This is a genomic window from Paenibacillus tepidiphilus, from assembly GCF_008635795.1.
GTDB lineage: Bacteria > Bacillota > Bacilli > Paenibacillales > Paenibacillaceae > Paenibacillus_AQ > Paenibacillus_AQ tepidiphilus.
In genome coordinates, this window is the sequence record NZ_VWRQ01000001.1 from 403701 (window position 1) to 461371 (window position 57671).

General features: G+C 53.9%; 58 protein-coding genes and 3 tRNA genes (2 of these 61 cut by a window edge). 47 read left to right on the forward strand and 14 right to left on the reverse strand.

All coding sequences use genetic code 11. The features are described from left to right. From F1379_RS01780 to F1379_RS01795, 4 genes are all read left to right on the forward strand, one after another. Positions 1 to 185, forward strand: partial view of an ABC transporter substrate-binding protein gene (locus F1379_RS01780; protein ID WP_150265669.1) — the 3' end only. The gene continues 1009 nt to the left of window position 1, outside the view; 185 of the gene's 1194 nt are visible here — the last part of the coding sequence; the start codon falls outside the window, past its left edge; the stop codon is at positions 183 to 185. Positions 186 to 367: 182 nt separating this feature from the next. Then, positions 368 to 1504: an alanine dehydrogenase gene (gene ald / locus F1379_RS01785; protein WP_150265671.1), complete on the forward strand. Its 1137-nt coding sequence runs from the start codon at positions 368 to 370 to the stop codon at positions 1502 to 1504. Between the two features lie 147 nt (positions 1505 to 1651). Continuing rightward, positions 1652 to 1726 (forward strand) — tRNA-Glu (locus F1379_RS01790). A 3-nt stretch (positions 1727 to 1729) separates the two neighbouring features. Beyond that, positions 1730 to 1812: transfer RNA gene (locus F1379_RS01795), tRNA-Leu, on the forward strand. A gap of 77 nt (positions 1813 to 1889) precedes the next feature. Here the strand turns inward: F1379_RS01795 and F1379_RS01800 are convergent. Further along, on the reverse strand, positions 1890 to 2519 hold the full coding sequence (locus F1379_RS01800) for a hypothetical protein (protein ID WP_150265674.1): 630 nt from the start codon (positions 2517 to 2519) through the stop codon (positions 1890 to 1892). A gap of 36 nt (positions 2520 to 2555) precedes the next feature. Further along, positions 2556 to 2753, reverse strand: a complete 198-nt coding sequence (locus tag F1379_RS01805; RefSeq protein WP_150265676.1) for an XRE family transcriptional regulator — start codon at positions 2751 to 2753, stop codon at positions 2556 to 2558. A gap of 143 nt (positions 2754 to 2896) precedes the next feature. On the opposite strand from F1379_RS01805, the gene F1379_RS01810 reads away from it, so the two are divergent. Both F1379_RS01810 and F1379_RS01815 read left to right on the forward strand, forming a co-directional pair. Beyond that, positions 2897 to 3265 (forward strand): helix-turn-helix domain-containing protein, encoded by a 369-nt coding sequence (locus F1379_RS01810; RefSeq protein WP_150265678.1) that lies wholly within the window; start codon positions 2897 to 2899, stop codon positions 3263 to 3265. Between the two features lie 82 nt (positions 3266 to 3347). After that, positions 3348 to 3430: transfer RNA gene (locus F1379_RS01815), tRNA-Leu, on the forward strand. Between the two features lie 111 nt (positions 3431 to 3541). On the opposite strand, the gene F1379_RS01820 is transcribed toward F1379_RS01815, so the two are convergent. From F1379_RS01820 to F1379_RS01830, 3 genes are all read right to left on the reverse strand, one after another. Then, entirely contained in the window at positions 3542 to 4189 is a 648-nt protein-coding gene (locus tag F1379_RS01820; protein ID WP_150265681.1) for a GyrI-like domain-containing protein, read from the reverse strand. 87 nt (positions 4190 to 4276) lie between these two features. Next, on the reverse strand, positions 4277 to 5560 hold the full coding sequence (locus tag F1379_RS01825) for a helix-turn-helix domain-containing protein (protein WP_150265683.1): 1284 nt from the start codon (positions 5558 to 5560) through the stop codon (positions 4277 to 4279). 140 nt (positions 5561 to 5700) lie between these two features. Continuing rightward, positions 5701 to 6180: a glutathione peroxidase gene (locus F1379_RS01830; protein WP_150265685.1), complete on the reverse strand. Its 480-nt coding sequence runs from the start codon at positions 6178 to 6180 to the stop codon at positions 5701 to 5703. Between the two features lie 175 nt (positions 6181 to 6355). Between F1379_RS01830 and F1379_RS01835 the strand changes: the two genes are divergently transcribed. The 13 genes from F1379_RS01835 to F1379_RS01895 all read left to right on the forward strand — a co-directional run bounded on the left by F1379_RS01835 (position 6356) and on the right by F1379_RS01895 (position 18554). Continuing rightward, the gene (locus F1379_RS01835; protein WP_150265687.1) at positions 6356 to 6775 is read left to right on the forward strand and encodes an organic hydroperoxide resistance protein; all 420 of its coding nucleotides are present in this window, start codon (positions 6356 to 6358) and stop codon (positions 6773 to 6775) included. A 190-nt stretch (positions 6776 to 6965) separates the two neighbouring features. After that, entirely contained in the window at positions 6966 to 7244 is a 279-nt protein-coding gene (locus F1379_RS01840) for a hypothetical protein (protein WP_150265689.1), read from the forward strand. Positions 7245 to 7351: 107 nt separating this feature from the next. Next, positions 7352 to 7768 carry a thiol-disulfide oxidoreductase DCC family protein gene (locus tag F1379_RS01845; protein WP_150265691.1) on the forward strand — a complete coding sequence of 139 codons (417 nt, stop codon included), beginning with the start codon at positions 7352 to 7354 and terminating at the stop codon, positions 7766 to 7768. Between the two features lie 149 nt (positions 7769 to 7917). Further along, positions 7918 to 9087: a P-loop NTPase family protein gene (locus F1379_RS01850; RefSeq protein ID WP_150265693.1), complete on the forward strand. Its 1170-nt coding sequence runs from the start codon at positions 7918 to 7920 to the stop codon at positions 9085 to 9087. Then, entirely contained in the window at positions 9084 to 10349 is a 1266-nt protein-coding gene (locus tag F1379_RS01855) for a TadA family conjugal transfer-associated ATPase (RefSeq protein WP_150265695.1), read from the forward strand. Before F1379_RS01850 ends, F1379_RS01855 begins: the two co-directional genes overlap by 4 nt. Continuing rightward, positions 10346 to 11197 carry a type II secretion system F family protein gene (locus F1379_RS01860; protein ID WP_150265697.1) on the forward strand — a complete coding sequence of 284 codons (852 nt, stop codon included), beginning with the start codon at positions 10346 to 10348 and terminating at the stop codon, positions 11195 to 11197. Before F1379_RS01855 ends, F1379_RS01860 begins: the two co-directional genes overlap by 4 nt. A gap of 15 nt (positions 11198 to 11212) precedes the next feature. Next, positions 11213 to 12085, forward strand: a complete 873-nt coding sequence (locus F1379_RS01865) for a type II secretion system F family protein (RefSeq protein WP_420850467.1) — start codon at positions 11213 to 11215, stop codon at positions 12083 to 12085. Positions 12086 to 12098: 13 nt separating this feature from the next. Then, entirely contained in the window at positions 12099 to 12287 is a 189-nt protein-coding gene (locus tag F1379_RS01870; RefSeq protein ID WP_150265699.1) for a Flp1 family type IVb pilin, read from the forward strand. Further along, positions 12284 to 12946 carry a TadE family protein gene (locus F1379_RS01875; protein ID WP_150265702.1) on the forward strand — a complete coding sequence of 221 codons (663 nt, stop codon included), beginning with the start codon at positions 12284 to 12286 and terminating at the stop codon, positions 12944 to 12946. Before F1379_RS01870 ends, F1379_RS01875 begins: the two co-directional genes overlap by 4 nt. 75 nt (positions 12947 to 13021) lie before the next feature. Next, complete coding sequence (locus tag F1379_RS01880; RefSeq protein ID WP_150265704.1) at positions 13022 to 15262, forward strand: hypothetical protein; 2241 nt, start codon at positions 13022 to 13024, stop codon at positions 15260 to 15262. 13 nt (positions 15263 to 15275) lie between these two features. Next, on the forward strand, positions 15276 to 16304 hold the full coding sequence (locus tag F1379_RS01885) for a TadE/TadG family type IV pilus assembly protein (RefSeq protein ID WP_150265706.1): 1029 nt from the start codon (positions 15276 to 15278) through the stop codon (positions 16302 to 16304). Then, on the forward strand, positions 16301 to 16810 hold the full coding sequence (locus F1379_RS01890) for an A24 family peptidase (protein ID WP_150265708.1): 510 nt from the start codon (positions 16301 to 16303) through the stop codon (positions 16808 to 16810). The genes F1379_RS01885 and F1379_RS01890 overlap by 4 nt, the downstream gene beginning before the upstream one ends. A 19-nt stretch (positions 16811 to 16829) precedes the next feature. Then, a complete protein-coding gene (locus F1379_RS01895; protein ID WP_150265710.1) occupies positions 16830 to 18554 on the forward strand; it encodes a DUF6382 domain-containing protein in 1725 nt (574 codons plus the stop codon). A 13-nt stretch (positions 18555 to 18567) separates the two neighbouring features. On the opposite strand, the gene F1379_RS01900 is transcribed toward F1379_RS01895, so the two are convergent. Then, the gene (locus F1379_RS01900; RefSeq protein ID WP_150265713.1) at positions 18568 to 19470 is read right to left on the reverse strand and encodes a TIGR01777 family oxidoreductase; all 903 of its coding nucleotides are present in this window, start codon (positions 19468 to 19470) and stop codon (positions 18568 to 18570) included. A 212-nt stretch (positions 19471 to 19682) separates the two neighbouring features. Between F1379_RS01900 and F1379_RS01905 the strand changes: the two genes are divergently transcribed. From F1379_RS01905 to F1379_RS01970, 15 genes are all read left to right on the forward strand, one after another. After that, the gene (locus F1379_RS01905) at positions 19683 to 20810 is read left to right on the forward strand and encodes a deoxyribonuclease IV (RefSeq protein ID WP_150265715.1); all 1128 of its coding nucleotides are present in this window, start codon (positions 19683 to 19685) and stop codon (positions 20808 to 20810) included. Positions 20811 to 20857: 47 nt separating this feature from the next. Then, positions 20858 to 21754 (forward strand): formyltetrahydrofolate deformylase, encoded by an 897-nt coding sequence (purU, locus tag F1379_RS01910; RefSeq protein WP_150265717.1) that lies wholly within the window; start codon positions 20858 to 20860, stop codon positions 21752 to 21754. Between the two features lie 239 nt (positions 21755 to 21993). Further along, on the forward strand, positions 21994 to 22887 hold the full coding sequence (locus F1379_RS01915) for a hypothetical protein (protein ID WP_150265719.1): 894 nt from the start codon (positions 21994 to 21996) through the stop codon (positions 22885 to 22887). Between the two features lie 27 nt (positions 22888 to 22914). Continuing rightward, a complete protein-coding gene (locus F1379_RS01920; protein WP_150265721.1) occupies positions 22915 to 23979 on the forward strand; it encodes a P-loop NTPase family protein in 1065 nt (354 codons plus the stop codon). Continuing rightward, positions 23976 to 25418 (forward strand): P-loop NTPase family protein, encoded by a 1443-nt coding sequence (locus tag F1379_RS01925; protein WP_150265723.1) that lies wholly within the window; start codon positions 23976 to 23978, stop codon positions 25416 to 25418. The genes F1379_RS01920 and F1379_RS01925 overlap by 4 nt, the downstream gene beginning before the upstream one ends. Positions 25419 to 25431: 13 nt before the next feature. Beyond that, positions 25432 to 26481, forward strand: coding sequence for a hypothetical protein (locus F1379_RS01930; protein ID WP_150265725.1), 1050 nt, complete (start codon positions 25432 to 25434; stop codon positions 26479 to 26481). An 11-nt stretch (positions 26482 to 26492) separates the two neighbouring features. Beyond that, positions 26493 to 27362 carry a hypothetical protein gene (locus F1379_RS01935; RefSeq protein WP_150265727.1) on the forward strand — a complete coding sequence of 290 codons (870 nt, stop codon included), beginning with the start codon at positions 26493 to 26495 and terminating at the stop codon, positions 27360 to 27362. Positions 27363 to 27444: 82 nt separating this feature from the next. Further along, complete coding sequence (locus F1379_RS01940) at positions 27445 to 27654, forward strand: hypothetical protein (protein ID WP_150265729.1); 210 nt, start codon at positions 27445 to 27447, stop codon at positions 27652 to 27654. Positions 27655 to 27658: 4 nt separating this feature from the next. Further along, a complete protein-coding gene (locus tag F1379_RS29675) occupies positions 27659 to 27802 on the forward strand; it encodes a hypothetical protein (RefSeq protein ID WP_162551055.1) in 144 nt (47 codons plus the stop codon). A gap of 12 nt (positions 27803 to 27814) precedes the next feature. After that, positions 27815 to 28195, forward strand: coding sequence for a hypothetical protein (locus F1379_RS01945; protein ID WP_150265731.1), 381 nt, complete (start codon positions 27815 to 27817; stop codon positions 28193 to 28195). Between the two features lie 19 nt (positions 28196 to 28214). Then, positions 28215 to 28712, forward strand: a complete 498-nt coding sequence (locus tag F1379_RS01950; protein WP_150265734.1) for a hypothetical protein — start codon at positions 28215 to 28217, stop codon at positions 28710 to 28712. Between the two features lie 28 nt (positions 28713 to 28740). After that, a complete protein-coding gene (locus F1379_RS01955; protein WP_150265736.1) occupies positions 28741 to 28935 on the forward strand; it encodes a hypothetical protein in 195 nt (64 codons plus the stop codon). A 49-nt stretch (positions 28936 to 28984) separates the two neighbouring features. Then, the gene (locus F1379_RS01960) at positions 28985 to 29629 is read left to right on the forward strand and encodes a hypothetical protein (RefSeq protein ID WP_150265738.1); all 645 of its coding nucleotides are present in this window, start codon (positions 28985 to 28987) and stop codon (positions 29627 to 29629) included. Position 29630: 1 nt separating this feature from the next. Further along, complete coding sequence (locus tag F1379_RS01965) at positions 29631 to 31934, forward strand: hypothetical protein (protein WP_150265740.1); 2304 nt, start codon at positions 29631 to 29633, stop codon at positions 31932 to 31934. Between the two features lie 828 nt (positions 31935 to 32762). After that, positions 32763 to 35852, forward strand: coding sequence for a hypothetical protein (locus tag F1379_RS01970; protein ID WP_150265742.1), 3090 nt, complete (start codon positions 32763 to 32765; stop codon positions 35850 to 35852). A gap of 132 nt (positions 35853 to 35984) precedes the next feature. On the opposite strand, the gene F1379_RS01975 is transcribed toward F1379_RS01970, so the two are convergent. Further along, positions 35985 to 36602: a hypothetical protein gene (locus F1379_RS01975; protein ID WP_203457006.1), complete on the reverse strand. Its 618-nt coding sequence runs from the start codon at positions 36600 to 36602 to the stop codon at positions 35985 to 35987. Positions 36603 to 36882: 280 nt separating this feature from the next. Here F1379_RS01975 and tkt point away from each other — a divergent pair, with 280 nt between their 5' ends. Then, positions 36883 to 38934 (forward strand): transketolase, encoded by a 2052-nt coding sequence (tkt, locus tag F1379_RS01980; protein ID WP_150265744.1) that lies wholly within the window; start codon positions 36883 to 36885, stop codon positions 38932 to 38934. A 36-nt stretch (positions 38935 to 38970) separates the two neighbouring features. After that, positions 38971 to 39288, forward strand: coding sequence for a pyrimidine/purine nucleoside phosphorylase (ppnP, locus tag F1379_RS01985; protein WP_150265746.1), 318 nt, complete (start codon positions 38971 to 38973; stop codon positions 39286 to 39288). A 202-nt stretch (positions 39289 to 39490) separates the two neighbouring features. On the opposite strand, the gene F1379_RS01990 is transcribed toward ppnP, so the two are convergent. Beyond that, positions 39491 to 39919, reverse strand: a complete 429-nt coding sequence (locus F1379_RS01990; protein WP_150265748.1) for a GNAT family N-acetyltransferase — start codon at positions 39917 to 39919, stop codon at positions 39491 to 39493. A 221-nt stretch (positions 39920 to 40140) separates the two neighbouring features. Further along, on the reverse strand, positions 40141 to 41088 hold the full coding sequence (locus F1379_RS01995; RefSeq protein ID WP_150265750.1) for an NAD(P)-dependent oxidoreductase: 948 nt from the start codon (positions 41086 to 41088) through the stop codon (positions 40141 to 40143). Between the two features lie 206 nt (positions 41089 to 41294). On the opposite strand from F1379_RS01995, the gene F1379_RS02000 reads away from it, so the two are divergent. From F1379_RS02000 to F1379_RS02010, 3 genes are all read left to right on the forward strand, one after another. Further along, the gene (locus F1379_RS02000) at positions 41295 to 42650 is read left to right on the forward strand and encodes a glucose-6-phosphate isomerase (RefSeq protein WP_150265752.1); all 1356 of its coding nucleotides are present in this window, start codon (positions 41295 to 41297) and stop codon (positions 42648 to 42650) included. Positions 42651 to 42788: 138 nt separating this feature from the next. After that, entirely contained in the window at positions 42789 to 43421 is a 633-nt protein-coding gene (locus F1379_RS02005; protein ID WP_150265754.1) for a YigZ family protein, read from the forward strand. A 3-nt stretch (positions 43422 to 43424) separates the two neighbouring features. Next, positions 43425 to 44006: a TetR/AcrR family transcriptional regulator gene (locus F1379_RS02010; protein ID WP_150265756.1), complete on the forward strand. Its 582-nt coding sequence runs from the start codon at positions 43425 to 43427 to the stop codon at positions 44004 to 44006. Between the two features lie 140 nt (positions 44007 to 44146). On the opposite strand, the gene F1379_RS02015 is transcribed toward F1379_RS02010, so the two are convergent. Then, a complete protein-coding gene (locus F1379_RS02015; RefSeq protein WP_150265758.1) occupies positions 44147 to 44548 on the reverse strand; it encodes a secondary thiamine-phosphate synthase enzyme YjbQ in 402 nt (133 codons plus the stop codon). 193 nt (positions 44549 to 44741) lie between these two features. On the opposite strand from F1379_RS02015, the gene cysT reads away from it, so the two are divergent. From cysT to F1379_RS02040, 5 genes are all read left to right on the forward strand, one after another. Beyond that, on the forward strand, positions 44742 to 45557 hold the full coding sequence (gene cysT / locus F1379_RS02020) for a sulfate ABC transporter permease subunit CysT (RefSeq protein WP_150265760.1): 816 nt from the start codon (positions 44742 to 44744) through the stop codon (positions 45555 to 45557). Next, positions 45554 to 46351, forward strand: a complete 798-nt coding sequence (locus tag F1379_RS02025) for a sulfate ABC transporter permease subunit (RefSeq protein WP_150265762.1) — start codon at positions 45554 to 45556, stop codon at positions 46349 to 46351. Before cysT ends, F1379_RS02025 begins: the two co-directional genes overlap by 4 nt. Before the next feature lies 1 nt (position 46352). Next, a complete protein-coding gene (locus F1379_RS02030) occupies positions 46353 to 47417 on the forward strand; it encodes a sulfate/molybdate ABC transporter ATP-binding protein (RefSeq protein ID WP_150265764.1) in 1065 nt (354 codons plus the stop codon). Positions 47418 to 47620: 203 nt separating this feature from the next. Continuing rightward, positions 47621 to 48697 carry a sulfate ABC transporter substrate-binding protein gene (locus tag F1379_RS02035; protein WP_203457007.1) on the forward strand — a complete coding sequence of 359 codons (1077 nt, stop codon included), beginning with the start codon at positions 47621 to 47623 and terminating at the stop codon, positions 48695 to 48697. Positions 48698 to 48900: 203 nt separating this feature from the next. After that, positions 48901 to 49683, forward strand: coding sequence for an MBL fold metallo-hydrolase (locus F1379_RS02040; RefSeq protein WP_150265766.1), 783 nt, complete (start codon positions 48901 to 48903; stop codon positions 49681 to 49683). Between the two features lie 79 nt (positions 49684 to 49762). Here F1379_RS02040 and F1379_RS02045 read toward each other — a convergent pair whose 3' ends face one another. Further along, entirely contained in the window at positions 49763 to 50218 is a 456-nt protein-coding gene (locus tag F1379_RS02045) for an S-ribosylhomocysteine lyase (RefSeq protein ID WP_150265768.1), read from the reverse strand. 238 nt (positions 50219 to 50456) lie between these two features. On the opposite strand from F1379_RS02045, the gene F1379_RS02050 reads away from it, so the two are divergent. Next, positions 50457 to 52265, forward strand: a complete 1809-nt coding sequence (locus tag F1379_RS02050; RefSeq protein ID WP_162551056.1) for an ABC transporter ATP-binding protein — start codon at positions 50457 to 50459, stop codon at positions 52263 to 52265. Between the two features lie 743 nt (positions 52266 to 53008). On the opposite strand, the gene F1379_RS02055 is transcribed toward F1379_RS02050, so the two are convergent. Further along, the gene (locus F1379_RS02055) at positions 53009 to 53818 is read right to left on the reverse strand and encodes a Cof-type HAD-IIB family hydrolase (protein WP_150265772.1); all 810 of its coding nucleotides are present in this window, start codon (positions 53816 to 53818) and stop codon (positions 53009 to 53011) included. Between the two features lie 52 nt (positions 53819 to 53870). After that, positions 53871 to 54779: a DMT family transporter gene (locus F1379_RS02060; RefSeq protein ID WP_150265774.1), complete on the reverse strand. Its 909-nt coding sequence runs from the start codon at positions 54777 to 54779 to the stop codon at positions 53871 to 53873. Positions 54780 to 55024: 245 nt separating this feature from the next. Between F1379_RS02060 and F1379_RS02065 the strand changes: the two genes are divergently transcribed. Beyond that, entirely contained in the window at positions 55025 to 55747 is a 723-nt protein-coding gene (locus F1379_RS02065; RefSeq protein WP_150265776.1) for a metal-dependent hydrolase, read from the forward strand. Positions 55748 to 55929: 182 nt separating this feature from the next. Here F1379_RS02065 and F1379_RS02070 read toward each other — a convergent pair whose 3' ends face one another. Then, the gene (locus F1379_RS02070) at positions 55930 to 56931 is read right to left on the reverse strand and encodes a lipoate--protein ligase (protein ID WP_150265778.1); all 1002 of its coding nucleotides are present in this window, start codon (positions 56929 to 56931) and stop codon (positions 55930 to 55932) included. Positions 56932 to 57267: 336 nt separating this feature from the next. Here F1379_RS02070 and F1379_RS02075 point away from each other — a divergent pair, with 336 nt between their 5' ends. Next, positions 57268 to 57671, forward strand: the 5' portion of a protein-coding gene (locus tag F1379_RS02075; protein WP_150265780.1) for a pyridoxal phosphate-dependent aminotransferase. It continues 691 nt past the right edge of the window; 404 of the gene's 1095 nt are visible here — the first part of the coding sequence; it begins with the start codon at positions 57268 to 57270; its stop codon lies beyond the right edge, outside the window.

Consider the following 57671-nt stretch of genomic DNA (forward strand, 5'->3'; position numbering starts at 1 on the left):
ACGCCATCACCCGTGCGGATTCCACAGAGCCTGAGAAGCTGAGAGACGCTCTGGCCGCCACAAAGGATCTGCAGCTTGCTACAGGCAAGATTTCCATGAACGAAACCCATGACCCGGTAAAAGCCGCAGTCGTGCTGAAATTTGTGGACGGCAAGCAAACTTTTGAAGCCAAGGTTAATCCTTAAGGCGTTTGGCCGCATATAATAAGGCGAGCAATGGTTAAACTTTAGTAGACTGTGTTTATTAAATCGGGGAGACCCTTGTCTCCCTGCATGTACCTTAATGAGAAGAAAGGCTCCCTTTGGGCCTTTCTTTTCGCATCCCAAGAAATGTGCCCAGAGCTATGGGAATAAGGAGGTAATACGCTATGATTGTCGGCGTGCCCAAAGAGATCAAGAATAACGAGAACCGTGTATCCATGACACCGGCCGGGGTTGAAGCATTGTGCAGGGCCGGCCATGAAGTCTATGTCCAGGCGTCGGCCGGAAGCGGGAGCGGCTTTGCCGACCGGGAATATGCCGGGAAGGGAGCGGTGATCCTTGAAACGGCTGCAGAGGTCTGGAAAAGGGCCGAGATGATTATCAAGGTTAAGGAACCGTTGCCTGAGGAGTACGGTTATTTTCGCAAAGAGATGATTCTGTTTACGTACTTGCATCTGGCTCCTGAAGCGGCGCTCACGAAGGCACTGGTGGACAGCGGGGTTACTGCAGTCGGTTATGAGACGATTCAACTGGAGGATGGCTCACTGCCGCTGCTGACGCCGATGAGCGAGGTGGCCGGCAGGATGGCGGTGCAGATCGGGGCGCGGCTGCTGGAGAAGCCGCATGGCGGCAAGGGAATACTGCTTAGCGGTGTACCCGGCGTGCCGCCGGGAGAGGTGGTTATTGTAGGCGGGGGTGTTGTCGGCACCAATGCGGCCAAGATGGCGCTTGGGCTGGGGGCCCGCGTAACCGTGCTGGATTTGAACGCAAGCCGGCTGCGTGCGCTCGATGACATATTTGGCGGCAGGCTTAATACGGTAGTGTCCGACGCTTACCAGCTGGAGCAGGCGGTACGCAAGGCAGATCTGCTGATTGGGGCAGTTCTGATTCCGGGAGCCCGTGCACCGAAGCTTGTGAAGGAGGATATGGTGCGGCAGATGAGTGAGGGCTCCGTTATCGTTGATGTCGCCATTGACCAGGGCGGCTCCGTGGAGACGATTGACCGGATCACCACGCATGAGAACCCCACGTATGTGAAGCATGGAGTAATTCATTATGCGGTGGCCAATATGCCTGGGGCGGTAGCCCGCACCTCGACCCTTGCATTAACGAATGTAACGGTCCCCTATGCGCTGCAGATTGCCGGTCAGGGCATCCGGGAAGCGGCACGAAGCAACCCGGCGATCGCGCGCGGTATAAATGTAGCGGCCGGCCATGTCACCAATGCGGCAGTAGCCCGCAGTCTGTGCTATGAGGCAGCCGATGGCTTGCAGTCGCTTGGAGAGCAAAGAGGAGAAGCGTGATTCTTCTGGAGCTAGCTGAGGCCTGTCCGGGAAGCAGTATCTGACACGGGGATATGCTTCCCAAAGTTTTTTAAATAAAGTATTGCCAAAGTCGTTATGATTTGATATACTCATTTTTGTTGTGACGAAGAAATAAATAATAAATATGGCCCGTTGGTCAAGGGGTTAAGACACCTCCCTTTCACGGAGGTAACATGGGTTCGAATCCCATACGGGTCACCATATGCGGTAGTGGTGGAATGGCAGACACGCTATCTTGAGGGGGTAGTGGGCGTACGCTCGTGGAGGTTCGAGTCCTCTCTACCGCATAATAACGAAGAAGGACCTTTAGCGATAAGGGTCCTTTTTAGTATTCTCTTTGACTTGCTGTTATTGGGCACTGCCCTTATTTCGAGAAGGCTCCTGCATACCGGGGATACAATTGGCGAATACAGTCCGGACAGATATCATGGGTGAATTGGAGAGATAGCTCCTTCTGCAAAAAGTGTTCCATCGTCACCCACTCCTCCCGGCGATTGCGGATGGATTTGCAGGAGGCGCAGATGGGAATAAGACGGGCTGCGGACGGACGGTAAGAATGTATCCGTGCATGCTCCGGCTGCTGGCCGGAGCTGGCCGCTCCCAGATCCTCCAGCGAGAGAATAAAGCTTCGAACTGTCTCTGGCTCTGCGGTTCCGGCCAGCAGTGGAAATGCTTCAAGGCGGAAATACCGGGTGTTCAGGCTGCTGCATTTCAGCTCCAGATGGGCGACGGCAACCAGACGTAGATCCTGCAGAAGAGGCTGCAGGGCATCGGCAACACCGGCAGGACCGGATGGATCGGCAGTCCAGGCGTGCAATAACCCCGAATAGTGCTGCCCAATCCATAGTTTGGCAGAGGGTAAGCCGTAATAACGGCTGAAGTCCTGCAGACTCTCGCCCGTGTGTAGAACCATTCCTGAATCGTCAATAACCAGTGCGTGATGCGGCAGTGCAGCAATAGAACGGATAAGGGATGCAGAGATCGGGATAGGCAATGGTTATCGCTCCTTGGATCTTGCAGAATAATAAAGCTAATACGGCGGGAGATTGAGCAGCTCCGAGATTTGCCTGCGGTAGCGTTCAGCCTTGCGGGTGCCGTGGATCAGATTGGAGAGCCGGTATTGAGGAATTCCGTATAATTCACAGAATTTCTTCTGGTCCAGCTGAAGTTCCGTCAGCCGCTGCTTGATTGCCCAGCCGTAAGGGGTTACAGGACGTTTGCTGTTCAAAGGTTTCACCTCTTATCGGTAATCCTGTCATGTGGTATAATGATTCTGCTAATAATAGCTAATTATATACTTTTTTACGTCATTTTACAATAAAAATTACTTTATTGCGCCATTTTTTATTCTCAGCGGAGGGATGTTGGCTGATGTCGTCGATTTATGAGCGGATTGAATACCTTATTAAACAAAAGGGAATGACCAAGAAGGCGTTTTGCGAACAATTGAATATCAGCACCGGCAATATGGGTGACTGGAAACGCGGCAAGTCGACGCCCGGTACACATAAACTGATTGAGATCGGTGCCTTTTTCCATGTCAGTCTGGATTGGCTGATCCTGGGCAAAACCGCCGCCGAAATGGTCCGCGAGAACGGCGGAGCGTATTTTCCTGCGCCAATACGGCAATTGAATGGCCACAAGGAAGAGTTGCAGCCGGAAGAAACGAAATTTATTGAGGAGTATATTGAATTTACCCGCTATCGCAGGCTGAAGGACAAGGAGATAAACCCTGAATAAAGGGTCTTTACTTTTTGTCACGTCAGAGTTATAATATTGAATGTTGCCCTCAAATGATGATTACCTTTGAAGCAGTCACCGCGCGGTAGTGGTGGAATGGCAGACACGCTATCTTGAGGGGGTAGTGGGCGTACGCTCGTGGAGGTTCGAGTCCTCTCTACCGCATAATTGTTCTACAGCGAAAGACCCTTGCTCAGCAAGGGCCTTTTCTATTTTTCACATTGGACAGCAACAAAGCCGCCTTCTCCTCCGAAGGCGGCTTTACTGCGTGATGCGTTATTTTTGGACTACAGGAACACATAAATGCGCTCTGAACCGTTCGTCATTGGGCCCGGATTCCTCGGTAAAGTTGATAAAGAATACGCCTTCTTCATTGAAGCGGTAGTCCGAGGCCGGCAGCCACTCCTGCTGGATATAGTTCCATGTATTGAAGTAGGCTTCACCGGGAGCGCCTTTCGCTACAAAAATGGCGTATTTGGAAGGAGGGTAGGTCCGGCTTGCCAATCCTTCTGGAATCGTGCCGCAATCATCGACTTCCACAGCCAGGAAGAAATTGCTGTTCCAGGCGCTCGCTTCCCAAAGCTGCGGAACCTCCCGGCATTCTTCAAAGATTCCCAGATAGCAGCCGCTGGCCTGCACCTTGCCGGGGATGGAGTCAAATTTGCCGTCAATATTGAAGTCGCCGAAGACATGACTCCAAAGGTCGGGATAAGGCTCTCCGTCTGCGTCGGCATTATGCCAGCCGATGGTCTGCAGATCGGGCAGATCCAGCAGATAAGGTGCTTCTCCGCCGATGGAATCCGTCCGCAGGGGTTCATCCTTGTGCAGCTGCTGGCGGATGAGTTCAATGACGCGCGGGCGCAGCTTGGGGGCGAAGCTTTCGGCATGTTGTGCCGGGTTGATTTGTCGCAAAGGTTCGGACATAAGTGGGGGTTCCTCCTTAACATCGACTAATTGTCGTTTGCAATACTTCCATTATAGATAGGATTTAAGGATGGCGATTGTCCGTTCTTAACAGCTTGCCTCCGTGACAGGAATGCAGATCTGCATGCCGGACTCTGTATAGCTTGCGTTGACGGTATAGAGGGCAAAGGGCTCGCCGCATTGAACAAAGGGGCTTTCCTCCCGCAGCCAGCGGCTCATCACTTCGACAAGTCTTCCGTAGTCTCCGTGGCTTTCCGTGTCCATTACGGCATGAAGACCGCCTGCCAGCTGCTCTATGGACAGACCGCCACCGGCAGGGGGACTACACGCAGTAGGCGGAAATGTGGCACCGCACCGGTATTCATCGTTTCCGATCTGAATCAATACAACGCCGGGCGGCTCCCCGCCCGCATGCCTGATCCATTCCAGCAGCTGCATGGAGGCTTGTTCCTCAGCTCCGGCACCTGCCGCACAAGACATGATATAGCGCTGTTCCTTTAATACGGAAATGCTGATCAGGTAGCTGCTTTGTTTTTTGACGAGCGGCAAGCTCAGGCGGAGTTCCTTTACGTTACCGGAATTGCCGATCAGAAATTCCTCATAACAATGCTCTCCCGAGAGTGCGAACATACTGGTGGCCAGCCATCGGCTGTACAGTTCATTCCAGGCGCTGTAAATGCCGCTGTCCCACGGTACGCTAAGTAATGCAAACTCTCCGCCCGCAAGCTCTCCAGGGATAATGGAGTGATAACCCGCCTGCACCAAAGCGCTGCGCCAGAACTCAGGGGCATTGGTCTGAATGAACAGGCTGTAGGAAGTGGGGGCGGCATGAGCATTGTTCAGGTGGGTAATTCCAAATATCCGGAAATGCTCTCCCAGGTGCCGGGCGTACAGGATTGCCGGCTGGAGTGCGCAAATGGCTTGATGCTCAATATGGTCCGTTGCAGAGGTGTATATTCCGGTTATCCCGCAAAGATTCCGCTGACTCAGAACCTTGACATGGCCCGAAGCAAGCGGAACGGTAAGTGAGACCGGCGGAAAGGTGAAGTAGACGGGACTGCGCCTGTACTCCATGGGGGTCATGCCGATGATTTTTCTAAACACCTTAGAGAAGGAGGGCAGAGAGTCAAAGCCGTTGTCCAGGGCAATTTCGGTAATGCTGAGGCCGGAGGTTTTGATTTGGAGGCAGGCGCTGCTGATTCGCCTTTTGCGGATATAGTCTTTGACGCTGTGTCCGGAGACCCGGTAAAATTCCCGGTACAGCTGCATCAAGGAAACAAAGCCGCTCCGGGCAATGTCAACCAGATCAATCTCCTCGCATAAATGGTCTTCGATATAGTCAAAGGCTTGCTTGAGGTAAGCTTTCTCCATCCGCGTCCCTCCTCCAGAAATTCCCTTCCTTGAATACTGATATTCCCTAAATCCAATCTATTTCCCTGTTTGCAGCCAAAAAAAACTCCCCGGTGCGGCGCAGTGCCGTACAGAGGAGCCCGGGGACGTTAAGAATTTAATTAATCCAGCAGCTTGTCAATCTCCGCTTCGATCTGTTCAGGCGTCGTTTGCGGGGCAAACCGCTTCAGGACGCGGCCGTCCTGGTCGACCAGAAATTTGGTGAAATTCCATTTGACGCTCTTGGAGCCCAGGACACCGGGCGCTTCCTTCGTCAAATATTTAAACAGCGGATGAGCGTTGTCGCCTTTAACTTCTACCTTGTCGTACATAGGGAAGGTTACCCCGTAGTTAAGCTCGCAGAATTCGGCGATTTCCTCGCTGTCCCCGGGCTCTTGGCCGGCAAACTGGTTGCTCGGAAACCCCAGCACCTCAAAACCACGGTCCTTGAATTTATTGTAGACTTCCTGGAGACCCTTGTATTGGGGCGTAAATCCGCACTTGCTGGCCGTATTGACGACGAGCAGTACCTTGCCTTGGTACTTGGACAGGGATTCTTGCTCACCGCGCAGCGTCTTGGCTTCGTAATCGTACACGCTCATAGTAACGATGCCTCCCATCTTTAATTTAACACAATTTAATTTTACACCAATTATTTAGGGATGCAAGTCACAAGCTTGTGACAAAGGGAACCGGATGCCGGTCCGTTTCAAATGCTGCGGGCGGTTTAAAAGTAGGGTGTGCGTCTAAATAATCTTTTTAAAGGAGAGATTGACGATGAAAGCACTATATACAGCTTCAGCTACAGTGCATGGTGGACGGGAAGGCAGGGTGGAATCCTCGGACGGCGTTCTGAAGCATGAGCTGAAAATGCCTAAGGAGCTTGGCGGTACGGGAGGAGCCGGAACGAATCCGGAGCAGCTGTTCGCGGCTGGCTATGGAGCTTGCTATGAGAGTGCGCTGGCCAACATCGCCCGCAAAGAGGGCGTGAAGCTGCAGGATGTGGAAGTCGTCTCGAACGTGTCCATCGGCAAGGATGAGAGCGACGGGGGCTTCCGGCTGGCCGTGCGGCTCGATATCAAGCTGCCGGGAATTGAACGGGCGCAGGCACAGGAGCTGGCGGAGAAAGCCCACGCCTTTTGTCCATATTCCAAGGCAACCCGGGGCAATATCGAAGTGGAGCTTAATGTCCTCTAAAGGGTGACCCTGCGGCGGATGAAATCCGGGAAAGATGGCGATTTCGAGGCGAAAACGGAAGGAAAGACAAGGATTGGCAGGAATACCGTGGCTTTGGTTGACATCACCCCCAAAATTCTTTAATATGTCTAAGTGTCTCTTATGCCGTGAATACGTTTAATATAAAAATTTAAATAAATGGGTGATGAAGATGTCTTACAGACCGCAAATTACGAATGTAACCAAAGCCAGCAGCAACGATAAGGAAGGGTTGTACGAATTCATTATCAAGCTTGCGGATGGAACGCAGTGCCGCGCGTTCTATAACCGGTTTCCGGAATGGAAGATGACCAACATCAGCCGCCTGCTTAAGACTCCGTGCCCGGTTTGCCGTAAGGATTTCATCTGCAAATGCATGGAAGCCTTCACGCCTGAATTCGAAGGACAAATGATCGGGGATCAATGGATCGACAAGGCAATTGCCGAATAGTACGGACAGATAGAAACACTGAACGCGCGGGAGCAATCCCGCGTTTTTTGTTGTATAGTCCACCTTGGGGCATACTGATAGCATAGGTATGGAAGGAGGTGTGCAGCATGAGCGAAGGTAACCGTGAGAAAGGTCAGACGGTGGTGCTGATTGATGGCGTATGCCATTTATGCCAAGGAATTGTGCGCTTTATCATTCCCCGCGATCCGCGGCGCCGTATCCGGTTCGCTGCCCTGCAGTGCGAGGCGGGACAAGAGCTGCTGAAAGCGGGCGGGCTGCCCGGGAATGAGCTGAGTTCGGTGGTTGTGGTGGAGGACGGCGTATACTACAGGGAATCGGCCGCAGTGCTGCGGATTGCCCGCAGGCTGCGTTTTCCCTGGCCCATGGCCTATGTCTTCATTCTGATTCCGCCGCCGCTGCGCAATGCCCTATACAGAATGGTGGCCAGAAACAGGTACCGCTGGTTCGGCCGCGATGAGCAGTGTCTCATGCCAACGCCGGAAATCAGGAACAGATTCTTGTAATAAAAAACTATTGCTGTGCGCTTATATATATGCTACTATAGCTGTAAATTATAGGAACAACGACGGAAGCACCGTCTGATAGCCGTATACCGGTTATTGGGCGGTGCTTTTTTTGTTGTCTTGATTTGAAATGAAAGGAGTGATAGGCCATGGGGGCGATGATTGCACTGGCGGTGCGCGAGAGCGCATATATCGAGCCGCTGCTGCATTACGTTCATACCAGTGAATACGGCGATGTCCTGCGGATTGCAGCGTTTAGCCGGAAGGATACCTTTATGGAATTTATGAAAGGGGAGGAGCAACCCGATGCGGTTATCGGCGACACCGCCTTCATTGAATCCTGGCTGGTAGAGGGGAAAGGGGGTGTCCCGTGGGCCGTACTCAGCGAGTCTGGCAGCGGGCTGCCGCGCAGCGCGGGAGCCTTGGCCGGCGGACAGAGCATAGCCAAGTATCAGTCGCTGCCTGCGCTGCTGGAAGCCATGCTGCAGTTCTGCCAGGTCAAGCGTTCCAGGCTGCAGGCGGCTGCCAGAGACGAGCCGCTGCTGCTGGGCATTGCTTCCGCCGGCGGAAGCAGCGGCAAGACAACCGTTGCCCTGAATATGGTGAAGCTGCTCGGTGAGATGGGATTATCCGTCTTTTATCTGAACCTGGAGAGCGTTGACAGCAGCGGCCTTGTCCTGAGGATGCCCAGTGGAGGAACCGCCGGACTGGAGCGGTTATTGTACGAGCTTAAGGTCCGGGGTGAAGAGGGGGAGAAGCGTCATGGAAATGGGCCTGAGCCGGCTGCTTATGCGATCAGACATGAAGCGCTGCGGGCCGATGCCTTCCGGCCCGTGGAGAACCTGAATGAAATGCTGCAGCTGACCCGTCCCGATACGCTTGATTTGCTGGGATGTCTCACCGGAAACGGCGGATATGATGTGGTCATTGCAGATACCGGCGCTATTGAAGAAGAGCGGACCCGGGCAGTGCTGGAGCGCTGTGGCCTGCTGCTCTGGGTGCTAAGCGGTGATGAAGGGAATATCTACAAGACTTCCCGGTGGCTTGCCCATTGCGGCCTGCCGCATTCCGGGATGCCCCAAGGCATCGCAGAGAAGAGCCGGTTCGTGCTGAACGGCGCTGCGGATTCTGCTTCGGTGGAAGCTGTGTCGGGCGTGGTCCGGCTCGATGGGGTTCTGCCATACATACCTTCCTGGGATATGCCTCATCCGGGAGAGCTGCGTCTGAACGCACCGCCATTTCTGGCGGGAGTGAAGCGGCTGTGTATGGATCTCATAGAACCGGCTCTGCCGAGAGTGTTCACCGGGAGCGCACAATGAACGAGGAACTGTTCCGGCAGCTGCGCAGCGATATCCGCAGCGGCCTGGATGTAACGTCTGCGGTAGGCAATGCAGAGTTAACCGCTTATATTAAACGGACGATTCTTGAGCGCAATGACCTGCGTTATTTGACCGCTCAGGAGAAGCATGAACTGGTGAAGAAGCTGTTTGATTCCTTCAGGGGGCTCGATGTGCTGCAGCCGCTGGTCGACAATCCGAAGATTACGGAGATCATGATCAACAGCCATGAGGAGATTTTTGTGGAAGAGGATGGGGAAATTCGCCGCCTGCCGCAGGGGTTTGAATCCAGAAGCCGGCTGGAGGATATTATCCAGACGGTGGTGTCCGGTGTGAACCGCGTGGTTAACGACGCTTCTCCGATCGTCGATGCGCGTCTGAAGGACGGCTCACGCGTGAACATCGTGCTGCCCCCGGTGGCGCTGAAGGGACCGGCGATGACCATCCGGAAATTCCCGGAAACCCCGATGACCATGGACGAGCTGGTCCGGCGCCAAGCGGTCAGCCCGGAGGCGGCGGAGCTGCTGCAAATTCTGGTGGCGGCCAAGTATAACATTTTTATCAGCGGCGGGACCGGCTCGGGCAAGACTACCTTTCTGAACGCCCTCTCGCAGTATATCCCCCCGCAGGAGCGGGTGATTACTGTCGAGGACTCTGCTGAGCTGCAGATCGTTACCGTACCGAATCTGGTCTCCCTGGAGACGCGCAATGCCAACACGGAGGGGCGCGGTGAAATTACGATCCGTGATCTGATCCGCTCCTCGCTGCGGATGCGGCCGAACCGCATTGTGGTCGGCGAGGTCCGGGGTGCAGAATGTCTGGACATGCTGCAGGCGATGAATACCGGCCATGACGGCTCCCTCAGCACCGGCCACTCCAACAGCGCCCGTGATATGCTGAGCCGTCTGGAGACGATGGCGCTGTCGGCTGCCGATCTGCCGATTCCGGTGGTCCGCCAGCAGATTGGCTCCGCTATTGATATCTTTGTGCATTTGTCCAGACTCCGGGACCGTTCGCGCCGGGTGGTGGAAATCTGTGAGGTAGCCGGCCTGAGCAACGGGGACGTGCTGCTTAATCCATTATATGAATTCAAAGAGATGGAAGAGCGGGGAGGCAAGGTCTGCGGCGGGCTTGTTCCGTGCGGTAATCCGCTGCTGCATACGGACAAGCTGAAGCTCGCAGGCATCGGGGCCTATCCTCTGGCTCATTATGAACCCGGCTCAGAAAGGGGGATAGGAACATGATTCAATGGCAAAGGAAGCGGGGGGAGCAGCGAGAGAGCGGGTCTGGGCGCCTGAGGACAGTTCAGCGGCCGACGGAAGCAGAGACAGGAGCCGGCGGCAAAGCGCCGCTGCCTGATTATACCGTGTACCACTTGGCCCCTGTAACCAGAGGCTTGGCCATTGCTGCCGGCTCGCTGCTGCTGTACGGCGTGGGTTATCTTTTTTATCATAATCCGGTTCTGTCCCTGCTGCTCGCTCCCGGCGGGCTCTATGCACCGCGTCTGCTGCGGGATTACCTGCAGAAGCGAAGGCGTTCGGCGCTGAATCTGCAGTTTAAGCAAACGCTGTTCTCGCTCTCTTCCTCGCTTTCAGCCGGCCGCTCAGTGGAGAATGCCTTCCGCGAGGCCGTAGAGGATTTGCGGATGCTCGACCCGGAAGGGGGCGGTGACATGATCTTTGAGCTGAATATCATCTGTGCTCGGATGGAATTCGGCCAGCCGGTGGAGGAGGCGCTGCAGGATTTCAGCAGACGGGCCGGATTGGAGGAGGTGGCGCGGTTCGCGGATGTGTTCTCCGTCTGCAAGCGGACCGGCGGCGATCTGGTCGAGGTGGTGCGGCGGACCTCAAGCATCATCGGAGAGAAACTGGACATGCAGCAGGATATTGCCGTCAGCATCGCCCAGAAGAAATTCGAAGCCAAGGCGCTGCTCATTGCCCCGCTTGCCATGGTGCTGTTTATGAGCCTTGCCGCCGGAGACTATATGGAGCCTATGTATACGGGAGCAGGGATTGCGATATCCACGCTGGCACTGATCGGCCTTGGCCTTTGCTATATCTGGACCACCAAAATTATGGATATTCCGCTATAGAGAGGAGGTGTGAATTTGATTTGGGGATGCGGCATTCTGCTCTGCGCCTGCACCGCCCTGTGGCTGCTGCTGCGGGTGAACTGCGGAGACCGCTATGCCGGCCTGCGCACTATCCCGATGGAGGGCCTGCGCCTGCGCCAGCTGACGGAACCGTTCTTGCTGCTGCTGGAGAGGGGGAGGCTCGGCAGCTATATCCCCTCCCTGCGGCTGAGAATCCAGCGTTCCCTGCAGCAGCTCTACGGCGTGCGGTACAGTGCAGAGCGGACGCTGCTCTTCCTAGGGGAGATGCTGGGCTACAGCTGGCTGCTGCTCGCAGCCGGAAGCGCTTTGACCTTGATCAGCAGGGAGATAGCCGGCATCCTGCTGGGCGCAGTGCTTGCTCTGCTTCTGCCGGCTGCGCTGGCCCGGGATCTTCACAAGAAGGTGCGGCTGCGGGAGCAGCAGATTCTTATGGAGCTGCCGGAGCTGCTGAACAGTATCGTGCTGCTGGTCGGGGCCGGCGAGAATGTGCAGCGGGCCATTGTCCGCTGCATCGGCAGCCGCAATGGAGATTACACTCATCCGCTGTACAAAGAGTTGTTTATGATGACCGTGGAGTGGGAAGGGGGCTACTCCTTTCAGCAGGCCTTTGAGAATTTCAGCAAACGCTGTGCAGTACAGGAGGTGTCGCTGTTTACAACAGCGGTGCTGCTTAATTACCGCAGGGGCGGAAGTGACTTTGTGCTGGCGCTGCGCGACCTATCCCGCGTTCTCTGGGAGAAGCGCAAGGCCATTAGCCGGACCCGCGGCGAGCAGGCCTCCGCGAAGCTTGTGTTTCCGATGGTGGTTATTTTTCTGATTGTAATCGTGCTGGTGGGCACACCGGCAATCATGATGCTAAAAATGTAGGGGGATGAAGCGGATGATGACGCTGATTAAGGAAGGCGCAGTACGGTTGTGGAAGGAAGACGAGGGGCTGGGCACACTCGAGATGATTATGATCATCGCGGTGCTTATAGCCGTTGTGCTCGTCTTCAGGGAAGAGATTGTGAAAGTGGTCAAAGCGCTTATCTCGACTGCCGGCAGCAAGAGCCAGGAAGTCTTTGAATGATGAACACGGGTGATGACGAAGGGAGCTTTACCATAGAGGCCTCGATGCTGCTGCCGATTCTCATGGGCATCACACTACTGCTGCTCTTCTTCGGTCTTTACACCTATCAACGGTCGATGCTGCTTCAGGTAGCCTCTCTGGCCTCGGAACGCACCGCATACGATTGGGACAACAGCCATAAAGCGGTGGACGGTTCCTTCGCTTCGGGAGAGTACGATTCCCTATATTGGAGACTGACGGAGGATCATCTGGTCTCCTCGTTATTCGGTCTGGGAAGCGGGACAAACGGGGTAATGGCTGTGCTGCCAGTCTCGGATGAAACGGGTGACCTGCCAATGGTGAAGCTTCGGCAAGGGACGGCAGCCGTTCCGACCAATATGTCCGGAAAGATTGAGTATAATTACGGACTTACCGGAAGGTCAGTAGAGGTGCGTTTGCAGCGGATGCTGAATTTGCCGGTGCTGGATGGGCTGCTATCGGATGATGCAAATCCGGAGGCTGCTGCACGGTCAGTGGTGGCCGTACCGGCCGAATTCATCCGGACTGTAGAGCTGATGCGCTATTATGGGGCTAAATTTCAGAGAAGTTCACAGCCGGACTCCACGGGAACCGCTATGGACAAGCAGGAGGCAGGCCAGATGCTGTCCAAGCTGCATTAGCATAAGGACGCAATACAAAGCTGGCCTGCGGCTGCCATGAAGGCCGCTGTCAGGCAACAAGGAGGCGTGGCGCTATTGCAGATACCTGGCGCAAACGGGCGATCTGGCCGGAGGAAGCGGACAGAGGGCTCCGTATCCATTTTTCTGATCTCGGCACTGGCCTTTATCTTCCTGTTTACTGCTGTGCTGATCGATTACGCGCGGATTGCCGCCGCGAACGTACAGGAGGAACGCCTTGCCAGAGCAGCCGTGCGCTCAGTAATGTCTTCTTTTGACAATGAGCTGTATAGCCGCTACGGATTGTTTACCTTTGGTGCAGATAACGGAGATGAACTGCTGGCAGAGGTGCTGAACGGGAATCTCTATGAAAGCGGACGGGGGGATGGCTTTAATCTGCTGCCGGTCAAACTGGATTCCTCCGCGCTGGCCTTTAGCCGGCCCATAGGTACATATGCTGTTTTTCGCAGGGGGATTATGGAGGAAATGAAATATAAGGCTCCCGTAGATTTTGCGCTTGAGCTGGCCCGGAAGTTCAAACCGCTCGGGGAGGCGATGGGAGAAGCGTCCCGCGCTACCCAAGTACTGGTCAAGCTCCAGCCTCTATACGATGAGCGCGAAGCGGCACTGGATGAAATGGTCGAGCGCCGGAAGCAGGCGGCGGAGAGCGGGAGGGCGCTGCAAGCGCTGATTATGAGCCCTCCCGCGGGTGACATCGGGAGCCGCCCGGTAGGAAGCATCTCGAGCGCTGCCGATATTGTCGCCATGCACAGCGACTATGCAAGCAAATATTATTCCGATTTATACCGGAAGCCGGATACCCCAAGCCAATACTGGGAAGCGATTAATCTGTATGTAAACCAAACGGCTGCCGTATTGGGGCAAATTCCCGGGTTATCCGCTGCTTTTGAGGCAGAACACGAACGTCTGCTGGCCGAGGCGACAGCGGCGTACAAGCGGGCGGTAGAACTGAATCAGCAAATGACAATGCTTCTGGAGCAATCCAGGAACAGCGCGGCAGCGGGGACGGTGAATTCCGGACAGAGCTGGGACATTCCTGGGAACACAGGGGAAATCAGTGCCGACCCGATTCGCCAAATCCGCGGGCAGGAGGATCAGCTGATCCTGACAGCGGCTGAGCTTAATAATATCCACAGCTATTTATCCGCTCAGTCCGCCAAGAGGCTCTCGATTAGTCCGGCGTTGGCGGCTTTGCCGCAGGCGCTCTCGGGTGCGGCAAGCGTAAATGCCGACCTGTCCTTGATGTATCAAGCTGTGCTGCAGGCCTCCAATTCTCTGGGCAGTTATATCACAGCGTATGGGAATGGAGGGACGGTGATTACACCGGAAGCAGACCAGATCGCGTCCCGGCGGACTGCCGACGCCCAGCGCAAACAATCGGAGCAGCAGGCCAAGGCCAAGCTCGGTGATGCGGCGCAGCTGCTGAACCGGATTCGGGCGCTGGGAGATTCTGCAGGGCAGGCGATGAAACGCTTCGGCACCCTGAATCAGTATTATCAGGAGATCGTGGCCTTAAATGAAGAAACGGGCAGCTCAGGGGGAGCGGGGAATGAGGTTTCGCCTGACCCTTACGCGATGGGGAGCTCTTCCATGGATAAAGCAGACGGGCTGTACAGTGCCATCGGCAGCATTATGGAGGGAGCCAGGGACAGATTATATCAAGGCGAGTATGCCGCCCTGTATTTCCCGCACTTGGATATCTCGAAGCTTACCTTGATAACCTCTGGAGCCCCGCCTGTGTCTTCAGGCGAAGGGCTTGTGCAGCAGCTTGACCCGCACGCCCAGGAGCTGGAGTACATTCTGTACGGGTTTCATAATCCGGCGGGTAATGTGGCGGCTGCATTCGGCGAGATTTTTGCGCTGCGGCTGGCTATCCGGACTATGGAGGGCTTTGTGGAGAATGCGAAGCTGGGCAATCCTTTGGCTATATTGGCGGCGGCGCTGCTGTACGGTGCACAGCAGGCCCTGCAGGATATGGCGCTGCTCTGCAAGAACGGTGAGATTCCGCTCAGCAAATATGTGCAGACTGAACTGGGCTACCGGGATTACCTGCGGCTGTTCATGGTTCTGCACGGCGGAGGGGAAGCCGAACTGGCCCGGATGCTTGCGCTGGTCCGGTTGAATACAGGCCTCAATCCCGCAAGCAAGTATACTTATGCTTCTGTGAAGATTGTTATGGGATTGCGGCTATGGTTCTTACCGGGTGTCGTGCAGATGGTGAACGCCGGCGTAGGACTACCCGGCAATGTGCGGGATAAGGTCTATTACAAGGAAGTACGGGCGGATTATGCTTATTAGAGAGGTGAGGCCGATGGGGTGGCGGCAGGAAAAGCGCTGCAGCAGAAGTGAGGGGAGTATGGTAGTTGAGGCGGCAATGGTGCTGCCCGTCTTTCTGCTGTTCGTGCTGTTCCTGATCTTTATTATACAGATGACCCTGTACTCTACCGCGCTGCAGAGCACCGCTTCCGACACGGTAAAGACGATCGCGGCCCACATGTATCCCGCTGCCCTGGCGATGGAGAGCCATGAAGCCAAGAATGCCGGTACCGGGGGAGCTGGCGCAGGAGCTGCCGGCAGTTCGGGGAATACAGGGGAGCCTTCAGCCGGCCCTTATAGTATCCCCCGCCTGTCTTTGGAGCAATGGAGCGCCGGTTTTGCCGATACTTTGCCGAGCCCCTTGGACAAGTGGGTCGATGCGGCTGTCCGGCGGGGTGAGGCTCCGCTGCAGCAGCTGCAGGCAGAGGCTTCGGAGTCCGCGCTTGATCTGGCCGTCAAGCCTTTATTGAAGCCGTATCTTTCTTCGGATTGGCTGGATTATGAGCGCATCCACGTCTCCAATGTGACCCTTCCCAATTTGAAGGGAGAAGGCGAAGCCGCCCCATATTTCGGGCTGGTCGTCAGCTATACGCTGCCGATGAAGGTGCCCTTTTTAAATCAAAAAATTGTGCTGGAGGCAAGCGCCACAGAGCGTGTGTGGATCGGCGATACCGGCAGTACGAAGAGCGGTAGCGCAGGCGGGGAGGCGACGCCTCAAAGCTCCATAGTCGTTCTGGAAAAGCCTGACCCGGGTATAGCTAACCGTCAAGGCAGGATCAGGGTGAAGGTTCCGCCGAATGCGCGGGCCAACCTGTCCATTTTTTATAAAAGCGGGCAAAGCACAGCTAAATATCTGGGGTGGAAGCAAGCGGATGATCAAGGGTATATCGAATGGGATTGGAAGATAGGTGTGAATACGACGCCGGGCTCATGGCCGTTTGTGGTGCAATTGGAGGACGGGACGACTTTAGAAGCGGTCTTTACGGTAGTGAAGCAGGGCAAGGAAAAGGAGAAGCTGGTATGACACAATGGTTGTTCTGGGGGGCTATGCCGTTTCTGGCGGCAGCATTCGTAACGGATCTAAGACATATGCGGATACCGAACGCCTTGTCATTGGCTATGCTGGGTACCGGGCTGTTATTTCAGATACTGTTTGCGGGCTGGCATGGATTTTTGTTTGCGGCATACGGTACGGGGACCGGGTTTCTGGTGCTGTTGATTTTATATCTGATGAGGGCTGTAGGGGCCGGCGATGTGAAGCTCTTTGCGGCAATCGGGTCATGGATCGGGGCGCTCTCCACCCTGCAGCTGCTGATGTATTCCGTCTTTATTGGTGCGCTCATTGGCTGGGTCATTGTGCTCGTCAGACGGGAAACGGGTAAGCGGCTTCGCGGCATGCTGGGCAGAGGCGCATGTCTTCTGCTTCACGGCGGGCAAGGACAGCTTGCCGCAGGAAGCGGAGACATGCTGAAGTTTCCTTTTATGCTGGCGGTGATTCCCGCGTACATCTGTACCTATATTTATATATAGCTGGGGGGAGGTAGGAGACATGTTTGGCCTTAGCTGTGATTTTATTCAGCAGGATGGTATAACGATGCTGCTCGGCCGGCAAGACGGATTGTCCGGCGGGGAGATTAATCCGGTGCAAGCCCGTATGCTGATGAACAGTGATATCCCGCATCATCTGCGGCTGCAGCTGCGTGAAATGGATCTGCAGATCACGCTGGCATATGCTGTAGGCCGCCGCAGGATGCTCAGCCACCTGCTCGTAGGCGAGAAATTCAGCATGATGGATTTTTTCGGTTTACTGCTGCAAATTGCCGGAGCCATGGAGGAAGGACGGCTGTACATGCTGCGCCCGGAGCAGTATGCGTTGCATGAGGATTACATTTTTGTGGATGGACCGCTGAAAGGCGGCAAGATCTATCTCACTTGCCTTCCTCTGCAGCCCGGAAATGATGTTCCGGTTGCCGGAGAGCGGCTTAAGGCTTTGATGATGGTTCTGCTGCCTGCTGTAACAGAGCTTGCCGGAAGCGGTGTGCAGAAATTGCTGCATTACTGTGCGGCCGAAGATTTTACACCCTCCGGACTGAAGCGACTGCTCTCGGAATTGCTGACCGGTGAAGATCTTCTGCAGCCGACCCGTGATACGCCGCCCCAGGATGCTGGAATAGCACGGCCTTATACGAAATATGAGGCAGAGGCGGGAAGAGACTCCCGGCAAACAATTGAGGGCTCATTCCGTGTCCGGGAGGCTGCCGCCCTCCGCCAGCCGCAGCATTCGCAGCAGCCTTCATCCGAATTTCAGACTCAGAGCCCGCAGATCCGGGGGGAGGAAGAACGTTACCCTAAGCTTCGAATGAAAGCTGAACCGCCTGGGACTGACCGGCCGCTTCCCCAAATGCCCGAAGAGCCGGTTCAATTATCCGCATACAGGACTTATGTAGTGCTGGGAAGTATTTTATTGGGTGCTCTGGCATGGAAGCTGCTCTATATCAGTCATCCAACCACGCTTCTGTTGGGAATTTGTACCCTGGTAACATTGCTGCTGGCAGCAATAAGCTGGCTGGTATGGAGCGGGAAAATTACAGTCGGAGGAGAAATTCCCGGACCAGCCGGAACGGAAGATGAAGAAGCTGGAGTGCCGGCGGGATGGGGGACAGGGGTGGGAAACGGGATGGGTCTGAGGCGGGAGCCGGAGCTGGTGTGGGATTTTGGCCGTGATTTGGCAGCAGCAGGCATCGGTACGCTTCCTGCTTCGGTTCCTGCTTCGGTGCCTGCCAAGCCGGAACCGGAACTGCAGCAGCCGGCCTTCAAGAACTATAGGCTAAGCACATATGAGCCGGCCGGCAGCAACCCGGAGCAAGGGAGCCTGGTGTCTGAGCCGCCTCCTGCCGCTGATACAGTCCTGCTGTCACATACAGACGCTGCCGGCGGTGACCGGGAGGCGAAGCGGGGTTCACGGGCGGCGCCTTATCTCGAGCGGATTCAAGAGGATGGACAAGGCGCGGTAGAGACAATTGAGCTGAACCGCAGCAGCTTTATTATCGGGCGGTCCTCGGAGGTTGCCCAATATGTCGAGAAATCCGAAGGAGCTTCCAGAGTGCATGCTGAAATATCCCGCGGCCCGGCGGGTTATGTGCTGAAGGATCTGGATTCTCGCAACGGTACGCTCTATCAGGGGGAAGCGATGGTTCCGTATAAAGAGTACCCTTTATCAGACGGAACGGTCTTCAGCATAGTCAAAGGCCGTTACACCTTTCGTTTGGCGTAAGCGGACTTTGAAATTATTCCGCTTTGAGCTGCTCCAGCGCGGAATGCAAAGTGGCATAAGTGAAGGTGAACCCGTGTTCCAGTGCTTTGGCCGGGATGACCCGCTGTCCCAGCAGCAGAATTTCCGACATTTCACCCAGGAGCGTTTTCAGCGCTACTGCGGGGAGTGTAAACCAGTGAGGCCGGTGGAAGACGCTGCCGATCGTTCTTCCGAAATCGTCGTTTCGCACAGGATGGGGGGCTGTAGCATTGACGGGGCCTTCGATCAGCGGATTGTGGACACAGTGATCGATCAGTCTGACCATATCGCGGATATGGATCCACGACAGCCATTGCTTGCCGCTGCCCATTCTGCCGCCGACCCCCAGCATATAGGGCAGCTTCAACTTGGGAAAGGCACCGCTGCCGTTGCCCAGCACGATACCGGTCCGCAGCTTGACCAGCCGGATATCCCGGTAAGCTTCGTCGGCGCTTGCTTCCCAAGCCTGAACTACTTGCGACGGAAAATCGCTCACGGTTGAGGGTGAGGCTTCATCGAAGACGGCTTCGAGGGAAGTGCCGTAAATGGCGACAGCAGAGGCTTGTACGATTACCGCCGGCTTGTGCTCCAGCGCGCTGAGTGCCTTCGCGGCACGGCCGACGGTTTGCAGCCGGGAGGAGAGGATCGCCTGTTTGCCACCTGGGCTCCAGCGCTGGCTGAGCGAAGCCCCGGCCAGGTTAACCAATGCGTCTGCGCCTTCAATAAGCGCGGGCTGGGCGTCCAGGTCATCCCAGGAATAATAGCTCAGACCCATGCGCTCAGATGTATGACTGGGCTTGCGGCGTCCGACTACAATAATTTGATGGCCGGCAGCCAGCCAATATTCAGTCAGCTCGCGCCCGATGAAGCCGCTGCCTCCGAAGATCACGTATCTCATACCGTCGTGCTCCTTTCCTGATTCAATGTGTTGGACTGGACATATCCGAACCGGTCAATGACGATAATCATATGCACTCTATAATCTTTAAAGTATAACCGCTTTTCCATTCTTTTGCGAAGCGGAGGACTGGCGTTAGGGGCTTGCCTAGATTTCTTCTCCCGATCACGGTAGAATAAGGGTTAATTCGTGAAGGAAAGAGGGATAAAGGCATGCTGAAAATAGGTTCACATGTGTCCTGCGCGGACAAGGGTCTGCTGAGCGCAGCCAATGAGGCCAATGAATATGGTTCCAGTTCGTTTATGATATATACGGGTGCGCCCCAGAATACGCGGCGCAAGCCGATTGAGGCCATGTTCCCCGATGAAGGCAAGGCGACGATGAAAGCAAATGGGGTAGAAGAGATTGTGGTTCACGCCCCCTACATCATCAACCTGGGCTCCTACAAGAATCATACCTATCAGCTGGCGGTTGACTTTCTCCAGGAGGAAATCCGCCGGACGCATGCGCTGGACGTGAAGCATATTGTGCTCCATCCGGGAGCGTATACCGACAAGGATGCCGAATACGGTGTCCAGCGGATTGCCGACGGGCTTAACGAAGTGCTCGGAGGGACGAATGAGACGGAAGTACACATCGCCCTGGAGACCATGGCCGGCAAGGGTACCGAAATCGGGCGCAACTTTGAGGAAATTGCCTCAATCATTGATAAAGTCGTACATAATGAGCGGCTGTCGATTTGCCTGGACACCTGCCATATCCACGATGCCGGGTACGATATTGTTGGCGATTTGGATGGCGTTCTGCGCAAGTTTGATGAGATTATCGGTCTTAAACGGCTGGGTGTAGTCCATATCAATGACAGCAAGAACCCTTGCGGGGCGGGCAAAGACCGGCATACGCCAATCGGCACCGGCTGGATCGGCTATGAGACGATCAGCAAGGTTGTTCATCACGAGCTGCTGCAAGGCCTGCCTTTTATTCTGGAAACTCCGTGGATCGGTAAGGATGCCAAGACGGTGCGTCCGATGTACGAAGTGGAGATTGCCCTGCTGCGCGGCAGTGTAGCCGAACGTTTTGGCCCGAAATTCCTGGAGGATGTGGAAGCCCTGCACAGCTTCTTTGCCAAACAGGAGATTGAAGGCCGTCAGTATGTGCTTGATGTATGGCAGCTGCTCAAGAACGATGCCAAGGCCAAGAAGGCAGATCCACGCGAGCCGCTGGAACGGCTCTATGACAATGTGGCAGCCGCGGGCCTCTTCCCGGAACTGAGCGAGGAAGCCTTGAACCAACGGCTGATCGCCTATTTGTCCGGCAAGCAGCTGCTGGTTAACGCTTAAGAATACATCAAGCAATGCGCAAGCAGATGAGAGGATGGACAGCACCTATGGAATTGCATGTGAAGAGAGATCATTCAACAAGCGGACAACACCCCAACCGGGCGCGGATGCTCATATCCTGTCCCGATGGACCGGGAATCGTTGCGGCCGTATCGGATTTTTTGTTCCAGAACGGCGCCAATATCGTACAGTCGGACCAGTATACCATTGATCCCGACGGCGGGATGTTCTTTATGAGAGTCGAGTTTGATCTTCCGGATCTGGCCCGGCGGCTGGAAGAATTGCGTAAAGTCTTCGAAGGGGTAGCGCTGCGCTTCAAGATGGATTGGCAAATCTTCAATGTCAGCCATAAGAAACGGCTGGCGATCTTCGTATCCAAGGAAGACCATTGTCTCGTTGAGCTGCTCTGGCAATGGCAGGCCGGCGATCTGGATGCCGATATTGCCATGGTCGTGAGCAACCACACGGATATGCAGACCTATGTGGAGTCTTTTGGCATACCGTTCCATCATATTCCGGTTACGGCGGAGACGAAGAAGGAAGCGGAAGGGCGGCAGCTTGCGGTCATCGGAAACGATATAGACGTTATTATCCTGGCCCGGTATATGCAGATTATCTCCCCTTCGTTCATTGAGCATTACCGCCACCGGATTATCAATATCCACCATTCGTTCCTTCCGGCGTTTGTCGGCGGCAAGCCTTATGCCCAGGCCTATCAGCGCGGAGTCAAGATCATCGGTGCGACCGCCCATTATGTGACCGAAGAACTCGACGGCGGTCCGATTATCGAACAGGACGTCCAGCGGGTCAGTCATAGCGACGACGTAAACGAGCTCAAGCGCATCGGGCGCACCATAGAGCGGGTCGTGCTTGCCCGTGCCGTCAAATGGCATATCGAGGACCGGATTCTCGTCCATCACAACAAGACCGTAGTATTCAATTAACTTCTCACCGGTGAAAGCCCGCCTTTGCAGCCGTGTCTGACTTTGTGCGGCGGCTTTCACCGACCTTCTTCTTCAGCCGGAGTCGCTTGGGCTCCGCAGTTCCCTCAGGGTTATTTTTGCCTCCCCTATAACTCATAACTTCTCCTATCAGGTAAAAAAAGCATTTTTACCGGCATTTTGGCGACGTAGGCCAAAGTGTGTTTTGTCATGCACAGAAAAGAACGAAAGAAGGGATAAGCTTGGCTTCGCAGCGCGGAACAGTTCTTAAACGCAACTATTTCTTTGCTTTTCTTATCCTGCTGATCGGCTTCGGGGGCCTGCTGGGATATGATCTCTATTTCAAGCCGTATATCCTGTCGCAAACAGTGGTCAAGGTGAAGGCTGGAGCCGGCGGTTATCTGCCGCGGAATTATGTGCTTCAGCCGGGGGACCTGTACCTGGATTCGGTGCAGACCAAGGATGTCCCCTCAGATGCCGTAACTGAGCTTTCCCGGGCCGAGTATAAGATGACCAATACCGATTTGACGGACGGCAGCATTCTTACGGGGGCCTTGGTGGATGTTAGCGATCTGGCCCCGCGGCAGGATGAAGGTATCTTTCCGATTCCCCAGGAAGCGATATATGCCATCAACGGCTCCCTCCGCAGTAAGGACAGGGTGGATATTTATCTCGTGGAAGGGGAATCACGTGATAACCATGCAGCCGGGTACAGCACTGTCGCCGCATCAGGGATGGGGCTGGACGGCAAAGGCGGTGCGCCGGGTATTGCGGCGACAAGCTCAGCACCCCTTAGTCCAGATCCAGCAGGTTCCGACGTGGCGCCTGGCCTGAACGGTTCACAAGCGGCAGGTCCAGCTGCATCAAACCCGGCAGTGATCAGTCCTGCTGGAACAGAGACTGTGCCGCCGGAGGATTCCCGGTCCAATCTGTTTCTGAGCGGGGTCACGGTGAATTATGTACGCTCGGAAGACAACAACGATGTGCTCGACAGTGAGAACGGGAACAACAACAACCGGATTACTTCAACCGGTAAAGTCGCCGCCCCGGAGCTTAAGCTAAAGAAAAGCGAAGGGGAGCAGTTGGGCCAATACCTGGAGCAAGGAATGAAGCTGTGGATAGTACGTGTGCAATAACAGGATTATGGAAGGAGGATGACCAACATGAAATTATTCAGTCTTGGCCTCGACCAGCTGACGGTCAATGAAATCAAGCTTGCCGGATATACCGTTATCACCCAAAATGTGCTGCCTGATCCGCAGCAGACCGAAGGACATCTGCTGATGGTAACCAGCGACCGCGTGTCTGTCGCGGATCTGCATGGGCTCCGCCAGAGTTATCCGGAGACCTCCTTACTGTTTGTTTATCTGCAGAAGGGTGTGCGGGGTTATCAGGCAGTCCATATGCTCTGCGAAAGCCTGGGGATTTGGTTTGTACCGCCCCGTGCCACCTCGTCGGCGATTCTGGACAAGCTGAGGTGCATCCTGGAAGACGAATATGCCCAGCGCCGCAATATCGTCGGATTTTTCGGTTCCGGACCTGGCATCGGGTGCACCAGCATGGCCAGGCTTTTTGCCCGGAGAATTGCCGCCGCCGGATTGCGCGTCATTGTCCTGGGCCTTAATGTCTATGACCCCGGTTATGACCGCAGGACCCCGGTCAGTCTGGACAAGCTGCGGCCGCGTCTGACCGGCAAGATGCTGCATGCCGTAGATATAGAGCGTTTTGTGAAGGTGGAGGGGTATCTTTATCTGCCCGGCAATTGTGATTATTTAAGTGCCCAGGACTATCAAGAGGAGGAAATTGAATATCTGCTGTCGGTGGCCGGAGAGCACGCGGATGTGGTCATTGCCGATTTCGGTTCTATTCCGGAAAGTGCAGCCTGGTATGTGGGAATGCAGCAGTCGGCACTTCATTTACTGGTTAGCCATCCCAAGCATGAATACCGGCTTCAGTCTTTGCTGGAGCTTGCCGGGCATCTGGATCTTGCGCCCCGGGATTTCCAATTGCTCATCAACCGCAGCAATGTCGATGAAATCACTTCTCCCAAAAATATGGCGCAGCGGTTCGGCTGTGAGCTGCTCTTGGAATTGCCGTACTATCAGCCATTTATGGACAGTATGCCGCTGGGCAAAAAGGAGCTGCAGCAGGTTGACGACAAGGTACACGCGATGCTGGTATCGCTTGGACTGGCGCAGGAAGTCCGGAAGAAGGGGATCTTCCAATGATCAAATATTACATGGAAGAGCCGTTTTCCCTGAAACGGAGCGTGCTGCGTACCAGTAAGCCGGGGCAGGAGGACTTTCAAGCCTTCCTGCAGCGGATGAAGAATGATATGAATGCCGGGCTGGAGCGGGAGAATGAGAGCTACTTCGAGCTCAATGCCAAAGCGCTGATCGGCGATCCGCAGGCTGTCAGCTTTTTCATGAACGAGATTGAGAAATATTTGCGCAAGACACCGTTCACCGGCAAAGTGCCGGAGGCGTACCGCAATGCGGCGGAGGCGCTTTTTCACGAATGGAAGGGGTTTGGGCCGGCCTACCGCTGGTTCACCGACAAGACCTACAGTGAGTCCACTGGGCTGCAGATGATCGGCAGGCAGATTTTCTACAATCACCGGGGGAAATTTGTTCCGTATCCGTACGAAATGCCTTCGCTGGACCGGGTGGAGCAGCTGAAGCGCTCTTTGCTCAAGAGCGACCCTGACAAGAAACTGAACAAAGATAATCCTTCGGTAGAATTTAAAATGGATGACCCGCTGTGGCCGGGGCGCTTCATCCGTCTGGCGATCTGGGTATCGCCGCGGGTCTGGGAAGGCTTTACCACGATCTCTTTGCGGCGGCAGGTGGTGGAGTTTCTGGATTTGGAGGATCAGGCCGGAACGGAGTGTATTCCCGCCGAGTCGATTGAGATGATTCGCGCCCTTACGGGCACGTTCCGTAATTCGATTATTGCCGGGGCCGTAGGCTCGGGCAAGACCACGTTTGCCAATACCATTGTCGGTGAGCAACTGCTCGGTTCCGATTCCTGCATGGGAGTGGTGATGATCGAGAAGCATCCGGAGTCGATTTTGCCGTACCAGATCAAAGGCCACCGGATTATTCCGATCCAGGCTGCCAATGAAGAATTGATGGAAGTAGGGGTGGAGTCGCTGCGCCACGATCCGAACATCCTCTACATGACGGAAATGCGTTACAACGAATGGGAGTTTTATTTGTGGAGCGGCGAAAAAGGCTATGACGGCATCACGGGTACCTTTCATACTGTGGATTCGGAGGATATTCCGTACCAGGGGGCTTTTGCCGTATCCACACGGATTGGCGGCAGCCTGAAGGGGCATCTGGTCTCCGCACTGAAGTCATGCGAGCTGGTGTTCATTCTGGAGAGTGTGGGGGAAGGCCGGAAGCGGCTGGTGCGGATTTCCGAGGTGTTCTATGATGTAGACCGTAATTCGGTATTCGCAAACGACCTTATGCGCTGGGAGGAAGAAAGCCGGGGCTGGAGCTACAACAACCAAGTGACAAAAGCGTTAATGCTGAAGATGATCAAGAAAAAGCCGCAGGCGGCGCGGATTCTGCAGGCTGAGCTGGATCGGCTGGCGGCGCACAGACCTATGGTGGCACCGCTTAAGGAAAGCCTAAAGTCAAGAATCGTTCTGAACGAATGAGGAGGCGCTAGCCATGGCGTTACTGTTATCCCTGCTCCGCTTCGTCTTCCACTTGATCGTTGTGCTCGGTCTGTGGCTGCTGATTAAACCACTGATTGAGCGGCAACTGCAGCAGTTTGGACGGAAGGTGGATTTCCGGTTGAGCGCGGGGAGGAGCCGGGTGGGACAAAGAGTCAGCGGTCTGCAGAACCGCAAGGGTCTGAGCCGCCATCTGGATGATTTGCTTTATTTTGCGGACCGCAAGTACGAGCCGGGTATCAGCATGCTGCGGTTCGCCATGCGTACCGTGTTCGTGTTTGCCGCGGTATTTCTATCCGCCCTGCTGACGCTGAAGGAGCTGCCGGGGCAAATGAGCTTTCATAATCCCTTTCTTGAAGGGATGGCCTTTAACGAAGGCGGGCCTGTAAAGGGGGCGTGGCGGCTGCTGCTGTTCCTGGCGATCATTTCGGCCAGCATTCCTTATTTGCGGATGCGGTATAACTATACCCAGCGGCAGGTGCGCGGAAGCTATGATCTGCTAGAAGTCACGACAATTGCCGCAAAGTTCACCCATCTGTCGGCCGATTCTATCTTGTCCAGAACAGGCGAACTGCTCAGCGAAGAGAATGTGCTGAGAACTCCGCTGCGGCTGCTGGGAGCGGCTTTTGCCAACTACAGCAATGAGCATGAGCTTTCAGCGGAAGCAAGCCGTTTCTCGGCGGCGATTGGTACTACTTTTGCCGTGGAATTTGTCTCCGATTTATTGTACTGCGAGAAGGAGGGCACCCGCCATCTCAAGAGCTCCCTGCTCCTGCTGAATCGCTCTATGGAACAACAGCGCGAGACGATTCTCGCGGTCAAAGCGGGCAGCAGGGATGCGATCAGCCTGGGGCTGTACGGGAACCTCGTCGTGCTGGTAGCTTCAGTCGGAACCTTTATGTACATGCTGCGGCCAAGCGTGTATTTCAAGCTGCAATTTCAAACGACGGTCGGTTTAAGCTTTCTGATGGTGATCATTACCGGCCTGTTCGTGTCTTTCTTGATCAGTACCATACTGTCCAGGCCCAAACTGGACTACCACTAAGGTGATGAACGATGGAGAGATTACTTCTATTAATGGCTGTACTGGGTGTTGTGTACCTGGCATTGCTTGTGTTTGTAAGCAGCAGCAGTAAGCAGGAACGGTATATGCTCCGGCTCGGGATAAAGTGGAAAGCGCTGGGGGAGAAGGTCCACAATGAGCAGCTGCAGAGAACCCTCAATCAAAGTGGTCTGACCCTCTCTGCCGGCAAATTAATACTGTTCCGCTATTCGGCAGCCTTGATTTATTTGGCGCTTAAGGTCATCAGCGGCTTTATCAAGCAGCTTCCCCTGTCTTTGTCCGAGCTGCTCATTGCAGCGCTCATTCTGCTTGTCACCAGTCCCAACCGTTATCTGCCGTTTGGCTGGCTGCTGGCTTGGCTGCAACGGCGGACGCTGATTCAAAAGGACGGTGAACTGATCTCTTTTATCCGTCTATACGAGAACAACCGGCTCCGCAAACGGGGATATGTGCAATTTGGCGCTTTCTGCACCGGGGTAGCCGCTCATTTCCTTCACATCCGCCAGGATCTGTATGAGCTGTCCGAACGCGCGGTGGATGAAGGGACGGAGCAGGCGATTGAATGGTTCTGCGGACAATTCCCTGCCGGGCATCCGTTTATCAATGATATCCGTTCGATCCTGCTCGCTACCGAGGGGATGGATGATGATACGGAAGCCGCGAACTATCTGCGGGAGCAAGGTCAGATCATTGCCAAAATCTCCAGCGACCAATACCTGAAGAAATGGTCTACAATCGGTGACCTCGCGACGATTATCAATGTGATACCCTCGATCGCCACCTTTCTGATGATTGTCTCACTGGCGATGCAATACATTCTGCTGATTAAAGGTAATTTTGACGGCGTAGGGCTGTTTCAGTGATAGCTGCAGGGATACGGCATACAATTTTTTGTTATTTTCAAGCATGATTTAAAAATATACAATGAAAAGGGAGATATTAACAATGAAAAAGGATGCCATCTCTACCGGTCTTTTTATCGCGATAGGTTTTCTGTGTGTGGCCATAGTCATCGCCGTATTAATTCCTGTCGTAAGGAGTGTGATCAATGCCGCGGACGATAACCGGCCCACCATTCCCGGCGTATCGACTTCGCTCCTTGAAGAAGTGAAGCTGCCGGGACAAATATACGGCAATCTGACGCTAGAGGCTTAGAGCTATGATCAAGGATACGATTTCCATCGCGTTATTTCTGGCTATCGGCTTTGTCATTGCCGGGATATTCATTTCGGCGGCAACGGATATGATTGGCGGAAGCCAGGATGATATTATTACGCACACCAAACAAGTGGAGCAGTATTAGGAGGCGGCCGCTGTGAAGGAAACCGTCCTCCGGGCGTTATTTATGTGGCTGGTGCTGTTCATTATTTTGCAGCCGATTTTTACGTATATTGATTACTTGCTCGACCTGCAGGTCAAAGCTAACACCTCCTATATCACACAGAAGGCGGCAACGGAAGGGCGGGTTACCGACTCTATGCGCAGCGAGGTTATTGCAAATCTGGCGGCGGTCGGCATACCGGAGGCATCGATTTCGATCACCAGCAGCACTGCTTCTGTGCAGCAAAGAAAACAGCGCATTGATGTCTATGTGACAGCCTCGCGGGTGAATCTGTTCCCCTATAATTTTTCGGGAGCTTCACAGCCTACCCGCTATTACGGCCATGGTTCAATTATGAGCGAATATCTCGACTGATTAGGGATGGTATTGCACGATGGACTATATTATTAAGCTTGCTTTCGTGCTAGTGGTGTTTCTGTATTCCTGGCTGTTTCAGATTCAGAATCAGGAGTGGGACATGCTGCGCAGCATGCTGAAGGACGCCGGTAACATTGCCGTACACGATGCCTCGCAGGAACTGAATGGAAATGCCCTGTCCCAAGGCCGGCTGCTGATTGATTACACCGAAGCGTATGCTACTTTTCACAAGTCTCTCCGGCTCAATATGGGATTGGACGAGTCTCTCACGCCTTTGCCGGGCAGCCGGTTTCATGAGCAGGTGCGGATTATCAAGTTCGAGGTTGTGGATGAGTCGACCGGGGTGAGCTTTCCGTTTCTCTACGAGGACCCGGCCTATGGCATCACTAAATACCTTCAAGGCCCGGCGGTCATTGCCGTCATTGAGACGGAGCATCCGGTGGTTATCGCAAGAACCAAGACACAGGGGCCGATTAGGGTCCCGGCGGTCCAGGAATACAAGCTGAATCCATGAAATTATGTATAGAGAGGAGAGCTTTCCATTGAAAAATGATGCGATCTCAACAGGCCTGTTCATCGCCATAGGGTTTCTCTGTGTCGCCATCGTCATCGCCATACTCATTCCTGTCGTCCGTGACGTAATCGACGATGCCGACGACAACAAACCGACGATTCCGTCGGTAATGTTATATGAAAAGCAGAAAGGAGGGCATGAAGAGGCTTATCTGAAGGTATAGATTGTTACGGTATATACAATTTAAATACATAATGAGGGGATAGATATTAATGAAAAAATATATGGGACAAACAATGCTCAAAGCAGCTTTGGCAACTTCGATGTTATTTGTAGTGGTACCCTTCCAACAAAACGGTATAACCCGGGTTACGGCATCGGCTGCCGGTGCTGTAGCTTCGGCGGGGGCAACCACAGCGCCTAAGCCTACGGCTGCGCCGATTATGAGAGATAATCTCTCGAAGTATGGGCTGGAGAAGGTTGTGGATCTGCCGGTTACCATAACTGCTGGTGGGTTTAGCTACACCCTTGAGAAAATTATGATTTATGAATCAGCGTCTAAAACAGCCCAAGAGCTGATTAAGAAATACGGGTACTATGGGGATGAAAAATATTTTATATGGACTAAAATTTCTATAGAAAACAACAGTAAATCAGTTTTGCAGTTTAGCTCGAAAGATTTAAGTGACAAATGGCGATTATATTTTGGGGAAATGGCTTTTACAAACATGCCCCAAAAACTTGTTAAAACCGTAAATAGCAAAGATGCTTTGTGGACTTGGAAGCTTAATCCTGGCCAAAAACTATCTACCTACCAAGCCTTTTTGTATGATGATGTTCTCGGAAAGTTTTATATAAGTCTTCACCTCCCAAATAATCAAACATTTAAAGTGATTGCCCAGCCAAAAGGTAATTAGTATGAAAAAAACAACAATTTGTTTTGCATTTTTAATGGTCATGTTTTGCTGTTTATTGCAGCCATCTATAAATTTTGTCCAAGCTGCCGATTCGAAATCCTCCTCAGTGACTATTCCGACCCAAACAGGACTAATAGGAACGGGAAATAGTTCGAAAACATTCATCATTGATCTTCCAAATGGTGTAAGTAGTTCAGCAATTAAGGCAGGCACCCTTAAATACAATGGGAATAATAGTGTAGTTGGATCGATTGCTATTGAGAATGGGAAAATTAAAATCACTCTAAAGGGCAATACCCAAGAAAAAACTTATAATCTTGTAGGAAAAAATCTTGTAACTCAACCTGATGGAAGTAAGCTGATTCAGAACTTTTTAACTACTCCAGGCAACTCGATCTGGCGATATTCAGACGGAAAACGTTGGCAGATTAACGACTATAATTCTGATCGTGATCGCAATGAGACCCATGATGTTAAGGCGGGAGACTCCTCAGTTCCTTCTAGTAAACCTCCTTTAACACCTGTAATGACAAAGGCAGTTCCTGCTGCTCCCGACACAGCTTACTGGTATACAGAGGATGAAACAACGACGGTACCTTACTCAAATGTTGTACAATCGAGTATTAAACTTAACCCTTTAGAAGTTCTAAGGGATACAGCAACTGTGAGTATTAAAAATAACAAATTTATTATTAGTTATAAGGTACCATCTGCCAGATATGTAGAAGAAGAGGTACCCGAAGGTTTTGACAAAGGCGAGTGGGTAGAAGGCCGTTTATATTATGTGACCTTACCCTATTACTACAAAGCAACCGCCAAAGTCACCACCTACAGCTATGCCGGCAATATTACCTTCGACTACGCCTTGCCGGAAGGCCCACATTTAAGCGGATATGTATCAGTGCTCAAGCCTGATCCTAATCCTGCGAAGTTTGCCAATGCCGATGTGGAGGTACAGCTTTCTTTAAAGGGAGAATTGGCAAATTATACGGACACCTCAAACATCAAAGAGTGGGTATTCTACGCCAGAGAAGCAGAAAAGGTACTGTCAGATACCCAAGTCAGCCCATCCAAAACACTATCCAATTCAACAGGAAAACCCTTTGTTTTTAAAATACCCAAGGAGAAGATCGCTGGCGTACCAGGAAACTATCAGCAGAAGTATGCACTTTCTGTAAGGGTTCGCTTCATTAATCCGGTGGTTACCAAAACAGGGATCATCGCTGATTTGCTTATGAATTTAGATACTACCATCGAGGTCTACAAAGACAAACCCAGCATTGATTACCCGGATGTAGAGAAACCAACGACTCCTAAAGGCAAGCCGCCTGTGGCTTCGATTTTTGCTCCACCAATTGTTAAGGCTGGTGATGAAGTTCAAGCGAATGGCTCGGGTTCATATGATCCGGACGGTAAAATTATCGGGTATCATTTTGCCTCGGATGGCGCTAATTTCGTGGGATACACTCCAACCGGCGCGCAGGCTACGTTGTGGTACCCTTCAACCAGACTGGGGCAACAATCCATTGGACTGACGGTTGTCGATAATGATTTCATGACCGATGATGCCGGGACGTTTGTAGAGGTCATTGAGCCGCTGCCTGAAGCAGGCTTAGAGGTAGCCGGCACGCTGAAGGAGAATCGAAAGGTCGAATTGCGAAGTACAAGCACCAGTCCCACGCATTACCCGATTGTCCATTCCAAGACAGTGATTACCATTACAGCTGTCTCCGGCTCGGGAGGAGATAATGCAGCCATTAAATACAGCGGAAGCTTAAACGGGGGAACGGTAAAGGATCTACTCTTTAAGCAGGCCGGTCTCTACAAGGCTACCATATCCGTAGAGAATACACTGGGCTATAAAGATAGCAGCGAAATTACGTTTGAGATTGCTCCCGATGAACCGCCGCATATCTATTTTTCGGTTCCTGGGAGGGTCTACCGGGACCCGCTGAACGGAAATAAGGCAAACATAGCAATCGACGATCTGTCCTTTTCGCCTGATGGGGATTTCATTGATCAGCGCAGCTGGGAATATCGCTATGATTCCGATAATGACGGCAGCTTCACGGATGAGTCCTGGGTGATGTTCAGCAGCGGCAACGAGCATCAACTGAATCTGACGCTGACTGAGGTTGGAAAATATGAGATCCGGCATGCCGCATATGAATCGTTTGGGCAGCCTACGATCAGCGGGTTTATTACTGCTGCGGATCGTCGTTTTGCAGACTCCGGCAGTCAGCCATTGGACGAGAAGGTGGTTGAGGTCCTGAATCTTGCTCCGGACGGAGACTGGGCATGGTAGAGCAGGCAAATCGATCCGCCATGGCAGAGCGAAGATGCTGCCGATGATGTGAAGGGAATGACAAGGGAAGGAACTCATATGTATAAAAAATTCAAAGCAAAAGTTTGTTTATTTTTCGCCATGCTATTTTTTCTCGTTCCCCTTCTGGATATTGGGCCAGGGAATAACAGGGCAAATGCGCTTGATACTGACATCATTCAATACAACGATATCATTGTCCCGGCATGGGGGCCAACTAATGATGCCTATCAAATATCTAATACTCTTCATAGTTCTACTACGAAGAACACCCTTACCTTTCATTTTCCCGAAATTAAAATTAGTAATATTTCATATAATAAAAAGACAAACCGAATGACCTATATTGTCCATGACATTCCTTATTATATGAACCTTTACAGACGGGAGGGAGGAAATGGACTTAACGAGCATTATTACTCATGGAACTTTGGTGCTGAGTTAAAAATCAGTGTTTTTGCCCCTAATCAATATTTTGATAACACGATATTCTACAGTGTTGCTGATCTGTCGTATAGCGCAGGTTGGATCAATGATGGTCTTACTTATTATTTCCGGCACGAAAAATCAGGGAATCTTTTAGAGGGAGCCTACATTGCAGCAAATGGTACTGGCGGATACTACGATTATGTACTGACGGAAGAGCCGAATCGTATACAATTTGGGTACAGAGTCAGTGATAGTGTGAGTTATCCGCCTTACATGGGAGGAGGTTCACTCGGTTATCATTCGCACTTAAATCAATTTGATGTTTATTTGCAAAAAAACACCGCGCCTACGCTATCCCTCACTACGCCGAGCGGGCAAACCTTGCTGAATGACACCGGAATGAGCTCGCTGAACATTGCTGGCTATGTTCAAGATGCAGATAACAACGATATTACGTTAAGTGCAGAGATAGCGAATGTGCTCTATAAAAAAATCACTGTCCCCAGTGCCGGCTCGACCAAGGCCTTTTCGATCCCTATTGATATGCTTGCGGATGCAATTCCGCCAGGGGATTATACGCTCTTAGTAAAGGCGGTTGATCCTTCCAATGCATCGGCCTCTGCCTCCATGAGCTTTAGGGTCAGGCAGAGGCTGAAGCGGAACATGTTTGTGCTGATCAACAGCCCAATCACCAGCAACACCACGTATACGGATTATGAAGGGGACACCAAGTACGCGGAACGGTATAAGTACCAGCATGATCCGAACCTGTTCGATAACAGTATGGGCATGATTGCCGATTCCGGAAGCTGGCGCTCTGCGCCTTACGAGTCATTTCCCTTCACCGGCAACTATATTGCTACCTATCAACCTCGGGATAACCCGAAGCTGGACAACCGCTTTGACGAATACCGGATGTGGGGGAGGGATAACATCTCGCAGCTAAGCTTCCAGGTGCACCGCAAGCCGGTAGCGTTATTTGCAGCCAAGAGTGTCGGTGGAGTCCTGCAAGTCACTGACAGCTCCTATGATCAGGACCACATTACCCGTATTGACAAAGGACTTAGGGAATGGCAGTGGCAGTACAGGAAAGGGGACGCTCAGTTGTGGACGGACGGGCTGCCTGCAGGAAGCTTATCGGCAACCGATGTCTATCAGTTCAGGCTTCGGGTCCGTGATATTGACGGCGAGAATGCGATTGGCGTGTGGAGTGATTGGTGTGTCCGTTCTGTAGGAAGCGCAGCAGGTAACTTGCCTCCGGTTGCGATGTTCACTGTAGAACCGGGAAACATCTCTTACCGTAAAGCTACAACTATAACGGATAAATCTTTTGATCCGGACAATGATCCTCTGGACACCTACCAATGGACCGTCGTGAAAAATAGTTCGCAAACGGTCTGGTCATACTCCGGCAATAAGCGGGTTCCGCCGAATATTGCCGGTTATGGCACCGGCAGTTATACAGTCACTTTGAAGGTGCGGGATAACCGCGCACTTTGGTCTGAAGCCTACAGCCAGAACGTAACGGTAATGAATCATCCGCCGGTGGCCATATTCAATATGCCGATGGAAGTATACCGCGACACCGTAATTGAACCGGAGAACCTTTCGCCGAATCCGGACGAGGATGGAGACAACCTGATCTATTCCTGGAAAACAGCCAATCGTGGGGGAACGGCGTACACGGTGAGTACAGCAAGGTCTCCGGGACTGTCGATCCAAAGCGTTATTGATGCTTACAGTCTGGTGCCTAAGCAGGCTGTTTCGGACCATTGGGAAATGAAGCTATCCGTCTCCGACGGTTCGTTGAGTTCGGTGGCCACGCAGACCTTCTCGGTGCTCAATCACACGCCGGTAGCAGAGATTGAAGGCCCGGCTGCCGCTTATCAATTCGATACCGGCACGTTCAATTCACTGTCCGGCGATGAGGATACGGCCGACCAGAGCAGCCTGCGCTACTATTGGCAGGTTACGGACAGCGGCGGTCTAATGAAGAGCTACAGCAGCAAAGCTATCAGGCTGAGCTTTCCGGAAAGCGGAATCTACCATATCGAGCATTGGGTTATTGACCAGATCGGAGCCAAATCCAATGTGGCTGTGCTGGATATAAAAGTCGCTGCAAACCAGGCGCCGGCGATGGCAATAACGGCCCCGGCAGGAACATTGGCGGCACCGACCGTAATTGATGCCCAGATGGAAGGCGATCCGTTGATTAAATGGACATATACTGACCCTGAAGGCGATCCGCAGGAGAAGTACCAGCTGCAGTTCTTTTTGACGAAGAGCGATCTGTTGGCCAAGACGATAGAGAACGCTGATCCAGGCGGTATATTGCGGCAGTATCAGGTACCCAACCTGACATTTGAACGGTTCGAGTATTATTATCTTTTTGGGCGGGCGTATTCGAAGGGTTCTTGGTCCGAGGCGTCTAATCAAAGGGCCTTTATTATCGACAACCCTCCGCAGCCAGGCTTTACATTATTCACGGATAACGGGCGCAATGCGGCTGCAGGGCCAATCTACCGGACGGATGTGCTGAACATCGGCGGTACAGCTACGGATGCGGACATTCCGCAAGGGGACAGCATCAGCTACAGATATTATCTGAAGCCGGCCGGTGGCAGTGAGGGGCTGGCTAGCGGGCAGGCAAGCTTCGGTAAGCAGTTTACCTCTAACGGCGTATTCGTCTTGCGGCAAGTCGTTACCGATTCCCTCGGACTTACACGGGAGCTCTCGCACAACATTACGGTGGCTAACCGGCTGCCAACTGTCAGTCTTACATATCCGGTGAGCGACACTCCAACGGTTCCGTCGGTTATTAACACGCTGACTCCGGTCATCAAGTGGGACTATCAGGATGCGGATAATGATGAGCAGCAGCAGTTTAAGGTTCGTATTATCCGTCTGAGTGACGGCAGCATCAAGGCTCAGTCGGGTGAACAGATATCCGGCGCCAAGCAATGGAATATACCGGCAGGCCTATTACAGGAGAACGAGATCTATGCGGCGGAGGTAGAGGTCTATGACGGCTATAGCTGGGGCGTTGTATCACCGCGCAAGTATTTTATGGTGAACCTGCTGACGGTAAGGGGAGCGGTGCAGCATACGGCGGAGTGGAACGAGAACCGGCAGGCCTTCAATGTGAAGGCAAGCGGAAATCCGGAGAGCCCGCGGGGATATACTGTTTTTTGGGCGGGAGAGAGGTTTGTGCTGCAGGCGAATACGACAGGGCTGCCGGATACGGTAGTGGTCACAATGAGCGGAGGGTATACCACTTCGCTGTCACCGGCAAATAGTGGGCGGACAGTGTGGACGGGAGAACTATACCATCCGGCTTTTGAACAGTTGCCTGAAGGTCCGCTGAGCTTTATCTTTACGGCAAGTAACTCCTATAACACCAAGACAGATACGGTCACTGTTACAATACTCGGAGACTGGAGTCAATATTTTCGCAGCCACAGAATAAAATAAGCAGTCTTCATACGCCGGCTGAGAGGGTACGAGGACTGCTGCGGCAATCTGTTAAAGCTTAAGCAAGGACAGGGTTCAGGCGAAGGCCGGCCTTGGTCCTTGCTTTTTGGTTGCCCGGACTCCGGCTGAACCTTACACTCTTTTCACGATACCGCCGGGATAAGGATAACTGCTGTATGTACGGATGGCATGCCTGCCGGCAGGAAGGGCCTCGCCAAATCTACTGCTTAAATAATAGGTGAGATTGCCTTTGTAAATCTTGTGGGCGCGCAAAGAGGCCGCGAAATCCTCGGGGGTTACAAAGCACGAAGGCTTGGGAACCGGCTGAAACGCACTCTCTTCCAGAATGGAAGCGACGAAATGAGAGCAAAAATAGGCGTTTTCTTTTTCAAACTCAATATTTAATAGAACGCCGAGCAGGCCTAGCATATGGTAGCTGTATACCTCCTGCTGCTGCATCATCCGCTGCACCCGGTTATGCATCGCGGCATATTCTTCGCTGCTGACAGTGACCTGATAGATTGCGCAGTCCGTTTTTCTGTAAAAGGGATGACTGAAATTCTCGCGGATGAGTCCAGCTACAAAAGGGTTATGGCATGTCTTGCGGCCGAAGCTGTACACGTCCTGCAGTTCACTGTCAAAGGCGATGGAGGCATGGTTAAGCTCGGCCCGGGTAAAGCATTGAATAAATTTGCTGAACAAGGTTCCTGTTGCGGTAAGCACTATGTATATATTTTTATGATCGCCCATATGTATCCCCCTTACCTTTGCAATATTTGGAGCTGAATGTCGGCTTTAGTATCTTCATCTTACTGTATAATCCAGGCTGGGGAAACAAACTTTAGTCTTAAATCGAAACTAGACCAAAGGCTAAGTCCGCCAAAAACGGTGAAGCAGCATATAACTGTCATGTTCGGGAAAAAATAAGGCGTTTGTTGCTGCGGACAAAAACAATATTGGTAATGCTTCCACATTAGTGATACAATAATAGTCAAAATGACATTCTTGATTTTAGAGGAGGATCTATTGCATGACAGATCAAAAGGCAAAAGAACAAGCGATCCATAAAGATGAGAATTCTGTAGTGGATAACTTGGCCATCACCACCATCCGTACTTTAGCAATCGATGCCATTGAAAAAGCTAACTCCGGTCATCCGGGCATGCCGATGGGCTCCGCACCAATGGGCTACCAGCTGTTCGCCAAGAGCATGAATCATAATCCGGATCACCCGACATGGGTTAACCGCGACCGTTTTGTGCTGTCCGCAGGACATGGTTCCATGCTGCTGTACAGCTTGCTGCACCTGAGCGGCTATGACCTGCCGATGGAAGAATTGAAGCAGTTCCGCCAATGGGGCAGCCTGACTCCGGGACATCCGGAATTCGGTCACACTGCCGGTGTTGACGCCACTACGGGTCCGCTGGGACAAGGGATCGGCATGGCTGTAGGTATGGCTATGGCTGAAGCACAGCTCGCAGCTACCTACAACAAAGACGAATATAATGTAGTAGACCACTATACTTATGCCATTTGCGGCGACGGCGACCTGATGGAAGGCATTTCTTCGGAATCCGCTTCCCTGGCCGGACATCTGCAGTTGGGCAAACTGATCGTACTGTACGATTCCAATGATATCTCCCTGGACGGCAAGCTGAACCTGGCCTTCTCGGAGAATGTGGCCAAGCGCTTTGAGGCTTACGGCTGGCAGGTGCTGCGTGTAGAAGACGGTAATGATCTGCCGGCGATTGCCCAGGCGATTGCCGACGGACAAGCAGAGAGCGGCAAGCCGACTCTGATTGAAGTGAAGACAGTGATCGGTTACGGCAGCCCGAACAAACAGGGTAAAGGCGGCCATGGCGGTACGCACGGTTCCCCGCTGGGTGCCGACGAAGCCAAGCTGACCAAAGAATTTTACAAATGGGTATATGAAGAAGACTTCTATGTACCTGATGAAGTGCGTGCCCGTTTTGCCGAAGTGAAAGAGAACGGCATTGCCGCCAACAAAGCATGGGATGAGAAATTCGCTGCTTACAAAGCGGCTTATCCGGAGCTTGCCGCCCAGTTCGAAACTGCGGTGAACGGTGATCTGCCTGAAGGCTGGGATGCCCAATTGCCGTTCTTCACAGCTGAAGACAAAGCAGTATCCACCCGCGTCGCTTCCGGTAATGCCCTGAACGGACTGGCTGCAGGCATTCCGCAGCTCGTAGGCGGTTCGGCTGACCTGGAAAGCTCCACGATGACTCACTTGAAGGGTCTGACCCAGTTCACCTCCGAATCCTACGACGGCCGCAACATCTATTTCGGCGTCCGCGAATTCGGTATGGCTGCTGCCATGAACGGTATTGCGCTGCACAGCGGCCTCAAGGTATTCGGCGGAACCTTCTTCGTATTTACGGACTATCTGCGTCCGGCGGTTCGTCTGGCTTCGATTATGAAGCTGCCGGTGACTTATGTGCTGACGCATGACAGTATCGCTGTCGGCGAAGACGGCCCGACGCATGAACCGATTGAACAATTGGCTTCCCTGCGCATTATTCCGGGTCTGACGGTGATCCGTCCGGCTGATGCCAACGAAACCTCCGCTGCCTGGGCTTACGCTGTAGAGAACAAATCCAATCCGGTAGCGCTGGTATTGACCCGCCAAAATCTGCCGATCCTCGAAGGAACGGTAGAAGGTGTCCGCGAGAACATCAAACGCGGCGGATATGTAGTCTCCGACGCCAAGAACGGCAAGCCGCAGGCGCAGATTATTGCGACCGGATCGGAAGTGCAGCTGGCTGTGAAGGCACAGGCTGTTCTGGCCGAAGAAGGCATCGAGGTGCGCGTCATCAGCTTGCCAAGCTGGGATCTGTTCGAGAAGCAGGACAAGGCATACCGCGATTCCGTGATCCTGCCTGACGTTAAGGCCCGTCTGGCTGTGGAAATGGCGCAGACCTTCGGCTGGGAACGTTATGTCGGCGATCAGGGCGACATTCTCGGCATCACCACCTTCGGCGCTTCCGCGCCTGGGGACAAAGTAATGAAGGAATATGGCTTTACGGTGGAGAATGTTGTTAGCCGCGTAAAAGCCCTGCTATAATAGAGCGGAAGTAAAGACAAGGGGGAGAGCATGCATATGAGTCAGTTCACCAACGCAACCATTCAGAAAGCAGCCAATATCTACTATGATGGAAAAGTAACCAGCCGTACCGTTTTCCTGCAGGACGGAACCAAGGTGACACTTGGCATTATGCTGCCCGGTGTGTATGAATTCGGCACCGACGGTCCCGAGACGATGGAAATCCTCTCCGGCGATTTGAAAGTGCTGCTTCCCGGCGCAGATGTCTGGAAGGAGATCAAGGGAACCGATACATTCCATGTTCCCGGCAACTCCAAATTTGCGCTTGAAGTGTTCGCATTAACTGATTATTGCTGTTCTTACCCGGTTTTGTAGTTTTGTTATAGGAACGAGGAAGCTCCGCATTCGCGCGGAGCTTCCTTTTTGTTATGAAGTGTTAGTTACAACACGATTGGTAAATTTAGTATTGATTTACCTTGAATGATTGTGTTATTTTATGATAGGAACATATGTTTGTTTTTTTGGAAAAAATATATAAAGAATGGCTCGCCAGAGTGGCTGAAGCTGCTGTCCAAGACTAAAGATATAGCTCATATTCGAAGAAGCTGTCTTCGCTGTCCGGAATGTGGCTGACATTGCTCTGCACAAAGCCAAGCTGCGTATACAAATGCTGGTTCCTTACCGCCCATGAAGGTGTGTCGAGAGACCATTTGCGTGCTGCGGGGTAACGGCCGAACAAGCAGCGGATGGCCTCACGCCCAAGCCCGCGGTTCTGATAGCCGGGATCAATATAAATCCGGACCAGATGGTATTCCTCTTCGCCGGGGGCATAAACAAGCGCTCCGCCAATGATCCGGCCGCAGTCCAGAAGCTTGTAATAATGCCCTTTATCCATCATTTCATTCTGCCAGTTCACGGAGTCATAGCCCGGCGGGCCGCTGTTTTCGGGTCTCTGATAGTGCTGCGCATCTGCATCAAAGGCTCGCTTTTGGATTTCGGTTAACACAGCCGCATCCTGCGGAGAGGCGATTTCAACTTCCAGCGTTGCTGCTTCACTTCCTTGGAATAGTGTAATAATAATGCTTGTATCTTATTGGCCTCTTGATAGATGTGTCAATTAGCTTTGTTATCTGCAGCTGGAAGGAAGCTGTAATTCGAAGTCTTATGCTATAAAAGAATTCTTATGCTATAAAAAAGACACAGCCGGTTTCCGGCTGTGCCTGTCTGCTACTCTTTGTCGACGTCGGCGCCAATCTTCTGGCCGATCCATTCTTCATAGGTTTTGACCACGGCGGAGAGATCTTCATCTCCCAAGCCCTTGGTATAGCCCGCCTGGAACAGGCTCTTGGCCAGCCCCAGCATCGGAGCAGGAACTCCGGTAGAATCGCTCAGCGCGGATGCCAGCTTGAGGTCCTTCAGCATGAGACCCAGCGAGAACTGGTTGCTGAAATCATCGCCGATAATCTTGCGGCCCTTCAGTTCCGCCTGCTTGCTGCCGGCAGAGCCGTTCTGGACAAGCTCAAGGAATTTGTCGGCCGGAACACCTGACTTCACGGCAATCGAGAAGCCCTCGGCCAGCGCAACGTTATGGATACCGACCATGGTGTTATGTGCCAGCTTGGCGGCTGCACCGCTGCCATTGCCGCCCATATGAAGCAGCAGCCGGCCCATTGTATCGAATACGTCGCGGTGCGCTTCGATAACCTCGGCGCTGCCGCCGACCATGAACACCAGCGTGCCGTCGATGGCTGCCGGCTTGCTGCCGGTGACCGGCGCATCGAGGAAGCTGGCGCCGCGTTCTTCCACTGCTGCGGCAATCTCCCGGACCAGTCCGGGCGAAATCGTACTGGAGTCGATGACCGCTGCGCCGGGCTTCAGATTCTCCAGAATGCCGTCCTTGCCATAGAATACTTCCCGAATCGAATCGTCGTTGCTGATCATGGTAATAATAACATCCTTGTCGGCCGCCGCTTCCGCCGGTGTGGCCGCTGCAAGCGCGCCTTCGTCAACCAGAGGCTGACATTTGGCTGCAGTGCGGTTATAGACGGTAACCTGGTAACCGCTGCGCAGCAGATTGGAAGCCATAGGCGCACCCATCGTTCCGAGTCCGATAAAGCCGATCTTCTTCATGAAGCTCTCCACCTTTGTCGTGTGATTTCTGCAATTAATGTTCATTCTATCACGCTACAGGGGCATGTTCCATACTGCCGGGAGTGTCTTTCATAACAGGAAACGCTTCCATGTAATTGCCGCAAACTTGCGGCAATTCGCCAGGGCTGTGCCTTATGACCTTGCCAGTCGTAGCAAATTAAAGTATCCTATTATAAAGTTGTAACAAACGGTGTTAACCAAAGAGATCATACAGGAGGTAACCATTACCGATGTCCAAAAAGATTAAATTTGACTACAGCAAGGCGCTTTCCTTCTTCAACCAGCAGGAAATCGACTATTTCGCCGCTCCAGTGAAGCTGGCCCATGAGCAGCTGCACAACAAGACTGGCGCAGGTTCCGACTTCCTGGGCTGGATCGACCTCCCGGGCGCTTATGACAAGGAAGAGTTCGCCCGTATCCAGCAGGCTGCGAAGAAAATCCAGAGCGATTCCGACGTGCTGATCGTCATCGGTATCGGCGGTTCTTATCTGGGTGCCCGCGCCGCCATCGAGGCGCTGTCGCATTCCTTCTACAATAACCTGACCAAGGACCAGCGTAAGACTCCGGAAATTTATTTTGCCGGTAACAATATCAGCTCTACATATATCACCCACCTGCTTGAGCTTGTAGAAGGCAAAGACTTCTCCGTCAATGTCATCTCCAAATCGGGTACAACGACTGAACCGGCGATTGCCTTCCGTATCTTCCGTGCGGCGCTGGAGAAGAAATACGGCAAGGAAGAAGCACGCAAGCGGATCTACGCCACAACGGACAAAGAGAAGGGCGCACTGAAGAAGCTGGCTACTGAAGAAGGCTACGAGTCCTTCATCATCCCGGATGACGTAGGCGGACGCTACTCTGTGCTGACTCCGGTAGGCCTGCTGCCGATCGCGGTTGCCGGTATCAACATTGAAGAAATGATGCAAGGCGCGGCGGCTGCAGCCGATGAGTTCAACAATCCGGATGTGGCTACCAACCAGGCATACCAGTATGCGGCTGTACGTAACGCCTTGTACCGCAAAGGCAAGACTACGGAAATTCTCGTCAACTACGAGCCATCCCTGCATTTTGTATCCGAATGGTGGAAACAGCTGTACGGCGAAAGCGAAGGCAAGGATTTCAAAGGCATCTACCCTTCCTCCGTGGATTTCTCGACCGACCTGCACTCGATGGGCCAGTTCATCCAGGAGGGCAACCGGAATATCTTTGAAACGGTGATCCAGGTAGAAGAAGTGCGCCATCACATTACGCTGGAGACGGACCCGGATGATCTGGACGGCCTGAACTTCCTCGCCGGACAGACCGTGGATTTCGTCAACAAGAAAGCCTTCCAGGGTACATTGCTGGCTCATACAGACGGACAGGTACCGAACCTGGTTGTGACCATTCCGGACCAGACGCCTTATACATTCGGATATCTGGTGTACTTCTTTGAAATAGCCTGCGGTATCAGCGGATATCTGCTGGGCGTGAATCCGTTTGACCAACCGGGCGTGGAGGCATACAAGAAGAACATGTTTGCACTGCTGGGCAAACCGGGCTACGAGAAGGAGAAAGCCGAACTCGAAGCCAGACTCACCGAGTAGACCGAAGAACTGACAAACGCAGAATATTCATAGCATGATAGCCATCAGGGAGCAGTCCAAAGGTAAGGGAATTCATACCGCGGGCTGCTCCTGACCTTTATATTTAAGTCATTATTTAACCAGAAGGACTGGAATACAATGCTGGAACAATACCGGACGGTGCGTGCTCCCGGCTCCCGGGAAATCGTAATCCGTAAATCACGCTTTATCGGCCATTGTCTGCCGGTAGAGACCGAGGAAGAAGCGCTGCAGTTTATCGAGGACATCAAGAAGCAGCACTGGAATGCCACGCATAACTGCTCCGCTTATATGATCGGTGAAAGAGACGAGATTCAGAGACAGTCGGACGACGGGGAACCGAGTGGAACGGCCGGTAAACCGATTTTGGAAGTAATCCGCAACCAGAATGTTAAAAATGTCGCAATTGTCGTCACCCGTTATTTCGGAGGGATTATGCTTGGGGCCGGCGGATTGATCCGGGCCTATACGGACGGCGCAGTAGCTGCGCTGGAAGCCGGAGAGGTCATTACCCGGGTGCTGAGGCGGGAAGTATTCGTGGATATCGACTACACCTGGCTGGGCAAGGTGGAGAATGAGCTGCGCAACCGGAACTTTCTGACCGGCGAAACCTCCTTCACCGACAGGGTGAAGCTGCTGTGTCTCCCGCGAAATGATGAAGCCGACAATTTCAAGGCATGGATAACGGATCTGACCCAAGGGCAAGCCCTGGTGACGGAAGGGCGGCGGCTTTACTACAGCGAAGGGGAATAGAAGATGGCAAGAAGAGCAGTGGAGCAGGAATTGTCGAGGGAACGAATACTCGAGGCAGCCAGACATCTGTTTATCACCAAAGGCTACAGGGCGATATCCATGCGAAGCATCGGTCAGCATCTGGGATACAGCCATGGCTCCCTCTACTATCATTTCAAGGAAAAGGCGGAGTTGTTCTACGCCATTGTTGTCGAGGATTTCAACCATGTTGCCGCACTGCTCAATCAGGTCATGTATAAACCGCTCGAACCCGGAATGACCCGGGTAGAGCAGCTGATCATGGAGTTTATCCGGTTCGGGCTGGATCATCCGCACCAGTATGAGATTATGTTTATGATCCGCGATGAAGAACTCCTGACGTATTGCCGGGCGGAACAGGGACGATGTTTTGAGCTCTTTGCCGGGATCGTGCGCCGCCATATGAAGGATGAAGGGTATGTGTCAGAGGATTGGCAGAGCGTGCCGCTGACCTTGTTCTTATCCGCCCACGGATTTATTTCCTATTACATTCAGGACAAAGTCAGTTTCGACGATGTCGAGCCGTTAGCGTTAGCCCATGTAAAAGTACTGAGCCGCAGCTTGTAGAGGAAAGGTTCTTTTTTTCATCTTTACGCTTTAGGACGTTGCAATGGTATAACTTTGATTTGCGAAAGTGCCAGGAACTGATTTTTATGCAGAAGGCGGCGGCCCGGCAATGAACCGGGCTGCCGCCTCTTTGCGTGGAATCAGCCTTCGATAATCTTCAGATAGCATTTGCGGTTTCTGGGGCCGTCGAACTCACAGAAGTAAATACCCTGCCAGCGGCCAAGCAGCAGCTCGCCGTCATGAATGATAATGCTTTGCGACGGGCCGGCGGTAATAGACTTGAGGTGTGAGGCGGTATTGCCCTCGCTGTGCCGGTATTTCGGGTGCTCCCATGGATAAACTTCATCAAGGCGCATCAGCACATCATGCTTGACATCGGGATCGGCATTCTCGTTAATGGCAATCCCGGCGGTCGTATGTGGACAATAGACGACAGCAATGCCGTTCTTAACCCCGCTTTTGTTGACAAAGGATAGCACTTCACGGGTAATGTCGCGGAGTTCGTCCCGCCCCTTGGTTGAAATGTCCAGCGTATGCAGCATGGTTTGATTTCCCCTTTCAGTCTGGCGATTAACGGATAATTTATTTTACCCCAAAAGCGCAGGAAAGTAATTGACGTCAACAAGGTGCTTTGGTAAAGTAGTGATAATATTAAACCAAGTATATTAATAGGATTAATGCTGGGTGTAAAAGATCGTAAACCGACCGGTAAGCCGGAGGTAGGAGGCTTAGAATTTGAACTCGCTGCTTAGACACAGGGGCTGGACCTGGGGATTCCGCACTACTATTCTGCTGTATTTCGTCATTCTGATTGTGCTGCCGATACTGGGAGTCTACTACAATTCCTTTTCACAAGGCTTTAGCGGGTTTGTGGAGAGCGTAAGCGACCCCATTGCCTGGAAGTCGGTGCTGCTAACCCTGAAGCTGGCTGTCCTCGCTACCGTGATTAATGTTCTGCTGGGCACGATGATTGCCTGGGTGCTGATCCGCTATCAATTTCCCGGCAAAGCACTGCTGAACAGTCTTGTAGACCTGCCCTTTGCACTGCCGACGGCGGTCGGGGGGCTGATGATCCTCCTGCTGCTCGGTCCGGGCAGCCTGATTGGCGGCCTGGCCGAATCGCTTGGCTTCGAGATCGTCTTCCACCAGCCGGCTATCGTCATCGCCATGGTGTTTGTCACGTTCCCGTTTGTAATCCGCGCGGTGCAGCCGCTGCTGGAGGAGCTTGATCCCTCGGAGGAGGAAGCGGCGTACACGATGGGGGCCGCCAGCCCCCGGGTGTTCCGGGAGATCATTCTGCCGTCGATGGCACCGGGGATGATCAGCGGAGGCATGCTGGCCTTCTCACGGGCACTGGCCGAGTTCGGAGCTGTTGTGCTGGTGGCAGGCAATATTCCCGGGCGGACGCTTGTCTCCTCCGTGTTCATTTACGGCGAGGTAGAGAGCGATAACCCCGCAGGTGCCGCAGCGGTTTCGATTATTCTCCTGACCCTGTCCTTCCTTATTCTCTGGCTGATTAATTTGGCGCAGATGAGGGGGAGACGAGCATGAGGAGATTATGGATTACACTGACTTATATTGTTTTTTTCGTGCTGATTGCCGCTCCTCTCGGAAAAATGGCGACCAATGCCTTCAGCGGCGGCTTCAGCGGCTTCCGGGAAGCGTTGGCCCGCCCGGAAGCGCTGCACGCGCTCATGATGACCGGGCTTGTGGTGATAGTGGTTACCCTGCTGAATACTTTGTTCGGTATCATGCTGGCACTGTATCTGGTGCGGGCCGACTGGCTGAGCCGCCGCATAAAGGGCTTCCTGAACAGCATTGTGGATCTGCCTTATGCCGTATCACCGGTCATCGGGGGTCTGATGATTGTACTTCTCTTAGGCCCGGACAGCGCCTTGGGCGGACTGCTTGAGCAAGTCGGGCTGAAGATTGTGTACGCTTTTCCGGGAATGGTCATTGCGACGCTGTTTGTGACCTTTCCGCTGATGGTCAGAGAAATTATGCCGGTGCTGCAGGAGATCGGTGCCCAGCAGGAAGAGGCAGCCTCGACGCTAGGTGCGTACGGCTGGACGACCTTCTGGAAGGTGACCTGGCCCTCCATCCGCTGGGCGGTGGCATACGGAGTTATCTTGACGGTGGCCCGCTCCTTGGGCGAATTCGGCGCCGTGCTGGTCGTTTCAGGCAATATCATGAACAAGACACAGACAGCAACCACGCTGGTCTATCAGGATGTCGAGAATTTCAATGTTACGGCGGCGGGCGGTATTGCACTGGTGCTGGCCGCTTTCTCCGCCGGGCTGCTGCTGCTCATGGAATGGAGCAAGAGAAGAAAGGAAGTGCATTGATATGCATGTGGAGGTTCGGGGACTAAATAAGCATTTTGGAGATTTCCATGCTGTAAAGGACGTTAGCTTCGGCATTGCCAAAGGTCATCTGATCGGCCTGCTCGGACCGAGCGGCGGCGGCAAGACGTCGATTCTGCGTATGCTTGCGGGACTGGAGACGCCGGATGGCGGGGAGATCGTGTTCCACGGCAAAACGGTCAACAATCTGCCTCCGCAGGAGCGGGAGATCGGGTTTGTATTCCAGAACTATGCACTGTTCAAGCATATGACCGTGTATGACAATATTGCCTTTGGCCTCAAGGTCAAGAAGGCGAACAAGAACGCAATCCGTGACCGTGTACAGGAGCTGGTGGAGCTCACCGGGCTAAAAGGCTTCGAGAAGCGTTATCCGCATCAGCTTTCGGGCGGGCAGCGGCAGCGGGTGGCATTTGCCCGGGCGCTGGCTCCCGAGCCGCAGCTTCTGCTGCTGGATGAGCCGTTCGCGGCGATTGATGCCAAGATCCGCCAGGAGCTGCGTTCCTGGCTGCGCGAGCTGATTGAGCGTGTAGGCATCACTTCAATCTTCGTTACGCATGACCAGGATGAAGCGATTGAAGTAGCCGATGAAATTATGATCATCAGCCAAGGGCGGCTGGAGCAAAAAGGCACTCCGTGGGATATCTATAAGGAGCCGAAGACTCCGTTCGTTGCTACCTTTATCGGCGAATCTACACTGATCGAGAACGCCGATGAGCTCAAGGGCTTCAAGAACGCCGGCGGCAGCAAGCCGACCAAGGCGCTGATCCGCCCCGAGTACATCGAGGTGGGCCAACTGAACGAATTCAAAATGGCCTCCGCCACAGAACAGGGCATCGTGCGGCATTTGCATTTCCGCGGCAGCGAATGGCTGGTAGAGGTGGAAGTGAACGGCCATAAGCTGACAACCTACCGGTCCCTGGAGAAGGAGACCTTGCAGCCGGGCCAGGAGATTGCGGTGCTGGTGCACCGCGCATACCTGTTCAACGACGATCGGAGCTGGATTCAGGAGAACGGACTGAAGGAAGACCCGATGCCGGTATTTATTTAATAAGTGGAGTACCTGAATAAGCTACCAAGAGAAGCACCACTTTGTGGGGATGAAAAGTATGGGGTCCCCGCAAAGTACCTGAATAAGCTATCAAGAGAAGTACCACTTTGTGGGGATGAAAAGTATGGGGCCCCCGCAAAGTATCTGAATCGACTTCGAAGAAATACATCACTTTGTGGGGTATATAAAGGAGGGTCGCCGGAATGGAGCCACGAAGAAGGAGCAGACGACTGCACGGATGGCTGGCTGGTATGCTGCTGGTTCTGCTCACGGTTGTCGCTGCCGGCTGCGCAGGCCAGGACAGCGGGGCTGACACGCAGGGGCAGGAGCCGGTACAGGACGGCGATCTGACGCTGGTTATCGGCGCGTACAGTGTTGTGAAGGATGCGATGGGCGAGATTCTGCCTTTGTTCGCAGCGGAATGGAAGGCCAAGACCGGACAAACCCTGGCCTTCCAGGAATCCTATGAAGCCTCGGGTACCCAGGCCAGAGCCATTGCCGGCGGCTTCGAGGCGGATGTGACGCTGCTGGCGCTGGAGGGGGATGTCGGGAAGCTGGTTAAGGCCGGGTTGGTGCAGGAGAACTGGAAGGATAGAGGCGCAGCCGGTATGATTACCCGCTCGGTGGTGGCTTTGGGTACCCGCGAGGGCAACCCGAAGGGCATCAAGGATTTCGCCGATTTGGCAAAGCCGGGCGTGAAGGTGCTGTATCCGAATCCGAAGACCTCCGGCGGGGCGCAGTGGGATATCAACGCCATTTATGGCGCAGGTCTCAAGATGTCCGAGGAACAGACGGGGCAGAAGGACCCTGCGGCCGCCAAGGCTTTTCTGGAGAGTATCCATGCCAATGTAGAGTCGCTCGACAAGAGCGGGCGAGCCTCCATGGCTGCATTCGAATACGGCGTAGGCGACGTCATCGTTACCTATGAGAATGAGCTGCTGGCGCGGATCGCCCAAGGCGTGAACTATGAAGTCATTATTCCGGATAATACGATTCTGATAGAGAACCCGGCAGCCGTAGTTGATCAATATGTCGACGAACGCGGCACGCGCGCGGCTGCTGAGGCGCTGGTTGATTTCCTCACCACGCCGCAGGCGCAGGAAGTATTCGCCGCGCACGGCTTCCGTCCGGTAGACGAGCAGGTGTATGCCGCTAATGAAAGCCGTTATCCCGTACCGGCAGGCTTATTCGACATTGCTTATCTCGGCGGGTGGAGTGAAGTGCGCGAAACGCTATATTCGAAGCGCGGAGTCTGGTACCAAGTGCTGGCCGGGATCTAAGGACATAGCGACCTGTAAGCCGTATTCGCGGAGTCTCCGCGAGTGCGGCTTTTTGCTGATTACAATCAGGAGGGACACGGGTACAAGCCTCGCGGGCATGCTCTTTTGCCGGAGGGGTTAAATTGCCCGGGAGGTTGTTTTATAATGGGAGGGGAGTTTAAGGGATTTGCAGCTTTGACTTATGCAAGCGGGGAGGACGGCTTATGGATACACTAGTATTCTTGGGAACCGGGGATGCCATGGGCGTTCCCCGTATTTACTGCGGGTGCGAGACCTGCAATGAAGCAAGAGCGGGCGGAATGAACGCACGGCTTCGTTCTTCTGTACTGATCGAAGGCGAGCAGGACTTTCTGGTCATTGACTGCGGGCCGGACTGGCGCCGGCAGATGGAAGCAGAGGGGCGGCGCGGGATGCGCAGGCTGCTTGTCACGCATCCGCACTTTGATCATATCGGGGGGCTGCCGGAATGGGCTGACGCCTGCCGCTGGATGGGGTACCGGGGCGAATTGTATGCGCCGGCCGAGGTAATTCCGGTGATCCAGCGGCAGTACCCGTGGCTTGGCGGCCACATTGATATGATTCCTTGCGATGACGGAATTCAGCTGGACGGGTGGCAGATTGCCGCCTGGCGGGTCAACCACGGTAAGAACGGTTATTCCTACGCCTTCCGGCTGGAGAAGAACGGGTATGTCTGGGTGTACTGTCCGGACTCGATCTCGCTGACGGACGAGGAGACCAGGCTGATGCACGGCGCGGATCTGCTGGTGCTGGGGACCAGCTTCTATTATGAATCCGCCGAACTGTCTTCGCGTTCCGTCTACGATATGACCGAAGCGGCGGAGCTGCTTGCCCGCGTTAAGCCGAAGCGGGCGGTCTACACCCATATGTCGCATGACGTGGATTTCCGCAAAGCGTATATCCTGCCGGAGCAGGTTACGCTGGGAACCGCCGGGCTCCGAATTCCGCTCGTCAAGAGTGAAGACTGAGAGCGCTAGACATTATAAAAAGGGCTGCATATTGCGATTAGTCGCATATGCAGCCCTTTTGGGCGTCTGTCAGGCTCTTCTAGCTGCGGAACGGATCATCGCTGATCCCCGCCTCCAGCGCCTGACGGGCATATTCCTTGGCACTGAACAGGGAGTGGTCCCGGTAATTGCCGCATTCCAGAGCGGATACGGCCGGAACCTCTCCGGTCTGCAGCACCTGCTGCAGCACGCGGGTGAACGCTGCTGCGACATCGGCCGGTGAATGCTCATCCCAGAGGATCAGGTAAAACCCGGTGCGGCAGCCCATCGGCGAGACATCAATAACACCCGGAAGCTCGTCGCGCAGATAGGTGGCCAGCAGATGCTCCAGCGTATGTACGGCTGCCGTCGGCAGCGCGTCCTGGTTAGGCTGCAGCAGGCGCAGATCGTACTTCTGGATGGTACTGCCCTTACCGTCCCGCTCCGTGCCGGCAATGCGGACATACGGTGCTTTTACTTTCGTGTGGTCAAGCTGGAAACTTTCAACCTTCGCCATTGTTGCGTTCTCCTTTACTGGCAAGCTTTTGCCTATGAAGCTACCATAGTCCACTGCAAAAGTAAACCATAAATCATACAAAACCACTGGGATATGCTCCAAGTAATGAGAAACGCTTGTCGAGTCCATGAATGGATCGGTCTGGAGACTGAGTGGAAGTTCCTTCCTGCGCCGCTTCTGGGCGGCGGGCGGTTTTTAATACACTGGGGGTATGAGATGTCAAAAGGAGGTTATGTCTGTGCAATCCAAAAGCACGATGTACCGGCTGGGCAAATATATGCTGGGACACAAACTGAGCTATGCGGTACTAAGCATCACCATGCTGGTGGACATTGCGCTGAATCTGGGAATTGCCTGGATGCTGGCGAGAATAACCGATGCCGCGGTTTCACTGGATGTGGGAGCGTTTCAGGGACTGATTGTTATCGGGCTGGTTTACCTGCTGCTGGTCGGACTGAACGGGTTTATCGACACCTGGCTGAAAAATAAAGTCTCCGCCAGCATCCGCTCCGAGCTGCGGCACGATATGATGAAGCATACGCTGGCACTGCCGCAGTCCTATTTTGACCGCAAGCATTCAGGCGATCTGCTCTCACGGTTCACGAATGACAATCAAGCCGTCGGGAATGCCTGCGGCGCGGTGATCATTGATCTGGTGCGCAATCCGCTGCTGGCCCTGGCATCGTTCGGTTACCTGCTCTATATTAACTGGCTGCTGGCGCTGATCTGTTTTGCCATGGGGCCGCTGCTGTTCGTAACGGGTAAAATCTTCGGCAAAGCGATGCGGGTTAACAGCGTTCGGCTGCAGGAGCAGATGAGCCGCACCACCGCCTTTCTGAATGATATTCTGGGCAGCAGTCCGGTATTCAAATCGTTCTCTATTGAAGCACGGCTGATGAAGCGTTACAAGGCGGAAAGCGATCAGGTCAATGCTCTGGAGCAGCAGCGGGGGAGGATCGAGGGGGCAACCGGCTCGTTCTCTTCGGTACTCGGCAACGGGACCTTCCTGCTGGCGCTGATTGTCGCCGGGCTCTTCGTAGCCAAGGGGCAGCTTGAGGTCGGAGCGATGATGGCTTTTATCCAGCTGATGAATTTCCTGGTCGGCCCCTTCTCAATCCTGCCGTCATTGGTAGCGTCCATGCAGCAGTCGCTGGGCGCGGCGGAGCGGATCTTCGAGGTTATGGATGCGCCGGTGGAAACACAGTGCCTGCCGGAGCCGCGCAGCAGCAGCCCTGATTTCGCGGAGCTGGTATTGTCGGAGGTCAGCTTCCGTTATCCGGATGCCGATAAGCCAAGCTTGAACGGGGTAAGCGCAGAACTGCGCAAGGGTATGCAGTTAGCGGTAGTGGGACCGAGCGGCGGCGGAAAATCGACGCTGTTCAAGCTGCTGCAGGGCTTCTATATCCAGGATTCGGGACAGATTGCGATCAACGGACAAGACAGCAGGGCAATGAGCCTGGAGGAGCTGCGGAGCTACTTCGCTTACGTGCCCCAGGAGCCGGGGCTTTATACAGGCAGTATCCGCGACAATATCGGCAACGCCAAACCGGATGCCACGGAGGCGGAGATTATTAAGGCGCTGCAAGGGGCGAATGCTTATGAGTTCGTCATGGAGCTGCCGCAGGGGATCGACACGGAGATCGGCGAGCATGGCTCCCGGCTCTCGGGCGGACAGCGCCAGCGGTTGGCCATTGCCCGGGCGATGCTGAAGGACGCGCCGATCCTGCTGCTGGACGAAGCGACGGCGGCGCTCGACAACGAATCGGAGAAGATGGTCCAGCAGGCCATCCGCAAGCTGATGAAGAACAAGACGACGCTGGTGATCGCCCACCGGCTGTCCACCGTCCAGAACGCCGATCTTATCCTGGTCCTGGAGGACGGGGAGATTGCCGAACGCGGCAAGCATGAGGAGCTGCTGGCGCTGGGCGGACGCTATTACGACCTGTATCATTCGCAGCTGGAGCCGGAAGCGGGAGGGGTTGAGGAGCAGCTGGCAAAGCCTTCATTTAATGCTGCTCCGCTATGTACGGAGCTGTCCGGGACGTAGCTAGTACCTTGACCGCATCAAATTGTAGCTGTGCACCATCTATTTGCGAGTAAGGCTGGAGACGCGCGCACCTAGATCCCTATCCCGTGAACAGGCCGACAAACAGCAAAGTCCGGCTAATTAATCCTATTGTAGGCGAAAAATCGACCATAATGGGCTACCGTGAAGGTAAATAGGGCAAACGTAGTTGAAAAATCGACCACAATGTCTTGCCGTGGAGGAAAACAGACCCATTGTAGTCAAAAAACCGACCACAATGGGCTGCAGTGAAGGTAGACAGGCCAAACGTAGTTGAAAAATCGACCATAATCCACAAACCAAGCTCACCTCACGAAAAGCAGGGCAGTACCTTAAAGTTCTCATGTTGCTCTTGTTCAGGGGTAGTGGAAAATCGCCACCTGATTTCACCTGTGCGTTAGTGTTTGCATCGCCGAATTGGCTGCATAGAAAGCCTCCAGCAAGAAGTGACTGCGTGGGAAGTGAAACGAAACCAGGCTTAGAAATCGGTGCAATGGCACTTTATAACCGGGTAAGCTAGAGGCGAATTAAAGCACTTAGACCCTGAAATTTGAATGGGTCAAGGTACTAGCCTAGCCGGCAGTCACAGACAGTCGCCCAACACATAACAGGGTGCTCCGCATTATAGCGAAGCACCCTGTTGGTATTTACTTGCGGGGTTGTTTCGGGGTTCCCGCAAAGCACTGACTCTCCCCCTTGTAAAGACACCGCTTTGTGAGGTTGCTTTAAGCTTCCTGCACCGGGTTCAGGATGAACTTGTCGATGGCGTACTTTACGCCGTCTTCGTTGTTGCTGAGCGTAACGAAGTCAGCGATTTCCTTGAGGGCGGGAATGGCATTGGCCATGGCGACGCCCAGGCCGGCGGCTTCCAGCATTTCATGGTCGTTCCAGGAATCGCCGACGGCAATCGTCTCGGACAGGTCGCAGCCGAAATGTCCGGCGAGGAATTCCAGGGCGAGGCCTTTGGTGCCTTCATGGTGCATAATCTCCAGGAAATGCGGCTTCGATTTGGTGATGTGCACGGAATCGCCGAGCAGCTCGCGCAGAACGGGAGACAGCTCGTCAAGGAAAGCAGGGTCGTCGATAATGAGCATCTTCGGTGTAGGCTGTTCTACAAGCTTCTCCCAGTCCGGCTCAATGTAGTAACGGGTCTTGTTGAGCTGGGAGTATTCGACCAGCTTCTGGTTCTCTTCGCGGGCGTATAGCTTGTCGTCAATATACGTCTGAAGGTGCAGGTTATGCTCGACACAATATTGGAACAGCTTACGGACGGCCTCCTGCGGAACATAGCGCTCGTAGAGCACCTTCTCGTCCATCAGGTTCTTGACCAGAGCGCCCTGGTACGTGATGATCGGCACGTTCAGGCCGGTCTGGCGGGCGATCGCCTGGGCGGAGGCATAAGCGCGTCCGGTGGCAAGCGTAACGACCACACCGGCGGCTACCGCTTGCTCCAGTGCCGTCTGTGTGGCAGGGGTTACTTCCTTGTCGTCGTTAATGAGGGTGTCGTCGATGTCAATGGCAATCAATTTGTACATGTGTGTTCTCTCCTTTGGTATCTCTATACTATTTCTGGCAGGGCGGGTTCTCCTATCCTGAGGGCTTACGGGCCGGCTCAGGGGTAAGCTCCGCCGTCAGCATGGCTGCGAGAATGAACAGGCAGCCCAGCACAGCGGACAGGCCAAGCGTCTCGCCGCCGAAGATCAGTCCGGTCACGGCTGCGAATACCGGCTCCATGGAATAAATAATGGCGACCCGCGAAGGGGTCGTATACTTCTGGCAGGCAGTCTGAATCCAGAAGGCGAACGCGCTGGTGGGGCCGATAGACACGAGCAGCGCCCATAGCACCTCCGGACGGGCCAGCTCTGCGCCGCTGCCGCCCAGCACAGCGGGGCCATCCACCAGCAGCGAGGCGGCGGTGCTCAGCAGCCCGACGCAGGCGAGCTGCAGGGTGGCCAGCGGCAGGGCCGGGTAGCGCGGCGCGTACACGCCGGTATATGCGACCTGCAGCGCAAAAGCGACGGCACACAGCAGAACCAGGCCGTCGCCCAGGTTCAGCGACAGCGAGGAGCCGGTGAACGTCAGCAGATACAAGCCCGCTACGGCGAGTCCGGCACTGAACCAGGTGAACCGGGAGATGGGCGATTTCAGCAGCGCCAGCGACAGGAACGGGACGAGCACCACCGACAGGCCGGTGATAAAGCCTGTGTTGGAGGTGGTTGTATAGAGCAGTCCCACCGTCTGCAAGCCGTAGCCCATAAACAGAAAAAGGCCCAGCAGCAGCGCATGGCCCACCATGCGCCAGCTGAGCTGCTGCCAATCCCGGCGGTAAAATACGGCGGTAATCAGCGCCAGCAGCAGTGCGGCTCCGGTAAAGCGGATGCTGTTGAACGCGAGCGGCGGCAGGACGCGTACGGCGTTCTGTACAATCAGAAACGTGCAGCCCCACATCATCGCCACCAGCAGCAGACTGAGATCGGCGATTCGGGAGCGGTTCAAGCGCGTGTCTCCTTTCTTGCTGTACCTTCAGCTTCAAGTTGTCCAAATTGTATCCTAAAACCAGAGGGACGACAAGCCGTAAACATGTAAAAAGCCCGGCTGCACAGGCGCTGCCGCTATTTCTGCAGGGAAGGCTGGACAAAACGGTCCAGCCTTGGTATACTTCGAAAACCGAACATTTGCTCTTATTTCACTGTCCCGCGAAATGGATATCCCTGTTACAGCTAGAAAGGAGCAATACTATCATGATGGGCAAATCCCATTTCATTATCGGCACCGGGGTTACCCTCTCTGCTATGCGCCTTCTGGGCTACGAGATTACGATTCCGGCAGCGGCGGTGGCCGCACTCAGCTCGCTGCTGCCGGATATCGACGAGCCAAATTCGCTGCTGGTGCGCAAAGCGCTTCCGGAGCCGCTGCTGCGGCTGCTGCAGGTGGCCCTGATTGCTGGAGCCATCTACCTGTACCTGGCCGAAATCGCGGCACCGCCCTGGAATCTGGTGCTGGCGCTGCTGGTCGGCAGCGTATCCTTCCTGCCGGGCAGACGGCTGCGCCATCTGGTGATGCTGCTGATTGCCGTTGGGCTGTTGGCGTTCGCTGAAGTGTATGCCCCATGGAATGCGATTGCCGCCTGCATTCTGGTGATTGCCACCGTTGTGCCCCACCGGGGTCTGACGCATACCCTGTATGCGCTTGGCGGCTGGACCGCCCTGCTCTACTTCGCTTCCTCCGGCCTGGCGGACGGCGGCAGTCTGTGGATCGCCGGCGGAATGGCCTACGCCCTGCATTTGGCGGCGGATATCATGACCCGGCGCGGGATTACGCCGCTGCCGCCGCTGCCGCTGAAGCTGCGGCTGAAGCTGATGAGCACCGGCACGAAGAAGGGCGACAGGGTGGAGAAGGTATTCGTTGTCCTGGCACTTGCGTTCGCCCTGTATACTTTTGTGCTGCTTCCCTTTAGCGGGTAAGCAGGCACTCCAAAGAGCCTCACTCCCGCTTGGCGCCGGTTGCGCCGGGGCGGGGTGGGGCTCTTTTTTGCTCAGGGGCGGATTATGTCCGGTAATGGATTGGCGTACGGCAGTGGCCGAAACACAGGGGTTGTCTCCGCTGAAGATTACCGGAGAATTTCCCGTTAGGGACAGCTTGTCCGTTATTCCTCCAGGAAAATCAGACCGATGAAGTCTTCCGGCTCAATCCGCCCGAAGTAATGCTGCAGCTCAAGATCCGCCAGCGCCAGCCGCACTTCCGTCTGTTCGTAACGCTTGCCGCGCAGCGCGTTCTCCACATCGGCCACATCGCCGACGCCGAAGAAGTCGCCGTAGATTTTGATATCCTTGATATAAGAGTCCTCAATGTCCATCCGGATGTCTACCAGACCAGCCGGGAACTTGCGCGTATGCTTGACGTTGCTCTTCGGCGAAAGCCCGTAATTCCAGTCCCAGTTCTGATAGTGCTCTTTGGAAATCTGGTTGATGCGGACCCAGTCGTCCATCGTCAGCTTGTACTGCGGCACTTCTGCCGGCTCCATGCCGAAGATCGAACGCAGCAGGCCTTCACGGAATTCCTCGATAGTCATGTCGGTGCCGAGCAGTTCCTTGATGTTGGCGACGCGGCTGCGTACGGATTTGGTGCTTTTGGATTTGAATTTCTCCGGATTGACGTTCAGCGACGCGCTGACATCGTCCAGGTTCAGGTCGAACATCAGGGTGCCGTGGCTGAACATGCGTCCGCGCGTGGAGAACTGGGCGTTGCCGGAGATTTTTTTCTCGCCTACCTGAAGGTCATTGCGTCCGCTCAGCTCGGCTTCAACACCCATGGAACGCAGATAGTCGATGACCGGCTGGGTGAACTTCAGAAAATTATGAAACGACTGTCCGTCATCCTTGGTAATGAAGCTGAAGTTAAGATTACCGAGATCGTGATAGACAGCTCCGCCCCCCGAAAGACGGCGCACGACCTGAATGTTGTGCTCTTTGACATATTCCTGGTTGATTTCTTCAATGGTGTTCTGATGCTTGCCGATGATGATCGACGGGCTGTTGATATAAAAGAGCAGGTAGCTTTCGTCCATCGGCAGATTTTTCAGGGCAAATTCCTCAATGGCCAGGTTGATGGATGCGTCTGTAATTCCGGTGTTATCAATGAACAGCATGTCGAATTCCTCCGCCTAAACATGATTAACTGCTGCATTTATTGTAAACGAAAAGCGCTGTTCGCACAAAGCCGATGGTTGGTGAATTAGCTTGATGCAGAAATTAGCTAGGGAGAGGCAAGAGAAGGGAGAGCAGGCAGAGGGAAGGGGAGGGGGAGGGAAGCCAGAACGATGAGGGTAGTGTTAGGCGGGCTGCGGCTATGTCACCGGACAGATAGCCTGTGCTGATGAATATCTGCGTGTTCTATATGAAGACAAGCATTGACGGGGGTCCGCGACAGCGGCAATAATTGGAGGAATGGAAGATCAAGGCTGGTATTCACTGGAGGTTGTCTCATGCTGGAAAAATACGGCCACGGCGGCGATTTGCTGACGGCGGCAGAATTATATGGTGAGGGCTCTGGCGTGTTCCTGGACTTCAGCGCCAACATTAATCCGCTCGGCCCGCCCCCGGGGCTGCTGGAGCAGCTTGCGGAAGCGCTGCCGTCCATCACGGCCTACCCCGATCCGGGCCACCGCCGGTTCAAGGCACTGCTGGCCGAGAGTATTGGAGTAGAAGCGGCAGTGCTTACCGCTGCGAACGGCGCGGCGGAATCGATGGCGCTGCTGCTGCTGGCGCTAGCCCCGCGCCGCGTGGGTATCGTCGAGCCCTGCTTCTCCGAGTACAGAACCCTGTCCGAGCAGTTCGGCGCAGAGGTGCTTGCTGTGCGGGGAAAGCCGGAGCTGCATTACCGGGCGCC

Coding starts and splice junctions, on each gene's coding strand:
- ald (WP_150265671.1), top strand. CDS start 368: ATGATTGTCGGCGTGCCCAAAGAGATCAAGAATAACGAGAACCGTGTA.
- F1379_RS01810 (WP_150265678.1), top strand. CDS start 2,897: ATGTCGTCGATTTATGAGCGGATTGAATACCTTATTAAACAAAAGGGA.
- F1379_RS01820 (WP_150265681.1), bottom strand. CDS start 4,189: ATGTCCGAACCTTTGCGACAAATCAACCCGGCACAACATGCCGAAAGC.
- F1379_RS01825 (WP_150265683.1), bottom strand. CDS start 5,560: ATGGAGAAAGCTTACCTCAAGCAAGCCTTTGACTATATCGAAGACCAT.
- F1379_RS01830 (WP_150265685.1), bottom strand. CDS start 6,180: ATGAGCGTGTACGATTACGAAGCCAAGACGCTGCGCGGTGAGCAAGAA.
- F1379_RS01835 (WP_150265687.1), top strand. CDS start 6,356: ATGAAAGCACTATATACAGCTTCAGCTACAGTGCATGGTGGACGGGAA.
- F1379_RS01840 (WP_150265689.1), top strand. CDS start 6,966: ATGTCTTACAGACCGCAAATTACGAATGTAACCAAAGCCAGCAGCAAC.
- F1379_RS01845 (WP_150265691.1), top strand. CDS start 7,352: ATGAGCGAAGGTAACCGTGAGAAAGGTCAGACGGTGGTGCTGATTGAT.
- F1379_RS01850 (WP_150265693.1), top strand. CDS start 7,918: ATGGGGGCGATGATTGCACTGGCGGTGCGCGAGAGCGCATATATCGAG.
- F1379_RS01855 (WP_150265695.1), top strand. CDS start 9,084: ATGAACGAGGAACTGTTCCGGCAGCTGCGCAGCGATATCCGCAGCGGC.
- F1379_RS01860 (WP_150265697.1), top strand. CDS start 10,346: ATGATTCAATGGCAAAGGAAGCGGGGGGAGCAGCGAGAGAGCGGGTCT.
- F1379_RS01870 (WP_150265699.1), top strand. CDS start 12,099: ATGATGACGCTGATTAAGGAAGGCGCAGTACGGTTGTGGAAGGAAGAC.
- F1379_RS01875 (WP_150265702.1), top strand. CDS start 12,284: ATGATGAACACGGGTGATGACGAAGGGAGCTTTACCATAGAGGCCTCG.
- F1379_RS01885 (WP_150265706.1), top strand. CDS start 15,276: ATGGGGTGGCGGCAGGAAAAGCGCTGCAGCAGAAGTGAGGGGAGTATG.
- F1379_RS01890 (WP_150265708.1), top strand. CDS start 16,301: ATGACACAATGGTTGTTCTGGGGGGCTATGCCGTTTCTGGCGGCAGCA.
- F1379_RS01895 (WP_150265710.1), top strand. CDS start 16,830: ATGTTTGGCCTTAGCTGTGATTTTATTCAGCAGGATGGTATAACGATG.
- F1379_RS01900 (WP_150265713.1), bottom strand. CDS start 19,470: ATGAGATACGTGATCTTCGGAGGCAGCGGCTTCATCGGGCGCGAGCTG.
- F1379_RS01905 (WP_150265715.1), top strand. CDS start 19,683: ATGCTGAAAATAGGTTCACATGTGTCCTGCGCGGACAAGGGTCTGCTG.
- purU (WP_150265717.1), top strand. CDS start 20,858: ATGGAATTGCATGTGAAGAGAGATCATTCAACAAGCGGACAACACCCC.
- F1379_RS01920 (WP_150265721.1), top strand. CDS start 22,915: ATGAAATTATTCAGTCTTGGCCTCGACCAGCTGACGGTCAATGAAATC.
- F1379_RS01925 (WP_150265723.1), top strand. CDS start 23,976: ATGATCAAATATTACATGGAAGAGCCGTTTTCCCTGAAACGGAGCGTG.
- F1379_RS01930 (WP_150265725.1), top strand. CDS start 25,432: ATGGCGTTACTGTTATCCCTGCTCCGCTTCGTCTTCCACTTGATCGTT.
- F1379_RS01935 (WP_150265727.1), top strand. CDS start 26,493: ATGGAGAGATTACTTCTATTAATGGCTGTACTGGGTGTTGTGTACCTG.
- F1379_RS01940 (WP_150265729.1), top strand. CDS start 27,445: ATGAAAAAGGATGCCATCTCTACCGGTCTTTTTATCGCGATAGGTTTT.
- F1379_RS29675 (WP_162551055.1), top strand. CDS start 27,659: ATGATCAAGGATACGATTTCCATCGCGTTATTTCTGGCTATCGGCTTT.
- F1379_RS01950 (WP_150265734.1), top strand. CDS start 28,215: ATGGACTATATTATTAAGCTTGCTTTCGTGCTAGTGGTGTTTCTGTAT.
- F1379_RS01960 (WP_150265738.1), top strand. CDS start 28,985: ATGAAAAAATATATGGGACAAACAATGCTCAAAGCAGCTTTGGCAACT.
- F1379_RS01965 (WP_150265740.1), top strand. CDS start 29,631: ATGAAAAAAACAACAATTTGTTTTGCATTTTTAATGGTCATGTTTTGC.
- F1379_RS01975 (WP_203457006.1), bottom strand. CDS start 36,602: ATGGGCGATCATAAAAATATATACATAGTGCTTACCGCAACAGGAACC.
- tkt (WP_150265744.1), top strand. CDS start 36,883: ATGACAGATCAAAAGGCAAAAGAACAAGCGATCCATAAAGATGAGAAT.
- ppnP (WP_150265746.1), top strand. CDS start 38,971: ATGAGTCAGTTCACCAACGCAACCATTCAGAAAGCAGCCAATATCTAC.
- F1379_RS01995 (WP_150265750.1), bottom strand. CDS start 41,088: ATGAACATTAATTGCAGAAATCACACGACAAAGGTGGAGAGCTTCATG.
- F1379_RS02000 (WP_150265752.1), top strand. CDS start 41,295: ATGTCCAAAAAGATTAAATTTGACTACAGCAAGGCGCTTTCCTTCTTC.
- F1379_RS02005 (WP_150265754.1), top strand. CDS start 42,789: ATGCTGGAACAATACCGGACGGTGCGTGCTCCCGGCTCCCGGGAAATC.
- F1379_RS02010 (WP_150265756.1), top strand. CDS start 43,425: ATGGCAAGAAGAGCAGTGGAGCAGGAATTGTCGAGGGAACGAATACTC.
- F1379_RS02015 (WP_150265758.1), bottom strand. CDS start 44,548: ATGCTGCATACGCTGGACATTTCAACCAAGGGGCGGGACGAACTCCGC.
- F1379_RS02025 (WP_150265762.1), top strand. CDS start 45,554: ATGAGGAGATTATGGATTACACTGACTTATATTGTTTTTTTCGTGCTG.
- F1379_RS02030 (WP_150265764.1), top strand. CDS start 46,353: ATGCATGTGGAGGTTCGGGGACTAAATAAGCATTTTGGAGATTTCCAT.
- F1379_RS02035 (WP_203457007.1), top strand. CDS start 47,621: ATGGAGCCACGAAGAAGGAGCAGACGACTGCACGGATGGCTGGCTGGT.
- F1379_RS02040 (WP_150265766.1), top strand. CDS start 48,901: ATGGATACACTAGTATTCTTGGGAACCGGGGATGCCATGGGCGTTCCC.
- F1379_RS02045 (WP_150265768.1), bottom strand. CDS start 50,218: ATGGCGAAGGTTGAAAGTTTCCAGCTTGACCACACGAAAGTAAAAGCA.
- F1379_RS02055 (WP_150265772.1), bottom strand. CDS start 53,818: ATGTACAAATTGATTGCCATTGACATCGACGACACCCTCATTAACGAC.
- F1379_RS02065 (WP_150265776.1), top strand. CDS start 55,025: ATGATGGGCAAATCCCATTTCATTATCGGCACCGGGGTTACCCTCTCT.
- F1379_RS02070 (WP_150265778.1), bottom strand. CDS start 56,931: ATGCTGTTCATTGATAACACCGGAATTACAGACGCATCCATCAACCTG.